General features: G+C 68.1%; 52 protein-coding genes (2 of these 52 only partly in view). 31 read left to right on the forward strand and 21 right to left on the reverse strand.

Annotated elements, in window-relative coordinates; all coding sequences use genetic code 11:
- Position 1 carries a 1-nt sliver of a ribulose-phosphate 3-epimerase gene (gene rpe / locus HV742_RS11380; RefSeq protein WP_049070804.1) on the reverse strand. The gene continues 719 nt to the left of window position 1, outside the view, so just 1 of its 720 coding nucleotides falls inside the window; its start codon straddles the left edge of the window (only 1 of its three bases is visible, at position 1); its stop codon lies beyond the left edge, outside the window.
- A gap of 45 nt (positions 2-46) precedes the next feature.
- Here rpe and apaG point away from each other — a divergent pair, with 45 nt between their 5' ends.
- The 5 genes from apaG to HV742_RS11405 all read left to right on the forward strand — a co-directional run bounded on the left by apaG (position 47) and on the right by HV742_RS11405 (position 4,881).
- Complete coding sequence (gene apaG, locus HV742_RS11385; RefSeq protein ID WP_049070807.1) at positions 47-421, forward strand: Co2+/Mg2+ efflux facilitator ApaG/CorD; 375 nt, start codon at positions 47-49, stop codon at positions 419-421.
- A 41-nt stretch (positions 422-462) separates the two neighbouring features.
- A complete protein-coding gene (mltA, locus tag HV742_RS11390) occupies positions 463-1,761 on the forward strand; it encodes a murein transglycosylase A (RefSeq protein WP_049070809.1) in 1,299 nt (432 codons plus the stop codon).
- On the forward strand, positions 1,758-2,927 hold the full coding sequence (locus HV742_RS11395) for a UbiH/UbiF family hydroxylase (RefSeq protein ID WP_068951391.1): 1,170 nt from the start codon (positions 1,758-1,760) through the stop codon (positions 2,925-2,927). Before mltA ends, HV742_RS11395 begins: the two co-directional genes overlap by 4 nt.
- Before the next feature lie 130 nt (positions 2,928-3,057).
- Positions 3,058-3,861, forward strand: coding sequence for a DsbC family protein (locus HV742_RS11400; RefSeq protein ID WP_049070812.1), 804 nt, complete (start codon positions 3,058-3,060; stop codon positions 3,859-3,861).
- 63 nt (positions 3,862-3,924) lie between these two features.
- The gene (locus HV742_RS11405) at positions 3,925-4,881 is read left to right on the forward strand and encodes a D-2-hydroxyacid dehydrogenase family protein (RefSeq protein ID WP_175145185.1); all 957 of its coding nucleotides are present in this window, start codon (positions 3,925-3,927) and stop codon (positions 4,879-4,881) included.
- 328 nt (positions 4,882-5,209) lie between these two features.
- On the opposite strand, the gene ttcA is transcribed toward HV742_RS11405, so the two are convergent.
- Positions 5,210-6,226, reverse strand: a complete 1,017-nt coding sequence (ttcA, locus tag HV742_RS11410) for a tRNA 2-thiocytidine(32) synthetase TtcA (RefSeq protein WP_068951393.1) — start codon at positions 6,224-6,226, stop codon at positions 5,210-5,212.
- Positions 6,227-6,228: 2 nt separating this feature from the next.
- Positions 6,229-6,588, reverse strand: a complete 360-nt coding sequence (folB, locus tag HV742_RS11415; RefSeq protein ID WP_006392515.1) for a dihydroneopterin aldolase — start codon at positions 6,586-6,588, stop codon at positions 6,229-6,231.
- 122 nt (positions 6,589-6,710) lie between these two features.
- Here folB and HV742_RS11420 point away from each other — a divergent pair, with 122 nt between their 5' ends.
- Complete coding sequence (locus HV742_RS11420; RefSeq protein WP_175145187.1) at positions 6,711-7,613, forward strand: NAD(P)/FAD-dependent oxidoreductase; 903 nt, start codon at positions 6,711-6,713, stop codon at positions 7,611-7,613.
- Between the two features lie 109 nt (positions 7,614-7,722).
- On the opposite strand, the gene pcaD is transcribed toward HV742_RS11420, so the two are convergent.
- The gene (gene pcaD / locus HV742_RS11425; RefSeq protein ID WP_175145253.1) at positions 7,723-8,523 is read right to left on the reverse strand and encodes a 3-oxoadipate enol-lactonase; all 801 of its coding nucleotides are present in this window, start codon (positions 8,521-8,523) and stop codon (positions 7,723-7,725) included.
- A 157-nt stretch (positions 8,524-8,680) separates the two neighbouring features.
- Between pcaD and HV742_RS11430 the strand changes: the two genes are divergently transcribed.
- Positions 8,681-9,607 (forward strand): LysR family transcriptional regulator, encoded by a 927-nt coding sequence (locus HV742_RS11430; protein ID WP_175145189.1) that lies wholly within the window; start codon positions 8,681-8,683, stop codon positions 9,605-9,607.
- A gap of 55 nt (positions 9,608-9,662) precedes the next feature.
- Here the strand turns inward: HV742_RS11430 and HV742_RS11435 are convergent, their stop codons facing one another.
- Positions 9,663-10,424 carry a maleate cis-trans isomerase family protein gene (locus tag HV742_RS11435; RefSeq protein WP_100503811.1) on the reverse strand — a complete coding sequence of 254 codons (762 nt, stop codon included), beginning with the start codon at positions 10,422-10,424 and terminating at the stop codon, positions 9,663-9,665.
- A gap of 126 nt (positions 10,425-10,550) precedes the next feature.
- On the opposite strand from HV742_RS11435, the gene HV742_RS11440 reads away from it, so the two are divergent.
- The 5 genes from HV742_RS11440 to HV742_RS11460 all read left to right on the forward strand — a co-directional run bounded on the left by HV742_RS11440 (position 10,551) and on the right by HV742_RS11460 (position 15,029).
- Positions 10,551-11,441: a LysR substrate-binding domain-containing protein gene (locus HV742_RS11440; RefSeq protein WP_068980351.1), complete on the forward strand. Its 891-nt coding sequence runs from the start codon at positions 10,551-10,553 to the stop codon at positions 11,439-11,441.
- Between the two features lie 123 nt (positions 11,442-11,564).
- Positions 11,565-12,533 (forward strand): Bug family tripartite tricarboxylate transporter substrate binding protein, encoded by a 969-nt coding sequence (locus HV742_RS11445; protein WP_175145190.1) that lies wholly within the window; start codon positions 11,565-11,567, stop codon positions 12,531-12,533.
- Positions 12,534-13,199, forward strand: a complete 666-nt coding sequence (locus HV742_RS11450; RefSeq protein WP_175145192.1) for a 3-oxoacid CoA-transferase subunit A — start codon at positions 12,534-12,536, stop codon at positions 13,197-13,199.
- A 1-nt stretch (position 13,200) separates the two neighbouring features.
- Complete coding sequence (locus HV742_RS11455; RefSeq protein WP_059269077.1) at positions 13,201-13,905, forward strand: 3-oxoacid CoA-transferase subunit B; 705 nt, start codon at positions 13,201-13,203, stop codon at positions 13,903-13,905.
- Between the two features lie 131 nt (positions 13,906-14,036).
- Positions 14,037-15,029 carry a Bug family tripartite tricarboxylate transporter substrate binding protein gene (locus HV742_RS11460; RefSeq protein ID WP_175145194.1) on the forward strand — a complete coding sequence of 331 codons (993 nt, stop codon included), beginning with the start codon at positions 14,037-14,039 and terminating at the stop codon, positions 15,027-15,029.
- A gap of 344 nt (positions 15,030-15,373) precedes the next feature.
- Here HV742_RS11460 and HV742_RS11465 read toward each other — a convergent pair whose 3' ends face one another.
- The gene (locus HV742_RS11465) at positions 15,374-17,149 is read right to left on the reverse strand and encodes a M61 family metallopeptidase (RefSeq protein WP_175145195.1); all 1,776 of its coding nucleotides are present in this window, start codon (positions 17,147-17,149) and stop codon (positions 15,374-15,376) included.
- 39 nt (positions 17,150-17,188) lie between these two features.
- Here HV742_RS11465 and HV742_RS11470 point away from each other — a divergent pair, with 39 nt between their 5' ends.
- The 16 genes from HV742_RS11470 to HV742_RS11545 all read left to right on the forward strand — a co-directional run bounded on the left by HV742_RS11470 (position 17,189) and on the right by HV742_RS11545 (position 35,422).
- On the forward strand, positions 17,189-17,965 hold the full coding sequence (locus HV742_RS11470; protein WP_175145197.1) for an enoyl-CoA hydratase: 777 nt from the start codon (positions 17,189-17,191) through the stop codon (positions 17,963-17,965).
- 293 nt (positions 17,966-18,258) lie between these two features.
- Positions 18,259-19,815 (forward strand): DUF1254 domain-containing protein, encoded by a 1,557-nt coding sequence (locus HV742_RS11475; RefSeq protein ID WP_063584564.1) that lies wholly within the window; start codon positions 18,259-18,261, stop codon positions 19,813-19,815.
- 537 nt (positions 19,816-20,352) lie between these two features.
- Positions 20,353-20,766: an ATP synthase subunit I gene (locus HV742_RS11480; RefSeq protein WP_053086034.1), complete on the forward strand. Its 414-nt coding sequence runs from the start codon at positions 20,353-20,355 to the stop codon at positions 20,764-20,766.
- An 86-nt stretch (positions 20,767-20,852) separates the two neighbouring features.
- On the forward strand, positions 20,853-21,734 hold the full coding sequence (atpB, locus tag HV742_RS11485) for a F0F1 ATP synthase subunit A (protein ID WP_006386764.1): 882 nt from the start codon (positions 20,853-20,855) through the stop codon (positions 21,732-21,734).
- Between the two features lie 118 nt (positions 21,735-21,852).
- Positions 21,853-22,095 carry a F0F1 ATP synthase subunit C gene (gene atpE, locus HV742_RS11490; RefSeq protein ID WP_003815363.1) on the forward strand — a complete coding sequence of 81 codons (243 nt, stop codon included), beginning with the start codon at positions 21,853-21,855 and terminating at the stop codon, positions 22,093-22,095.
- A gap of 142 nt (positions 22,096-22,237) precedes the next feature.
- Positions 22,238-22,708 carry a F0F1 ATP synthase subunit B gene (locus tag HV742_RS11495; protein WP_006227275.1) on the forward strand — a complete coding sequence of 157 codons (471 nt, stop codon included), beginning with the start codon at positions 22,238-22,240 and terminating at the stop codon, positions 22,706-22,708.
- A gap of 12 nt (positions 22,709-22,720) precedes the next feature.
- Entirely contained in the window at positions 22,721-23,260 is a 540-nt protein-coding gene (locus tag HV742_RS11500) for a F0F1 ATP synthase subunit delta (RefSeq protein ID WP_049070834.1), read from the forward strand.
- Between the two features lie 31 nt (positions 23,261-23,291).
- On the forward strand, positions 23,292-24,833 hold the full coding sequence (atpA, locus tag HV742_RS11505) for a F0F1 ATP synthase subunit alpha (protein WP_049070835.1): 1,542 nt from the start codon (positions 23,292-23,294) through the stop codon (positions 24,831-24,833).
- Positions 24,834-24,931: 98 nt separating this feature from the next.
- Positions 24,932-25,837, forward strand: a complete 906-nt coding sequence (gene atpG, locus HV742_RS11510) for a F0F1 ATP synthase subunit gamma (protein WP_049070836.1) — start codon at positions 24,932-24,934, stop codon at positions 25,835-25,837.
- A gap of 43 nt (positions 25,838-25,880) precedes the next feature.
- A complete protein-coding gene (gene atpD / locus HV742_RS11515; RefSeq protein WP_006386768.1) occupies positions 25,881-27,281 on the forward strand; it encodes a F0F1 ATP synthase subunit beta in 1,401 nt (466 codons plus the stop codon).
- Positions 27,282-27,290: 9 nt separating this feature from the next.
- A complete protein-coding gene (locus HV742_RS11520; RefSeq protein ID WP_049070837.1) occupies positions 27,291-27,716 on the forward strand; it encodes a F0F1 ATP synthase subunit epsilon in 426 nt (141 codons plus the stop codon).
- Between the two features lie 183 nt (positions 27,717-27,899).
- On the forward strand, positions 27,900-28,676 hold the full coding sequence (locus HV742_RS11525) for a hypothetical protein (protein WP_238923875.1): 777 nt from the start codon (positions 27,900-27,902) through the stop codon (positions 28,674-28,676).
- A 176-nt stretch (positions 28,677-28,852) separates the two neighbouring features.
- Positions 28,853-29,926, forward strand: coding sequence for a uroporphyrinogen decarboxylase (gene hemE, locus HV742_RS11530; RefSeq protein ID WP_175145199.1), 1,074 nt, complete (start codon positions 28,853-28,855; stop codon positions 29,924-29,926).
- Positions 29,927-30,297: 371 nt separating this feature from the next.
- A complete protein-coding gene (locus HV742_RS11535) occupies positions 30,298-32,403 on the forward strand; it encodes a primosomal protein N' (protein ID WP_063584566.1) in 2,106 nt (701 codons plus the stop codon).
- A gap of 55 nt (positions 32,404-32,458) precedes the next feature.
- Complete coding sequence (locus HV742_RS11540; protein WP_059269091.1) at positions 32,459-34,522, forward strand: UvrD-helicase domain-containing protein; 2,064 nt, start codon at positions 32,459-32,461, stop codon at positions 34,520-34,522.
- A gap of 72 nt (positions 34,523-34,594) precedes the next feature.
- Positions 34,595-35,422, forward strand: a complete 828-nt coding sequence (locus HV742_RS11545) for an AraC family transcriptional regulator (RefSeq protein WP_068951916.1) — start codon at positions 34,595-34,597, stop codon at positions 35,420-35,422.
- Positions 35,423-35,486: 64 nt separating this feature from the next.
- Here HV742_RS11545 and HV742_RS11550 read toward each other — a convergent pair whose 3' ends face one another.
- Positions 35,487-36,545 (reverse strand): threonine aldolase family protein, encoded by a 1,059-nt coding sequence (locus HV742_RS11550; RefSeq protein ID WP_175145201.1) that lies wholly within the window; start codon positions 36,543-36,545, stop codon positions 35,487-35,489.
- Between the two features lie 138 nt (positions 36,546-36,683).
- Between HV742_RS11550 and HV742_RS11555 the strand changes: the two genes are divergently transcribed.
- Positions 36,684-37,523, forward strand: a complete 840-nt coding sequence (locus tag HV742_RS11555; protein WP_049070845.1) for a class II glutamine amidotransferase — start codon at positions 36,684-36,686, stop codon at positions 37,521-37,523.
- On the opposite strand, the gene HV742_RS11560 is transcribed toward HV742_RS11555, so the two are convergent.
- Entirely contained in the window at positions 37,490-38,326 is an 837-nt protein-coding gene (locus HV742_RS11560; RefSeq protein ID WP_049070847.1) for an SDR family NAD(P)-dependent oxidoreductase, read from the reverse strand. The two genes, HV742_RS11555 and HV742_RS11560, sit on opposite strands and share 34 nt — an antisense overlap.
- 125 nt (positions 38,327-38,451) lie before the next feature.
- Here HV742_RS11560 and HV742_RS11565 point away from each other — a divergent pair, with 125 nt between their 5' ends.
- Entirely contained in the window at positions 38,452-39,384 is a 933-nt protein-coding gene (locus HV742_RS11565; protein ID WP_049070848.1) for a GlxA family transcriptional regulator, read from the forward strand.
- A 40-nt stretch (positions 39,385-39,424) separates the two neighbouring features.
- Here the strand turns inward: HV742_RS11565 and dapD are convergent, their stop codons facing one another.
- The 10 genes from dapD to HV742_RS11615 all read right to left on the reverse strand — a co-directional run bounded on the left by dapD (position 39,425) and on the right by HV742_RS11615 (position 51,611).
- A complete protein-coding gene (gene dapD / locus HV742_RS11570) occupies positions 39,425-40,405 on the reverse strand; it encodes a 2,3,4,5-tetrahydropyridine-2,6-dicarboxylate N-succinyltransferase (protein ID WP_175145203.1) in 981 nt (326 codons plus the stop codon).
- Between the two features lie 891 nt (positions 40,406-41,296).
- Complete coding sequence (locus tag HV742_RS11575) at positions 41,297-42,427, reverse strand: M20 family metallopeptidase (RefSeq protein ID WP_054419295.1); 1,131 nt, start codon at positions 42,425-42,427, stop codon at positions 41,297-41,299.
- Positions 42,428-42,460: 33 nt separating this feature from the next.
- Positions 42,461-43,366, reverse strand: a complete 906-nt coding sequence (locus HV742_RS11580; RefSeq protein ID WP_059269098.1) for a prolyl oligopeptidase family serine peptidase — start codon at positions 43,364-43,366, stop codon at positions 42,461-42,463.
- A gap of 5 nt (positions 43,367-43,371) precedes the next feature.
- Positions 43,372-44,382: an ABC transporter ATP-binding protein gene (locus HV742_RS11585; RefSeq protein ID WP_020925445.1), complete on the reverse strand. Its 1,011-nt coding sequence runs from the start codon at positions 44,380-44,382 to the stop codon at positions 43,372-43,374.
- Positions 44,379-45,362 carry an ABC transporter ATP-binding protein gene (locus tag HV742_RS11590; RefSeq protein ID WP_049070854.1) on the reverse strand — a complete coding sequence of 328 codons (984 nt, stop codon included), beginning with the start codon at positions 45,360-45,362 and terminating at the stop codon, positions 44,379-44,381. Before HV742_RS11590 ends, HV742_RS11585 begins: the two co-directional genes overlap by 4 nt.
- Positions 45,363-45,492: 130 nt before the next feature.
- Positions 45,493-46,410 (reverse strand): ABC transporter permease, encoded by a 918-nt coding sequence (locus HV742_RS11595; protein ID WP_026385154.1) that lies wholly within the window; start codon positions 46,408-46,410, stop codon positions 45,493-45,495.
- Positions 46,411-46,415: 5 nt separating this feature from the next.
- Positions 46,416-47,393, reverse strand: a complete 978-nt coding sequence (locus HV742_RS11600) for an ABC transporter permease (RefSeq protein ID WP_006392551.1) — start codon at positions 47,391-47,393, stop codon at positions 46,416-46,418.
- Positions 47,394-47,443: 50 nt separating this feature from the next.
- Positions 47,444-49,084, reverse strand: coding sequence for an ABC transporter substrate-binding protein (locus HV742_RS11605; protein ID WP_049070855.1), 1,641 nt, complete (start codon positions 49,082-49,084; stop codon positions 47,444-47,446).
- A 65-nt stretch (positions 49,085-49,149) separates the two neighbouring features.
- Positions 49,150-50,121, reverse strand: a complete 972-nt coding sequence (locus HV742_RS11610; RefSeq protein WP_175145205.1) for a M14 family metallopeptidase — start codon at positions 50,119-50,121, stop codon at positions 49,150-49,152.
- 53 nt (positions 50,122-50,174) lie between these two features.
- On the reverse strand, positions 50,175-51,611 hold the full coding sequence (locus tag HV742_RS11615) for a M20 family metallopeptidase (RefSeq protein ID WP_254601069.1): 1,437 nt from the start codon (positions 51,609-51,611) through the stop codon (positions 50,175-50,177).
- 164 nt (positions 51,612-51,775) lie between these two features.
- Between HV742_RS11615 and HV742_RS11620 the strand changes: the two genes are divergently transcribed.
- Positions 51,776-52,690: a LysR family transcriptional regulator gene (locus HV742_RS11620; RefSeq protein WP_049070861.1), complete on the forward strand. Its 915-nt coding sequence runs from the start codon at positions 51,776-51,778 to the stop codon at positions 52,688-52,690.
- A 90-nt stretch (positions 52,691-52,780) separates the two neighbouring features.
- Here the strand turns inward: HV742_RS11620 and HV742_RS11625 are convergent, their stop codons facing one another.
- The 3 genes from HV742_RS11625 to HV742_RS11635 form a co-directional block, all read right to left on the reverse strand.
- Complete coding sequence (locus HV742_RS11625) at positions 52,781-54,394, reverse strand: ABC transporter substrate-binding protein (protein ID WP_054419285.1); 1,614 nt, start codon at positions 54,392-54,394, stop codon at positions 52,781-52,783.
- A gap of 481 nt (positions 54,395-54,875) precedes the next feature.
- On the reverse strand, positions 54,876-55,109 hold the full coding sequence (locus tag HV742_RS11630) for a hypothetical protein (protein ID WP_049070864.1): 234 nt from the start codon (positions 55,107-55,109) through the stop codon (positions 54,876-54,878).
- Between the two features lie 121 nt (positions 55,110-55,230).
- Positions 55,231-55,929: the 3' portion of an NAD(P)H-hydrate dehydratase gene (locus HV742_RS11635; RefSeq protein WP_175145207.1), read on the reverse strand. The gene runs 171 nt beyond the window's last position; the window shows 699 of its 870 coding nt (coding positions 172-870); the start codon falls outside the window, past its right edge; the stop codon is at positions 55,231-55,233.

Below are 55,929 nucleotides of genomic sequence, written 5' to 3' on the forward strand. Positions count from 1 at the left end.
TAATGTGCCATTATTGCAGCTTGCTCGTGCCACACAGGAAAGGACTGTGAAACCCTACGACCTGAGCGTCTCTGTCACTCCGCGCTTCGTGCCTGAACAGTCCGATCCCGGCGAGCAGCAATTCGTGTTCGCCTATACCGTGCGCATCACCAATACCGGGGAACACCCGGCCCAGGTGATCAGCCGCCACTGGATTATCACCGATGGCAACCAGCGCGTGCAGGAAGTGCGCGGGCTGGGCGTCGTGGGCCAGCAGCCCCTGCTGGCGCCCGGCGAGACCTTCGAATACACCAGCGGCTGCCCCTTGCCCACGCCGGTCGGCACGATGCGCGGCACCTACCATTGCGTCGGCGAGAACGGCATTCCGTTCGAAGTGCCGATTCCCGAATTCGTCCTGGCCATGCCGCGTACCCTGCATTGACGCGGGGCGCGGCCATACGTTGTACGGTTTTCCATCTGCTCATGAAGCGCATTCTTAGCCTGTCCGTGCTGTCGGTCCTGCTGGCGGCATGTACCACCCCCTCGGAGATCCCGCCCGAATCCGGCGAACCCGGCGCTGGCGCGCGCCCCACGGCCGTCGATGGCCCGCTGGTGGTGCCGGCGCTGTCGGCCCTGCCCGATACGCCGCCCCGCGCGCTGGCCGGCAAGTACAAGGCCGGCACCTGGGCCGAGATGCCGGGCTGGACCAATGACGATCTGGCCCAGATCTGGCCCCTGTTCCTGCGCAACTGCAAGGGGCTGATGCGCCCGACCAGCGGCAACCTGGCCGCGCCGGCGCGCGCCACCCCGCGCGCCTGGCAGCCGGTGTGCGCCGCGGCGGCCGATCCGTCGCGGGCGCCGGCCGCCAACGACCCCGAGGGCGTGCGCCGCTTCCTGCAGACCTACCTGCAACCCTGGCGCCTGAACGCCGCCGACGGCAAGCCGGCCACCAATACCGTCACCGGCTATTACGAGCCGCTGGTGCGCGGTTCGCGCCGCCAGGGCGGCAACTATCAATGGCCCCTGTACGCGGTGCCGGCCGACCTGCTGACCATCGACCTGGGGTCGGTCTATCCGGAACTGGCTGGCAAGCGCGTGCGCGGCAAGCTCGACGGCAAGCGCGTGGTGCCCTATGACACCCGCGCGGCCATCGAGTCGACCGGCCGCCGTCCGCCGGTGGTGGTGTGGGTCGACGACCCGGTCGACAACTTCTTCCTGCAGGTGCAGGGTTCGGGCCGCGTGCTGCTGACCGATGGCCCCGACAGCGGCAAGACCATCCGCGTGGCCTACGCCGACCACAACGGCCAGCCCTACGTGTCCATCGGCCGCTGGCTGGCGGACCGCGGCGAGCTGTCGGCCGACCAGGCCTCGATGCAGAACATCCGCGCGTGGGCGCAGCGCAATCCCAAGCGCGTGCCCGAGATGCTCAACGCCAACCCGGCGGTGGTGTTCTTCCGCGAAGAGCCGGTGATCGATCCCGAACTCGGCCCCAAGGGCGCCTATGGCGTCAACCTGGCGCCGAAACGCGCGATCGCGGTGGACGCCGGCTTCGTGCCGCTGGGCACGCCGGTGTTTCTGGCCACCACCTTCCCTGCCTCCGACCGGCCGTTGCAGCGCCTGGTGTTCGCGCAGGACACCGGCACCGCCATCCGCGGCGCGGCGCGCGCCGACTTCTACTGGGGCTACGGCGACGAGGCCGGCCAGCAGGCCGGGCGCATGAAGCAGCGCGGCCAGATGTGGCTGCTGTGGCCGAAACAGGCCGGGGAGCCGAGCGCAAGATGACACACCAGATCGTGGTTTGCGGGGCCGGCATCGTCGGCCTGTCCTCGGCCCTGGCGCTGGCCCGCCGCGGCCAGCGCGTGGCCCTGCTGGCGCCGCGCATGAGCGTGCCGCCGGCCGATCCCAACCATTACCACGCCCGCGTCTACGCCATTTCGCCCGCCAGCCAGCGTTTCCTGGCCGAGCTGGGCGTGTGGGACGCGCTGCCGTCGGCCCGCCTGACGCCGGTGCAGGCCATGGAGATCCATGGCGACGCCGATGGCCTGGTACACCTGAACGCCTGGCAGGCGGCCCTGCCGCAACTGGCCTGGATCGTCGAATCCGGCGAGATCGAGCGGGTGCTGATCCAGGCCGTGCGCATGTTCGGCATCCCCTGGCTTGAAGACCGCTGCACCGGCTACCAGGCTGGCACGGTGGAAACCGAGAGCGGCGCCCGCATCCAGGCCGAATTGTTCGTCGGCGCCGATGGCGCCGCTTCGCCACTGCGCACCGCCGCCGGCCTCAAGCACGACGCCGTGTCCTACCACGACACGGGGCTGGTGGTGAACCTGGACGCCGAGCGCGCCCACCAGGGCACCGCCTTCCAGTGGTTCCGCGACGACGGCGTGCTGGCGCTGCTGCCGCTGCCGGACACGGCGGACGGCCCGCAGGTGTCGATGGTCTGGTCGATGCGCGACGCGCAGGCCCGGGAATTGCTGGCCCTGCCGCCCGAGGAACAGGCCGCGCGGCTCGAATCGATGCTGGAACACGCGGCGCAGGGCCGCCTGGGCCGCCTGAAGGTGCGCAGCACGCTGCACGGTTTCCCGCTGACGCTGGAGCGCGCCCAGATGGTGGCGCCCGGCATCGCGCTGGCCGGCGACGCGGCGCATCGCCTTCACCCGCTGGCCGGGCAGGGCCTGAACCTGGGCCTGGGCGACGTCGAGGCGCTGGCTCGCACCGTGGCCGGACGCGAACCCTACCGCCAGGCCGGCGACCTGCGCGTGCTGCACCGCTACCAGCGCGCCCGCGCCGAGCCGGTGCTGGCGTTGCGGCTGGCCACCGACGGCCTGCACAAGCTGTTCGGCTCGCGCGCCACGCCGCTGGTGTGGCTGCGCAATGCCGGCATGCACTGGGTCGAGCGCGCGCCGCTGGTCAAGCGGCGCCTGATCGCCGGCGCATCGACGAATTAGGGACCGGTCCCGGGACGGAACCCGCCCGCGGCGGGCGTGTCTGATTCCCGGAAGGCCGGCCCGGGCCGGGCGCCGGATCGGTTACGCTTTCGGCCATCGAAGGCGAGACGTCACAAATACAGGAGTCCCCATGAATTTCCGTTTTTCCGCCGTGCTGGCGGCCTGCTTCATGGCCGCCGGGCTGGGCCTGTCGGCCGGCGCCCAGGCGCAGGCCAGCGGCGACAAGTCCGTCTCCACCAATTCGGTCGGCAAGGCGGACAAGGGCGGCAAGAGCTATTCCACCACCCAGGTGGCGCCGGCGGACCCCGTGGCGGACGCGGTCAAGGAACGTTTCAAGCAACGCTTCACCGGCATGGACGTGACCGCCGTGCGCCGCACGCCCTACGGCCTGTTCGAGGTGCAGCTGGGCATGGACCTGCTGTACACCGATGAAAAGGTGACCTGGGTCATGGAAGGGCCGTTGATCGACGCCATGACGCGCCGCGACGTCACCCGCGAGGCGCAGGAAAAGCTCGGCTCCATCCCGTTCGACCAGTTGCCGCTGGACCTGGCCATCAAGCAGGTCAAGGGCGACGGCTCGCGCAAGGTCGCCATTTTCGAAGACCCCAACTGCGGCTACTGCAAGCAGTTGCGCAAGACGCTCGAAGACGTGGACAACCTCACCGTCTACACCTTCCTGTACCCGATCCTGTCGCCGGACTCGAACACCAAGGTGCGCGATGTCTGGTGCGCGCCGGACCCGGGCAAGGCCTGGGACGACTGGATGCTGCGCGGCCAGAAGCCGGCCACCGCCAATTGCAGCGTGCCCGAGGACAAGCTGCTGGCGCTGGGCAAGCAACTGATGGTGCGCGGCACCCCCACCTTGTTCTTTGCCGACGGCACGCGCATCAGCGGCGCGCTGCCGCTGGACCAGCTCAAGGCACGACTGAACTGACCGGCGCGGGTCGCGTCGGCCGGGCGGCTGGCGCGGCAAGCGCCACGCCACCCGGAGACAGACTTGAAAATCGCAATACTCGACGATTACCACGACGTTGCCAAACGCTACGCGGACTGGGGTTCCCTGGGCGGCGACGCCGACGTGCGGATCTTCAACAACTTCATCCCCGACGACCAGGTCGAGGCGACGCTCGAACCGTTCGACGTGATCGTGGCCATGCGCGAGCGCACGCCGTTCCCGGCCGACCGCATCCGCGCGCTGCCCAACCTGCGCCTGCTGGTCACCACCGGCATGCGCAACAACGCTATCGACATGCCGGCCTGCGCCGCGCAGGGCATCGTGGTCAGCGGCGCGCCTGGCAGCGCCGACGCCAACACCGCCACCGCCGAACTGGCGTGGGCCCACATCCTGGCCCTGTTCAAGCACCTGCCCGCCGAGGACGCCGCCATGCGTCGCGGCATGTGGCAGACCGGCATGCCCGAGCCGCTGGCCGGCAAGCGCCTGGGCGTGCTGGGGCTGGGCAAGTTGGGCGCGGCGGTGGCCAAGGTGGGCCTCGCGTTCGGCATGGACGTGGTGGCCTGGAGCCCCAACCTGACCGACGAGCGCGCCGCCGAGGCGGGCGTCACGCGGGTCGACAAGCACGAGCTCTTCGCCACGTCCGACGTCGTCAGCCTGCACCTGATCCTGTCCGATCGCAGCCGCCACATCGTCGACGCCGCGGCGCTGGCCGCGATGAAGCCGACGGCCTACCTGGTGAACACCTCGCGCGCCGGCCTGGTGGACCAGGCGGCGTTGATGGACGCGCTGGTGAAATTCCGCATCGCCGGCGCCGGCCTGGATGTGTATCCGGAAGAGCCCTTGTCGCCCACCGACAGCGTGCGCGACCTGGACAACGTCATCCTGACGCCGCACCTGGGCTACGTCAGCCGCGAGAACTTCGAGGCCTTCTACCGCAACGCGCTGGAGGCCGTGAAGGCCTGGCGCGCCGGCCAGCCGGTGCGGGTGTTGAACGGCTGAGCCGGCAGGGGAAAGGCGACCCCCACGCCGCGCCTTCGGCTTTGCTGCCCCCCCGAGGGGGGGCGTTTTCATCTTGAGGCGGCTCGGCGATGAAAGGGCCCCCCACGCCGCGCCTTCGGCTTGCTGCCCCCCGAGGGGGGCGTTTTCATCTTGAGGCGGCTCGGCGATGAAAGGGCCCCCCACGCCGCGCCTTCGGCTTGCTGCCCCCCCGAGGGGGGCGCCTTTCATCTTGAGGCGGCTCGGCGATGAAAAGGCCCCGGCGCTTCGTCCCTCGCGGGTCGGAAGATCGGGGCCTTTTGCTGTCCGCGCCGGGCGCGGACGGGGGTGTTCAATTGCGGGTGAACACCACTTTCTTTTCGACGATGCCAGCCGCGTCGGACGTGGCGGGCGTATCGCCACAGGCTTCGTCCGCCTCATCCGACGGATCGACCGCGTCGAAGGCGGTGTCGCCGTTGGCGTCCGGCACGCCGGTCGGCTTGAGGCCGACGAAGTCGAACAGGTCGCGGTCCATCAGGTGCGACGGCACCACGCGCGACAGCGCGTTGAAGACGTTCCACGAGCGGCCCGGGTGCTGCTTGTCCCACTCCTTGATCATGCGGCCGACTTCCTTGCGCTTCAGGTTTTCCTGGGAGCCGCACAGGTTGCACGGAATGATCGGGAACTGCTTGAGTTCGGCGTAGGCGATCAGGTCGGTTTCCGGCACGTAGGCGAGCGGGCGGATGACGGTGTGGCGGCCATCGTCGGACACCAGCTTGGGCGGCATGCCCTTGGCCTTGCCGCCGTAGAACAGGTTCAGGAAGAACGTGCCCAGGATGTCGTCGCGGTGGTGGCCGAGCGCGATCTTGGTGGCGCCAAGTTCCGAGGCCACGCGGTACAGGATGCCGCGGCGCAGGCGCGAACAGAGCGAGCACATCGTCTTGCCCTCTTCGAGCACGCGCGTGACGATGGAATAGGTATCCTGCGTCTCGATGTGGAACGGCACGCCCAGTTCGGTCAGGTAGCGCGGCAGGATGTCGGCCGGAAAGCCGGGCTGCTTCTGGTCCAGGTTGACCGCGATCAGTTCGAACCGGAACGGCGCGCGCTTTTGCAGCTGGAGCAGGATGTCCAGCATGGCGTAGGAGTCCTTGCCGCCCGACAGGCACACCATGACGCGGTCGCCCGCCTCGATCATGTTGTAGTCGGAGAGGGCGCGGGTGGTCTCGCGCGCCAGGCGCTTGGTGAGCTTGTTGCCTTCGTGGCGGGCCTTCTTGTCGTCGGGGCCGGCCACGGAGACGGCGCGGGTCGGCGCCGCCGCGTCGGGAGAGTCCGCCACGGCGCGGATGTCGGGGGAGGCGATATCGTTCATGGTCAACGCGAGATCTGGATTTCCACGCCCACCGCCGCACAGTCGGAGAAGGCCATGGGCTTGCTGATGCGCAGGCGCAGCGAGCGGATTTCATGGAAGTCGGCCAACAGGCGCGCGGCGACTTGTTCCACCAGGGTTTCGATCAGGTTCACGTGCGCCTGGGTGCACTCCTCGACGATGGCCTCGCGCAGGCGGCGATAGTCCAGCACGCTGTGGATATCGTGATCGTCGACCGAGCGCTGGATATCGACGTCGAACTCGGCGTCGACGTGCAGCGGCTGGGTGGCGCGGCGTTCATGTTCGAGGATGCCGATGCGGGCGTCGAGCGCGAGCCCGGATAGGATGATGCGGCGAGTGGGCATGATGAAAACCTGGGTGGAATCCCGGAATTGTAAGGCGGCGCCGAACCGGGCCGGCGCGCTGGCTACAATTCGGCCATGGCCGGACGCCCGCGTGGGGGCGGCGACGGCAAACAAGGGATGAAATGCAACAGATGCACGATGCGGTCATTGTAGGCGGCGGCCCGGCCGGCGCCTCCTGCGCCCTCTGGCTGGCCCGGCTGGGCCTGGCGCCGTTGCTGGTCGAGGCCAGCGGCCGCCTGGGCGGGCTGGCCGTGGACAACCCCTTCGCCGACGACTGGATCGCGGTGCTGCCCGGCATGACCGGCCAGCAGGTAGCCGCCAATATCGATACCAGCGTGCGCGCCGCCGGCGTTCCGCTGCGCCTGGACACCCGGGTGACGGCGGTGCGGCCCTGCAAGGGCGGCATCGAGGCGACCCTTTCCGACGCCAAGGGGGACATATCGCTGGCGCGCGGCCGCACCCTGGTGATCGCCTCGGGCGTGCGCGCCAAGGGCTTTCCGGAACATCCGCCGGGTTCTCAGTGGCCGGGGGTGCTGATCGGGCCGGGTTCGCCGATCGTGGCGCAGGATTACTCCGGCCTGTCGGTGGCGGTGCTGGGGGGCGGCGACAACGCCTTCGAGAACTACGTCTATGTGCGCAACCGCGGCGCCCGCGCCGTGCACCTGTACGCCCGCAGCGTGCGGGCCCAGCAGCAGTGGGTGCTGCGCGCCGGCAAGGAAGGCGTGCGCATCGGCCCGTACCAGGTCGATCCGGCCACCCGCAGCGTCGACGGCCAGCGCTACGACCTGATCCTGGTGTTCTACGGCTGGGAGCCGCAGGCCGCGTTCGCCGACGGCCTGCAACTGGCGCGCGATGAGCGTGGCTACATCCGCACCGATTTCGCCACCGCCGAGACCAGCGTGCCGGACATCTATGCCATCGGCGAGGTGGCCCATCGCATGCATCCCTGCGTGGTCACGTCGATGGCGGACGGCGTGGTGGCCGCCAAGGCGATCCAGCGGCGTTGGGAGCGCGCCGGGGAATAACGCCGGGGCCGTTGTGCGGCGCCGCTGACATCACGCCCGTCGACGCCGCCATCGCGTCGCCGAATGTCCGACCCTGCAAACGGCCGGCATCGGGCGACGCGCCCGGGCCTCAGCGCGCCAGCAGGAATCCCAGCACCGCGTCGCGGAATTCATCCGGCCGCTCGATGTTGGACAGGTGCACCGCCTCCAGCAGCAGCCACTGCGCGCCCGGCACGGTCGCGGCGATCTGTTCGCCATGGCTGGCGGCCGTGACGGTGTCGTCGCGGCCCGCGATCACCAGCGTCGGCCGCGGAATCAGCGCGATGGTGCGGCGCAGGTCGGCGTCGCGCACCGCGGCGAACGCGCCCGCCAGGCCTTGCGGATCGGTGTTCAGCAGCATGTCGCGTAAGGTGTCGATGACCGGCCCGCCGGCGCGCAGCATCGACGCCGGGAACCAGTTCGCCAGGAACGTCTCGGCGGCCTGTGTCATGTCCGGCGCCCGCAGCGTGGTGGCGATGCGTTCATCCCACTGCGGCGCGGGGCCGAGATAGGGCGAGGTGTTGGCCAGGATCAGGCGGTCGATGCGCTCGGGCGCATGCACGCCCAGCCATTGCCCGATGATGCCGCCCAGCGACAGGCCGAGGAAGTGGGCGCGCGTCACTTCCAGCGCATCGAACAGCTCCAGCACGTCGCGGCCGAGCCGGTCCAGCGAGTAGGCGCCGGCAGGCACGCTGGAATTGCCATGTCCGCGGGTATCGAAGCGCAGCACGCGGAAATGCCGCGCCAGCGCCGGCACCAGGTCGTCCCACATGTGCAGCGTGGTGCCGATGGAGTTGGACAAGGCCAGCAGCGGCAGGCCGGCATCGCCGTCCCAGCGGTAGGCGATGCGGGCGCCGTCGCCCGTGGTGATGAAAGTCGTGTCGGCAGGCATGATGAGCGTCCTGTTCATGAAGGAGATGCGAGGCCTGGAGCGGATGTCGCGCTCATCTGCCGGGCCGGGCAACGGGGTAGTCGTTGAAGACATCGTAGTTGCCGCCCGGCCTGAAAGAAATTACAAAGATCGCACAGTCACTGTAGGAAAACCTGACATGAGCGAGTTCACCCTGCACGACCTGCAGTGCTTTGACGCGGTGGTGCGGGCCGGCGGCTTCCAGGCCGCCGCCGAGACCCTGCACCGCTCGCACCCGGCGGTATTCGCCGCCGTGGCCAAACTGGAACGCCAATTGGACCTGGCGCTGCTGGACCGCAGCGGCTACCGGGTGCGGCTCACCGCCGCGGGCCAGTCGTTCCATCTGCGCGCGCAGGCCCTGCTGCGCGAACTGGCCGGCCTGCGCGCCCACGCCGAACAGCTGGCGATGGGCCAGGAAAGCGAGTTGAACGTGGTGATTGGCGACTTCTGTCCGCGTCCGCTGCTGCTGGGGCTGCTGGGCCAGTTCTTCGCGCAGTGGCCGGCCACCCGCCTGAACCTGCACTTCGAGGCCGTGACCGGGCCGTGGGAACGGCTGCTGGACGGCGATGCCGACCTGATCCTGCACCGCGTGGAGCCGGGCGATGCGCGCGTCGAATGGCTGGAACTGGGCAGCGTGCCGTTCGTGCCGGTGGCCGCGCCAGGGTATCTGGCGGCGTCGCCGCGCGCCCCGCGGCCCGAGCACCTGCGCGACTACACCCAATGCGTCATGCGCGACACCGCCCGCCACACGCCGGCGCGCGATTACTTCATGGTGGCGGGGGCGCGTCAGTGCACCGTGGCCGACCAACTGATGAAGAAGGAGATCATCCTGCAGGGGCTGGGCTGGGGCCACATGCCGCGCTTCCTGGTGGAAGACGAGTTGCGCGATGGCCGGCTGCGGTCGCTGGCCAATCGTCACCTGCCGGGCAGCACCGAGACGCTGGCGGCCGCGCGCCGCGCCGACCGGCCGCAGGGACCGGTCATGACGCGCTTGTGGGACACGTTGCGCGCCCACGCGCCCGCCATTCGACAGGCTGTGTCGCCGGCAAAAAAGCGCAAGCCCTGATCCCGCATCCGAAAGCCGTTTCCTTGCCCGCTGCGCAGGGGGCAGGCCGCGCCGCTCAGTACTTGCCGGTCAGCAGTTCGCCGGCGTCGGGCACGCGCGTCTCCAGGTCCAGCACCTTGAGCATGCGATAGACCGTGGCCGCGGCGGCGGTCACCACCGGCAGGCCCAGGCGGTCCTGCACCGGCTGGATCGACGCCAGCGACGGCATCTGCACGCAGGCCGACAGCACCACGGCGTCGACGCCGCGCGTGTCCAGGCGCGCGACATGGCTGGCGGGCGCCATCGGGTCCTGCGCGCCCACCTTCAGGTTGTCGGCGATCTCCAGCGACAGGCTGTCGTGCACTTCGATGCCTTCGTGCTCGATGTAGTCCACCACCAGCTTGGTCAGCGGCTTCATGTAGGGCGTCAGGATCGCGACCTTGCGCGCGCCGATGGCGTGCAGGCCCTCGACCAGCGCGCCGGCGCTGGAGACGATGGGCGCGGGCGCGCCGTTGTCCACGGTGGCCTGGTGCAGCCGTTCCTGCGAGGCGCGGTGGTAGCCCAGGCCCTGCGCCATGATGGCCACCAGGCAGGCGTAGCCCAGCACGTCGACGCGCGCGTCCGACAGTTCCTGCGCGCAGCGGTCGGACTCGCGATCCATCGAGGCCAGCTCGGCCGCCGTCACCTGCTTCATGCGCATGCGGCTGGAATGGAAGGTGAAGCGCTCGGGCGCGATGGTCTCGCGCCGGCGCAGCATGGCGGGGATCTCCGTTTCCATGGTGGTGTTGGAACTGGGAACGATCTGGCCGATGCGCAGGACGCGGGGCGACGGGGTCATGGCGGGTCTCCGATAAGCGTTGTCAGCGCCCGGGAGGGCGCGAGAAGCCGATTCTGCTCGCCGCGAACGATAGTTTCCAATATAGTTTTTGTCTGGTTTCATATCTTTCGCAAATCATTGGCCGCCATGGAAATCCGCCAACTCCGTTATTTCGCCGTGCTGGCCGAAGAACTCAACTTCACCCGCGCCGCCGCCCGGCTGCACATTTCGCAGCCGCCGCTGAGCCTGCAGATCGCCCAGCTCGAGCGCGAGCTGGAGGTCAGGCTGTTCGACCGCACCAACCGGCGGGTGACGCTGACCGAGGCCGGCGCCGCGTTCCTGAACGACGTGCGCGCCACGCTCGCGGGCCTGAAGGACGCCACGGTGCGGGCGCGCGCCGTCGACCAGGGCAGGGCGGGGCGGGTCGAGATTGGCCTGTCCGGCTCGCACTTCCTGGGGCCGGTGCCGGCGCTGATCGCGCGCCATGCGCAGACCCACCCGCAGGTGTCGGTGCTGCTCAATGAAATGAATCCCGCCGCGCAGTTGGACGCGGTGCGCGGCCACCGGATCGACGTCAGCATCTCGCGCACCGCCGTGGACGACGACGAACTGCAATCGCTGGCGCTGTGGCCCGATCCGGTGGTCGCTGCCCTGCCGCCCGGGCACCGTCTGGCCGGGCGCAAGCGCCTGGCGCTGGCCGACCTCAGGCAGGACGCGTTCGTGATGCTGCGCACCGAGACCTCGGCCTTCGCCCGCGAGCTGGCCGATACCTGCGCCCGCGCCGGCCTGGCGCAGTCGGTGGCGCAGCGCGTGGCCGAAGTGCCGGCGCAGCTGGCGCTGGTGGCGGCCGGGCTGGGCGTGGCCCTGGTGCCGGCCTCGGCGTGCGGCCATTTCGGCGCGCGCATCGCGGTGTGCGCGCTGCCGGCCGCGGTCGGCAGCGGCACGGTCTACGCAGTCACGCGGCGCGACGACGGCAACCGCGCGCTGCAGGCGTTCCTGCGCACGGCGGCGCAGATCGCGGCGCGCCCGCCGCGCTGAGACGCGCGCTCTTTTGCGCAGGCGAAGCCGCTCCTCCAGATTCCGGAATAGGCATTTCGCGGCATCGCGGCCACACTTTCCCGCACAAGTTGATTCGCACCAGGATCGCGCAGGGAGACAAGCATGCCGCACCCGCAACGCTGGCTGGCCGCCAGCGCGCTGTCGCTCGCCATGGCGGGCCCCGCCCTGGCGGCGTGGCCCGAACGGCCCATCACCCTCATCGTGCCGGCGTCGCCCGGCGGCACCACCGACATCGCGGCGCGCCTGATCGCCGACAAGCTGGCCGCGAAACTCGGCCAGCAGGTCATCGTGGAGAACCGCGCCGGCGCCGCCGGCATCATCGGCGCGCAGACTCTGGCGCGCGCCAAGCCTGACGGCTACACGGTGCTGATGGGCAACATCGGCCCCAACGCCATCAACTACGCGCTCTACAAGACGCTGCCCTACAAGCCGGCCGACTTCGCGCCGGTGACGCTGGTGATTTCCGTGCCCAACGTGCTGGTGGTCAACGAGGCCTCGCCCGCGCGCAGCGTGGCCGACCTGCTGGCGCTGGCTCGCAAGGACCCGGGCAAGGTGTCGTTCGGCAGTTCGGGCAGCGGCCAGTCGCCGCACCTGTCGGCCGAGCTGTTCAAGCAGCGCGCCGGCATCGGCGGCACGCACGTGCCCTACAAGGGCGCGGGCCCGGCGGTGGCGGCGCTGCTGGGCCAGCAGTTCACCTTCATGATCGACAACCTGCCCAGCTCCATGCCCTACATCCAGTCGGGCAAGCTGCGCGCGCTGGCCGTCACCAGCGCGCGGCGCCTGGCGGAACTGCCCGACGTGCCGACGATGGCCGAGGCCGGCGTGCCCGACATGGTGGTCACCGCCTGGTTCGGCCTGGTGGCGCCGGCCGGCACCCCTGGCACCGTCGTCGACACGCTTTATGCCGCCACCCGCGACGTGGTGCGCAGCCCCGACATCGCCGAGCGCTTTCGCGCCATGGGCGGGCAGGCCGGCGGCAACACGCCAGCCGAGTTCGCCGCCTTCATCGACCAGGAACGCACGCGCTGGAAACAGATCGTGGACGCCGCGGGCATCGCGCAGGAGCAATAAGTGATCGACAAGATTCAGGCTTGCATGAGGGACGCCGTGGCCGTCATTCCCGACGGCGCCAGCGTGCTGGTGGGCGGCTTCGGCGAGGCCGGCGTGCCGTACGAACTGCTGCACTGCCTGGCCGAGCTGGGCCGGCGCGACCTGACTCTCATCGCCAACAACGCCGGCACCCATGATCGCGGCATCGCCGCGCTGCTCAACCGGCGGCAGGTGCGCAAGATCATCTGCTCGCATCCGCGCCCGCCCAATTCCGAGGCCTTCGCCCGCGCCTTCCACGCCGGCGAGGTGGAACTGGAATGCGTGCCGCAAGGCACCCTGGCCGAGCGCCTGCGCGCGGCCGGCGCCGGCCTGGGGCCGTTCTACACGCCCACCGGCTACGGCACCGAGCTGGCGCAGGGCCGCCGCCAGGAAGTGATCGACGGCGTAGGCTACGTGCTGGAGCAGCCGCTGCGCGGCGACTACGCGCTGATCCGCGCGCACCAGGGCGATCGCTGGGGCAACCTGATGTACCGCCACGCCGCGCGCAATTTCAATCCCGTGATGTGCATGGCCGCCGGCCACGCCATCGCCCAGGTCGACGAGGTCGTGCCGCTGGGCGCCTTCACGCCCGAGCACGTCATGACGCCCGGCCTGTTCGTGAAAACCGTGGTGCGGGTGGAGACCTGACATGCCGACGATCACCCCCATGACCCGCCAGCAGGTCGCGCAACTGCTGGCCGGCGATATTCCCGACGGCTCGGTCGTCAACCTCGGCATCGGCATGCCGACCCTGGTGGGCGACTACCTGCCGCCCGACAAGGACATCCTCTTGCACAGCGAGAACGGCATCACCGGCATGGGGCCCGCGGCGGCTGGAGACGCCATCGATCCGGACCTCATCAACGCCAGCCGCCAGCCCATCACGCTGCTGCCGGGCGCCTCCATCACCGAGCACACCGTGTCGTTCGCCATGATGCGTGGTGGCCATCTCGACTACGCCGTGCTCGGCGCCTTCCAGGTCTCGGAACGCGGCGACCTGGCCAACTGGAAGACCGACGCCGCCGACGCCATTCCCGCCGTTGGTGGCGCCATGGACCTGGCCGTGGGCGCGCGCCAGGTGCTGGCCATGATGGAACACCGCGGCCGCGACGGCGCGCCCAAGATCCTGCGCCAGTGCCGCTACCCGCTGACGGGCGCTGGCGTCGTCACACGCATCTACACCGACCTGGCCGTGATCGACGTTACGCCCGACGGCCTGCGCGTGCACGCCATGCTGCAAGGCATCAGCGCCGACGACCTGCAGGCCGCCACTGAAGCGCCTTTGCGATTTCCCGACGCGCCCTGGGTTATCGCCCTGGACGGCGCTGGTGCGCCGCGTTATGTGCGCGGCTGAGACAAGCCGTCCATGTCTCGATCGTGGCGGCCATCGCCGGGGCGTTGCCGCATCGTTCCTCCGCGCAGCGTGTTGTCGCGTTGGATGCCGCCAGCATTCCCCGCCCTAGCCGAGCCATTCCGGAGTCCACCATGCACCGTCCTGTCCTTGCCGTCCTGGCAACTGCCAGCCTGTTGTTCGCCGCGTCGACCACCGTGCACGCACAACCGGCGGATGCCGCACCTCCCGGCGCCTACCCCGACAAGCCCATCACGCTGCTGATCCCGTACCCGCCCGGCGGCAGCGCCGACATGCTGGCCCGCCCGCTCGGCGCGGCCCTGCAGAAGAAGTGGAACCAGCCGGTGGTGCTGGAATACAAGCCCGGCGCCGGCGGCGCCATCGCCTCGTCGCAGCTGGCGCGTGCCAAGCCCGATGGCTATACCCTGCTGATGGTGCTGGCCGCCCACGCCATCAACCCCAGCCTCTACCCCTCGCTGCCCTACGACACCCGCAGCGATTTTGCCCCAGTCTCGCTGGTCGCGACCCTGCCCATGCTGGTCTCGGCCCCGCTGTCCACCCCCGCCAATAGCATCCCGGAACTCATCGCCTACGCCAGACAGCATCCCGGCAAGCTCAGCTTCGCCTCCGCCGGCAACGGCAACACCAGCCACCTGGCCGCCGAGATCTTCAAGCACCGCACCGGCGCCGACATGCTGCACGTCCCCTACAAAGGCAGCGGCCCCGCCGTCGTCGCCCTGCTGGGCGGCGAGGTCTCCCTGATGTTCGACAGCATCTCCACCTCGCTCCCCCAAGTGCAGTCCGGCAAGCTCAAGGCCCTGGCCGTCACCGGCGAACATCGCTCCCCCCTGCTGCCCAACGTCCCCACCGTCGCCGAAGCCGTCCCCGGCTTCGTCATCAACGGCTGGTACGGCATCCTGGCCCCCGCCAACACGCCACCCGCCATCCTCGACACCCTCAGCACCGCCATCGCCGCCGCCATCAACACTCCCGACCTGAAGGCCCAACTGAACAGCTACGGCTACGAAACCGTAGGCTCCACCCCCGCCGCCTTCGCCGACCACATCAACAAGGAACTCGACACCTGGAAACAAGCCGTCGAAGTCTCCGGCGCGAAGTTGAACTGACCCGGCAGGGCGCTTCGCGCCCACCGTGTGCAACCGGAAAAAGTCACTGTAGGCGCAAGCGAGACAGCCCCCCAAAGCCCCACATACCCGAGAAAACGCTCGCGCAAGACGCAAATCCCCGCATACGCGACAGCGCCCTCATCGCGACGCAAGACACAACGTAAGCCGCAAAAGGCCGCCCGCGCGGCCGCTTTGCGGCGGGCCCCGCAAGACCCTCCCCACCCCACACCTAGACGGCAAAAAAAGCCAAGCAAACAGCCTGCCCCGCCACACGCGCCTAAAGAACCCCACCGCCCCAATGCAACAAGGGCCTTCCAATCAAGAAGAAGGCCCTAAAAAAATACTCACCCAACCGACAACACACAATCCAGCGCCTCAGGCCCATTCAAACGAACCTGAAACACCCGCAACTCATCCCGCCTGAACACATGCACGCTCACGCGATCCCCCACCCGATACTGCCCCAGCAACACTTCGACGCCCGCGGCCCCTTCGACCTTCAAGCCATCGATCGCCACCAGCACATCCCCGGCCGACAGCCCGCCCCTGTGCCCGGCGCCGCCCTCCAGCACCGTCGCCAGCACCAGTGAATCTCCCTGCTTGCGCGTGCGCACATCCAGCGAAGGAATATTGACCGAGGCTTTCCATTGCAGCTTGATGCCTTGAGCGGCCAGCAGCTCGGCCAGCGGCACATCCGCCGTCCCATGCGCATGCCGCGCGATGAAGCGCCGCGCATCCACCCCGGTCGCCTCCTTGATCAGCGCCGGCAGCCCGTCTTCCGGCAGCCCCTGCGCCTTGCCGCGATAGAAGTCGCGCCCGTACCGCTGCCACAGCAGGCGCATCACATCATCCAGCGAATGCGCGCCCGCAGACTCCTGGCGGATCAGCAGATCCAGCCCCAGCGCCACCAGCGCGCCCTTGGTGTAATAACTCACCAGCGCATTGGGCGAATTCTCGTCCTGCTTGTAATAGCGCGTCCACGCGTCGAACGAACTTTCCGCCACCGACTGCTTGTGCCGCCCCGGCGTGCGCGCCACGCTGGTGATGGTCTTGGCCAGCAGGCGCAGGTAATCGTTCTGCGTGATGACGTTGGAGCGCAGCAGCAGCAGATCGTCGTAGTAGGACGTGAACCCCTCGAACACCCACAACAGCCGCGTCAGGTCCGGCTGCGCCAGGTCGTAGGGAACGAACGCCTGCGGCTTGATGCGCTTGACGTTCCAGGTGTGGAAATACTCGTGGCTGACCAACCCAAGAAAGCCGCGATAGCCTTCGCCCTGGCCCTGCTGGCCCAGCACCGGCAGGTCCTTGCGCGCCGTCATCAGCGCCGTGCTGGCGCGGTGCTCCAGGCCGCCGTAGCCGTCGCCCGTCACCATGGTCATGAAGACATAGCGATCGCTGCTGTCCAGGAAGGGCGCGCGCTTGCCGCGCGGTTCGAAAAAGGCGATCTGGGTTTCGCAGATCCTGCGCACGTCGTCGGTGATGCGGGCCAGGTCCAGGTTGGGCGCCACGCCCGTGAACACCAGTTCGTGCTCGGCGCCATGCGCCGTGAAGCTCGCCACCTGCGGCGTGCCCATTTCAACGGGATGATCGATCAGCGCGTCGTAGTCCGGCGCCAGGTACAGGCCGAAGCCGTGGCGGCGCGCCGCGCCCTTGTGGCCGCGGGCCTCGGGCAGGCTGGTGTAGACCTTCCAGCCGTCGATGCCGCGCGGCGGCGCCAGGTCCACCAGGCAGGGCAGGTGGTCCTGCCCATGCACGCGCAGGAACACGCTGGTGCCGTTGAAGAAACCGTGCGTTTCGTCCAGGTGCGCGCCGCGCACCGACAGGTCCCAGGCGTAAACCGTGTACTCGACCCGCAGCGGGCCGTCGCAGGGCGCGGCCTGCCAGGTGTGGTTGTCTATTTTGTCGACAGCCACGCGGCGGTTGCCGCAATGGGCCGTCAGCGACTCGATTTGGCGCGAAAAATCGCGGATCAGGTAGCTGCCCGGAATCCAGGCCGGCAGCGACAGGCGCTGGCCGTCCGGCGAGGGCGCCTGGATGGTTAGGGTTATCCGGTAGCGGTGCCCCGCGGGGTCGTGGGGCGCGAGGCGGTAAAGTATGGGGAAAGCATCGGTTTTTTCCATGCGTATATCTTATTTCATCCCATCCTCTGGAGACAGGTAATGAGCGAGTCGTTTGTGCTGGTCGAAACCCGCGGCCGCGTCGGTCTGCTGACGCTGAACCGCCCCAAGGCGCTCAACGCGCTCAACGATCAACTGATGAACGAACTCGGGGCGGCGCTGCTGGCTTTCGAGGCGGATGCGGACATCGGCGCGGTCGTCATCACCGGCAGCGAAAAGGCCTTTGCCGCGGGCGCCGACATCGGCGCCATGAAAGACTGGTCGTACATGGATGTGTACGGCAGCGAATACATCACCCGCAACTGGGAAACCCTCAAGCGCATCCGCAAGCCCGTGATCGCCGCGGTCGCCGGCTACGCGCTCGGCGGCGGCTGCGAACTGGCCATGATGTGCGACATCATCATCGCCGCCGACACGGCCAAGTTCGGCCAGCCCGAGATCAAGCTAGGCGTCATTCCCGGCGCCGGCGGCACCCAGCGCCTGCCGCGTGCGGTGGGCAAGGCCAAGGCCATGGACATGGCCCTGACCGCCCGCATGATGGGCGCCGAGGAAGCCGAGCGCGCCGGCCTGGTGTCGCGCGTGGTGCCGGCCGACAAACTGATGGACGAAGCCCTGGAGGCCGCCACCGTGGTCGCGTCGATGTCGCTGCCCTCGGTCATGATGGCCAAGGAATGCGTCAACCGCGCCTTCGAAGGTTCGCTCAACGAAGGCCTGCTGTTCGAGCGCCGCGTCTTCCATTCGCTGTTCGCCACCGAGGACCAGAAGGAAGGCATGGCCGCCTTCACCGAAAAGCGCAAACCGGACTTCAAACACCGTTAAGCCTTGTTACGCCGTCCCGATCCCGCTCGGGCCGGCTATCGCGGGTGCGAGGACCCTGGCGTCCGGCCCTGTTTTCCCGTGCGCGCCCTTACCGGGCGCGTTTTTCATGCCTGCGCGATCGGGTTGGCGCGTTGCGCCTTGAAACTTTTGGACAGCACCTTGTTGCAGTGATCGGCCCTATCCTGAAAAGGCGTCACTCTGAAAACGAGATGTCGCGCCAGAGAGGCTTGCCCGAACTGGTAAGCCCCAAGCGCGGCGGCTCGTCTGCAAACAATAGCAACAAGGAGCCTTGCATGCGTACTTCCCCCTTCAATCGCCGGTGGTCCGCCGCCGTGCTCGCGGGCGCCCTCAGCGCCTGCTTCATGACCGCTACGCAAGCCCAATCGCCGCAGCCGACGCTGCGGCTGGTATCGGAAACGCCGTATCCCGCCGCCAACGCGCCCGCGCCGCAGATGAGCGCGCAGGAGCTGCGCGAGATCGCCATCGATGCCTACGTCTACGCCTATCCGATGGTGCTGATGGAGCTGGCGCGCCGCAAGGCCACAGCGGTGCAGTCGCCGCTGGACGGCAAGGCGCCGGTCAACCAGTTCGGCCACAAGGCCGCGTTCCCCGATCCGCGCGCGGCTGACACGCCGTGGCCCAGCGCCGACGCGCTGTATTCGAGCCTGTGGTTCGACGTGTCGCGCGCGCCGCTGATCGTGCGGCTGCCCGATACCGGCAAGCGCTACACCGTGCTGTCGGCGCTGGACATGTGGAGCGATGTGTTCGCCTCGCGCGGCACGCGCACCAATGGCCCCGGCGCCCAGTCGTTCGCCATCGTCGGCCCCAACTGGCAGGGCGCGCTGCCGCCGGGCATGGACGTGATCCACAGCCCGACCTCGACCGGCTGGCTGATCGGCTGGACCCAGACCGGCGGTCCGCAGGATTACGCCGCGGTCAACCAGCTCCAGGCCAACATGACGGCCAGCCCGATGGTGGCGCCGGTGGCGCCGGTCCCCGGCCGTCATCGCGGCGCCAGCGGCGCCACGCCCTATCCGCAGACCGGCCCGGGCGTGGGGTCGGCGCCGATCGGCAGCGACGTGCCGATGCCGATGCCCGTGACGGTGCCCGATGGCACCCCGGCCGAGCAGGCCGCGAGCATGGACGCCGCGTCATTCTTCACGCTGTTCTTCGACGTGCTGCGCAACAATCCGCCGCACGCCAACGACACGCCGATGCTGGACCGCATGCGCCGCATCGGCCTGGATGGCCGCCAGCCGTTCTCGTATGGCCGCCTCAGCCCCACCGTGCAGCAGGCCCTGGCCGACGCGCAGCCGCTGGCCGGCCGCCGCATCGCCGACGGCGTGTCGCGCCTGGCCACGCCGATCAACGGCTGGAACACCGTGCTCACCGGCATCGGCACCTACGGCACCGACTACACCCGCCGCGCCGCCATCGCCTACGCCGGCCTGGGCGCGCCGACGCCGGAAGACGTGCTTTATCCGGTCACGGTCGCCGACAGCAAGGGCCGCGCGCTCAACTCGAACGAAGACTATGTGCTGCACTTCGAGAAGGGCCAATTGCCGCCGGCCAATGCCTTCTGGTCGCTGCATGTCTATAACGACAAGCACGCCTTCCCCGACAATCCCGCCAACCGCTACGCGCTGCGCAGCACCGACGGCCTGAAGTACAACGCCGACGGCTCGCTGGACATCTACATCCAGCGCCGCGATCCGGGCGAGCGCAAGCGCTCCAACTGGCTGGCCACGCCGGCCGCCGACGGCCCGTTCCTGCTCAGCATGCGCCTGTACTGGCCACAGGACGTCGCGCTCGACGGGCTGTGGGCGCCGCCGCCGGTCAAGGAAGACTGACGCGCCGCGGCGCGGCCGGGGCGGGTGGGCGCCATCGGCCGGGCAGCACCCTGGCGGCTCCTTCGGGAGCCGCTTTTTTTTGTTCCGGCCGTTCGCGCTTTGGCGCGGCGGCAGGCCGCATTCACGTCCCCAATTTCCGTCCCGACACGCCGTCCGGCAAGGCCTGTTGCCGCCTTACAAACCGCCGAAAGTTCATTTGCTCGGGTAAAAAAAAACACGCTATACTCTGCGGGTTTGACGCTTGCGGGATAAGAACACAGGGCGATGATTTCGCCGGTTCTGACGGGGGCAAGGCGGGCCGGTTAGGCCAATTCCGTTTAGGCCAATTCGTACGGCCGGTTCGTACGGCCACGGCCAGTGGCGGCTTTGGCATGACGGCATTGGTACGGCTTTAAGCGGGGAAGTTTGATGCAGCAGAACACAGTGCGGCACGAACCTGCGCGCGGTTGGAATGAAGCCCGGGAGCAATCCTGTGGAATGAATCTGCAACCTGCGCAACAGGGCAAGGCACGCCAGGTTCTGGCGGATCAGGATCCGGTGGACCGGGTGCTGGTTCTGAGCGACGCGGATCGCGCGGCGCTGAATGCACAGGCTGGCCGCGGTCTCCTGTTGGCACTGGCGGCGCAAGGCGCCATGGGGCTCGCAGCAGCAGTAATAGCGGGGGTTGTCGGAGGGGCGGCGGCAGGTTGGTCGGCGCTGGCGGGGGCAGGAGCGTATTTCATACCCAATGCGTTGTTCGCATTGCGCCTGGCTGTCAGTGTCCGGACCGGCAAGGCCAGTCCCTTTACCTTTCTCTCTGGTGAGTTGATCAAGTTGTTCGCAACGGCACTGCTGTTGTGGCTGCTTTCGCGTGTGGCGCAGGACAGTCTCGTCTGGCCTGCCGCGCTGCTGGGCTTGATACTCACGCTGAAGGGATATCTCCTGCTTTTGATGTTCCGCAAGTTGTCATAGCGCGCCGGGTAGGTAACGGCAAACGGAATCGTGGAATCGTCCGGCTCGCAAGGGCTCGGGCATACAGCAAATAGGGTAGGATTCAAATGGCTGCTGCCAGCGACGTGTCGCCTCAGTCCGCTTATATTCAGCACCACCTGGTGCACCTGAACAATACGGGCGAAAAACAGACTGCAATTGCTCAGTTTGACATCATCAACTACGACTCGTTGTTCTGGTCCGGCCTGACGGGCCTGATCGTCATCTTCTTCCTGTGGCGCGCCGCCCGCCGTGCGACCGCCGGCGTCCCGGGCCGCTTCCAGGCCTTCGTGGAAATGATCGTCGACATGGTCGACGACCAGGCCAAGGGCATCGTCCACAATGCCAAGAGCCGCCTCTTCATCGCTCCGCTCGCCCTCACCGTGTTCCTCTGGATCATCCTGATGAACGCGCTGGACCTGCTGCCCGTCGACCTGATGCCGTCGATCTGGCGCCTGACCGGCCTGGGCGCGCACCACGGCGACCCCCTCTACTACCACCGCGTCCTGCCGACCGCCGACCTGAACGTGCCGATGGGCATGTCGCTGGGCGTGCTGCTGCTGATGTTCTACTACGGCATCAAGATCAAGCACCCGGGCGGCTTCGTCAAGGAACTGTTCACCGCGCCGTTCCATGCGCATGGCCTGGGCGCGCTCGTCCTGGCGCCGTTCAACCTGCTGCTGAACCTGATCGAATACGCCGCCAAGTCCGTGTCGCTGGGCATGCGGTTGTTCGGCAACATGTTCGCCGGCGAATTGATTTTCATGCTGATCGCCCTCTTGGGCGGTGCCTGGACCGGTTTCAACGGCGCCAGCATCGGCTTGGGAATCGGCCACGTGCTGGCCGGCTCGATCTGGGCCATCTTCCACATCCTGATCGTGTTGCTCCAGGCCTTCATCTTCATGATGCTGACCCTGGTGTACCTCGGCCAGGCGCACGAAGGCCACTGATCCCCCGAATTTCCGGCGTCGGCCTCCGGGCCGGCGCTGGATAGCAAGATCCTCTTGCATTGAGCAGTACCCCAATCTTTTATTTTTTTGACTTCAGATTTCTAACCAAGGAGTTGTCATGACCAACGTCGCTTTCGTTGCTCTCGCTTGCGGTCTTATCATCGGTCTGGGCGCTATCGGCGCTTGCATCGGCATCGCACTGATGGGCGGCAAATACCTGGAAGCTTCGGCTCGTCAGCCTGAACTGATGAACGCTCTGCAAACCAAGATGTTCCTGCTGGCTGGCCTGATCGACGCGGCATTCCTGATCGGCGTGGGTATCGCCATGCTGTTCGCCTTCGCCAACCCGTTCGTCGGCTAAGGCACGCCCGCCGGCGAAAAGGCGGGTCATGACGCTGGCGGCGATGCGGGCCTGAGCCCCGTCGCCGACCGGCAAAGTATCGAGTGCTCCGCGTTGCCCGCCCCGGGTGTCGTCGGAGCCGCAAGGTGTTAAAGGAACGACCGTGAATCTGAACGCGACGATCATTTTCCAGATGCTCGTGTTCTTCGTTCTGGGCTGGTTCACGATGAAATTCGTGTGGCCTCCTCTGACGAAGGCGATGGACGAGCGCCGCCAAAAAATCGCCGACGGCCTTGCCGCCGCGGAGAAGGGCAAGGCCGATCTGGCCCAGGCCCAGGCGCGTGTCAGTCTGATCGAGGCTTCTGCCAAGTCCGAAAACCACGCCCGCATCATCGAGGCCGAGAAGCAAGCCGCCTCCCTGATCGAGCAGGCCCGCCGTGAAGCGGAAGCCGAGCGTGCCCGCATCGTGGCGCAAGCTGCACAGGATGCCGCGCAGGAAGTCCAGCGCGCCCGTGATTCGCTGCGCGACGACGTCGCCGCGCTGGCCGTCAAGGGTGCTGAACAGATCCTCAAGCGCGAGGTTGACGCCCGCGCCCACGCCGAGCTGCTGAACCAGCTCCGCGCGCAGCTTTAATCCGGGACCGTCATGGCTGAACTTTCCACTGTTGCCAGGCCCTACGCCGAAGCCTTGTTCGCCGCCGCGCGCGACGACAAGGCCGGCCTGCAGGCTTGGGCCGACCTGGTCAGCGAGCTGTCGCAGGTCGCCTCCAACCCCGACGTGCGCGAGGCCATGGCCGATCCGCGTCTGGGCGACAAGCAGCGCGTCGAGCTGTTTACCGGCCTGGTGAAGGCCGAACTGCCCCAGGCCGCCCGCAATTTCATCGAGCTGCTGGTCGAAAACGACCGGTTGCTGCTGCTGCCCGAGATCGCCACGCAATTCGTGGTGCTGCGGAACCGTCACGACGGCACGGCGCAGGCGGAAATCACCAGCGCGTTCGAGCTGAGCGACGCCCAGGTCCAAGAACTGGTCGTTGCCCTCGAGAAGAAATTCGGCCTGAAGCTCAAGCCCGTCGTCACCGTCGACCAGTCGTTGATCGGCGGCGTGCGCGTGGCCGTCGGGGACCAGGTGCTCGATACTTCCGTACAAGCCCAATTGGCCCGCATGCGCGATACGCTCGCCGCTTAAAGGCAGCACTAACAGGATTCCAGGAGTCAATATGCAACTCAATCCCTCCGAGATCAGCGAACTGCTCAAGAGCCGCATCGAGGGCCTGGGCGCTTCGGCTGATGTCCGTACTCAGGGCACCGTCGTGTCCGTGACCGACGGTATTACCCGCATCCACGGCCTGTCCGACGTGATGCAGGGCGAAATGCTCGAATTCCCCAACAACGTCTTCGGTCTGGCGCTCAACCTCGAGCGTGATTCCGTCGGCGCCGTTATTCTCGGTGACTACACCGGCGTGTCCGAAGGCGACGCGGTCAAGACGACCGGCCGCATTCTGGAAGTGCCGGTCGGCCCCGAGCTGAAAGGCCGCGTGGTCAACACGCTGGGCGAGCCGATCGACGGCAAGGGCCCCGTGAACGCCAAGGCCACCGACATCATCGAAAAAGTGGCCCCCGGCGTTATCGCCCGCCGCTCGGTGTCGCAGCCGCTGCAAACCGGCATCAAGGCTATCGACTCGATGGTTCCCATCGGTCGCGGCCAGCGCGAACTGATCATTGGCGACCGCCAGACCGGCAAGACCGCCGTGGCCGTCGACACCATCATCAGCCAGAAGGGCAAGGGCGTCACCTGCGTGTACGTCGCCATCGGCCAGAAGGCGTCGACGATCAACAACGTGGTGCGCAAGCTGGAAGAGCACGGCGCGATGGAATACACCATCGTCGTGGCCGCCTCGGCTTCGGACTCCGCCGCCATGCAGTACCTGGCCGCCTACGCCGGCTGCACGATGGGCGAATACTTCCGCGATCGCGGCGAAGACGCCCTGATCGTCTATGACGACCTGACCAAGCAAGCCTGGGCCTACCGCCAGGTCTCGCTGCTGCTGCGCCGTCCGCCGGGCCGCGAAGCCTACCCGGGCGACGTGTTCTACCTGCACTCGCGCCTGCTGGAACGCGCCGCTCGCGTGAACGAAGACTACGTCGAGAAGTTCACCGGTGGCGCCGTCAAGGGCAAGACCGGCTCGCTGACCGCGCTGCCGATCATCGAAACCCAGGCGGGCGACGTGTCGGCCTTCGTTCCGACCAACGTGATCTCGATCACGGACGGCCAGATCTTCCTGGAAACCGACCTGTTCAACGCTGGTGTGCGTCCCGCCATCAACGCCGGTATCTCGGTGTCGCGCGTGGGCGGCGCCGCCCAGACCAAGGTCGTCAAGAAGCTGTCCGGCGGTATCCGTACCGACCTGGCGCAGTACCGTGAACTGGCCGCCTTCGCGCAGTTCGCCTCGGACCTGGACGACGCCACCCGTCGCCAGCTCGAGCGCGGCAAGCGCGTGGTCGAACTGCTCAAGCAGCCGCAATACCAGCCGCTGCAAGTGTGGGAACTGGCCGTCACGCTGTACACGGTCAACAACGGCTACCTGGATGACGTGGACGTGGCCCAGGTGCTGTCGTTCGAAAAGGCGCTCAAGGACCAGCTCAAGGCCAAGCACGCGGCCCTGATCCAGCGCGTCGAAGACACCAAGGAACTGTCCAAGGATGACGAAAGCGAACTCGCCGCCGCCATCCAGGAATTCAAGAAGCACGGTGCTTTTTAAGAAAGTGATGGGTTAGGCGCGCAAGCGCCTCACCCATCCTTATCGGATGGTTGAGGCGCAAGCGACAACCCATCGGCCAGTCTTCACAGGAAAGCGCAATGCCCGGAATTAAGGAAATCCGAACCAAGATCAAGAGCGTGCAAAACACGCGCAAGATCACCAAGGCGATGGAAATGGTCGCCGCATCCAAGATGCGCAAGGCGCAGGAGCGGATGCGCGCGGGCCGTCCGTACGCCACCAAGGTGCGCGAGATCGCCGCGCACCTGATGCAGGCCAACCCCGAGTACAGCCACCCGTACCTGGTCGAGCGCGAAATCAAGGCGGTCGGCGTGGTCATGGTGACGACGGACAAGGGTCTGTGCGGCGGCTTGAACACCAACATCACCCGCGTGGTGTTGACGAAGCTGAAAGAGTTCGAGAAGAACGGCATCGCCGTTCAGGCGACCGCTTTCGGCAACAAGGGCGTGGGCGTGCTGTCCCGTATCGGCGCCAAGCTGGTTTCCCAGGAAGTGCAACTGGGCGACAAGCCGCAACTGGACCGCCTGCTGGGCGCGATCAAGGTGCAGCTGGACGCCTACCTGGAAGGCCGTATCGACGCGCTGTACGTGGCTTCGACCCGCTTCGTCAACACGATGAAGCAGGAGCCGCTGTTCCTGCGCCTGCTGCCCCTGGCCAGCGGTTTGGAAGATCCGTACCAGACGGGCGCCGAAAGCCTGGCCAAGACTTCGGAAGTGAAATCGGATTACAGCTGGGATTACATCTACGAACCCGACGCTCGTAGCGTGATCGACGACCTGCTGCAGCGTTACGTGGAAGGCCTGCTGTACCAAGCCGTGGCCGAGAACATGGCTTCGGAGCAGTCGGCCCGGATGGTCGCCATGAAGGCGGCGTCGGACAACGCCAAGAAGGTCATCGGCGATCTGCAGCTGGTCTACAACAAGACCCGCCAGGCCGCGATCACCAAGGAAATTTCGGAAATCGTAGGGGGCGCTGCCGCCGTCTGAGGCAGGCAGCATCCCGTCAAAAGCTATCAAGCAAGGAATCGACATGAGCAACGGAACCATCGTTCAGTGCATCGGCGCCGTGGTGGATATTCAGTTCCCCCGCGATCACATGCCCAAGATCTACGAAGCGCTTACTCTGGTCGACGAGGGTTCCTCGTTCGCCGAAAAGGGTCTGACGCTGGAAGTGCAGCAACAGCTGGGTGACGGCGTGGTGCGTACCATCGCCCTGGGCTCCAGCGACGGCCTGCGCCGCGGCATGAAGGTCGCCGGCACCGGCGCCCCGATCTCGGTGCCGGTCGGCACCGGCACGCTCGGCCGCATCATGGACGTGCTGGGCCGCCCGATCGACGAAGCTGGCGAAATCCAGCACGACGAAAAGCGTGGCATCCACCAACCGGCCCCCCGTTTCGACGAGCTGTCGCCGTCGGTGGAACTGCTGGAAACCGGCATCAAGGTTATTGACCTGGTGTGCCCGTTCGCCAAGGGCGGCAAGGTCGGCCTGTTCGGCGGCGCCGGCGTGGGCAAGACCGTCAACATGATGGAACTGATCAACAACATCGCCAAGCAGCACAGCGGCTTGTCGGTGTTCGCCGGCGTGGGTGAGCGTACCCGTGAAGGCAACGACTTCTACCACGAAATGGAAGAGTCGAACGTTCTGGACAAGGTCGCCATGGTGTTCGGTCAGATGAACGAACCCCCCGGCAACCGTCTGCGCGTGGCGCTGACCGGCCTGACGATGGCCGAGAAGTTCCGCGACGAAGGCCGCGACATCCTGTTCTTCGTGGACAACATCTACCGCTACACCCTGGCCGGTACCGAAGTGTCGGCACTGCTGGGCCGTATGCCGTCGGCGGTGGGCTACCAGCCCACGCTGGCCGAGGAAATGGGCAAGCTGCAAGAGCGCATCACGTCCACCAAGACCGGCTCGATCACCTCGATCCAGGCCGTGTACGTGCCCGCTGACGACTTGACCGACCCGTCGCCCGCCACCACCTTCCAGCACTTGGACTCGACCGTCGTGCTGTCGCGTGACATCGCCGCCCTGGGTATCTACCCGGCCGTGGACCCGCTGGATTCGTCCAGCCGCCAGCTCGACCCGCAAGTCGTCGGCGAAGAGCACTACGCCGTGGCCCGTGGCGTGCAGCAGACGCTGCAGCGCTACAAGGAACTGCGCGACATCATCGCGATTCTGGGCATGGACGAACTGTCGCCGGAAGACAAGCAGGCCGTGGCCCGCGCCCGTAAGATCCAGCGTTTCCTGTCGCAGCCGTTCCACGTGGCCGAAGTGTTCACCGGTTCGCCCGGCAAGTACGTGCCGCTGGCCGAAACCATCCGTGGTTTCAAGATGATCGTGAACGGCGAGTGCGATGCGCTGCCGGAACAGGCCTTCTACATGGTCGGCTCGATCGACGAGGCCTTCGAGAAGGCCAAGAAACTGCAATAAGGAACCGATATGGCTACCCTGCATGTGGATGTCGTCAGCGCAGAGGAAGCGATCTTCTCCGGTGAGGCGAAGTTCGTGGTGCTGCCTGGCGAGGCGGGTGAGCTGGGCATCCTGCCCGGTCACACCCCGCTGATTTCGCGCATACGCCCCGGGACGGTCAAGATCGTTCGTGCCGACCAAGGCGAGGAAAACATCTTCGTCGCCGGGGGCATTCTGGAAGTGCAGCCGGGCAGCGTGACGGTCCTGGCCGACACGGCCATCCGTGCCGCCGACCTGGACGAGGCCCGTGCCCTGGAAGCGCGCAAGCGCGCCGAAGAGGCCCTGGCCAACGCCAAGGACAAGGCCGACATCGCGGTTGTCGAAGCCGAGTTGGCGATGCTGGCGGCGCAAGCCGTCGCCGCGCGCAAACTGCGTCAAGGCGGTCGCTCGCACTGAGCGCACGACCAGCCGGGGTTCGCCCCGGATCCGGAAAAAGCGGCCCTGGGCCGCTTTTTTTTCGCGCGCGCCGGTCGGTGGCCCCTCGGTCAACCGCAGGCCGGCTTGCGTTCGCTACGAATGGCGAGCGGAATGGCGCGCCGGTAGCCTTCAGGGATTGCAATTTGAACCTGGAGGAACGGCGTGCGAGAAACCATGGATTGCGGCGTGCTGCTGGCCCCGGGCCACGAAGCCGCCATGGGCGACTGGGTGGCCCGTGCCCAGCCGAGGCTGGCGCGGGTGCGCTTGCACCTGGTGCCGCTGCGGCAATCGGGAGGCGGCCCGTGCGGCCCGGATACCCACGCGCTGGCCGGGCTGGCCGTTGGCCTGCGCCGATACGATCATTGTGTCCTGCCGGTCGCGCCGGCCTCGCTGGCCTGGACCCGCCTGTCGCTGCAGCAGGCGCGCGATGCGCTGGCAACCCCGATCCTGCTGCTGGTGCACGACATGACGGCGCCCGCCATCGAAGATCTGCTGCGGCTGGGCGCCGCCGATTTCATCGCCGCGCCGTATTGCCTGGAGAGCCTGCGCGTGCGCCTGGGGCGGCTGGCGCGGCGCGCGCCCCTGGCGGGCGAACGCCTGGAAGAGCCCGGCCTGGTGTATGCCGCCCGTGCGCCGCGGCCCCCCGGAGGCGCCGGCGCCCGGCCGCGGGTGCCGCGGCAGGTGCTGCAGCAGGGCCTGGCCGGGCTGCGCTACCAGCCGCCGCGCGATGCGCAGGAACCTTTCCGGCAGGCCAAGGCGCGCGTCGTCGACGGTTTCGAGTCCGACTACATCCGCCTGGCGCTGTCACGCCACCAGGGCAACGTGGCGCGCGCCGCGCGGGCTTCCTCCAAGCACCGGCGGGCATTCTGGGCGCTGATGCGCAAACATGGCATCGACGCCTCGCCATACCGCCGGCAGGCCCAGGAGGCGCGCATCTGACTGGTGCCACGGCGGCTGGCGGCGAGGCGCGACCGACGTCACCCGGCCGGCGCCACGTGCCGGGGGCCGTCACAAAGGCGGCGCGACTTGCGTCCCGGCAAGCCCGGGCCGGATGGGCGTCGTGCCCTGTCAGCTTGGGGCAGTAAAATCATGGCTTCCGATCATCGAGGATAGTCGTGTCCGCTTCCGTCTTGAAGAACGATGTGTTCTTGCGCGCCTTGTTGCGCGAGCCCGTGCCCTACACCCCGATCTGGCTGATGCGCCAGGCGGGCCGTTACCTGCCCGAATACCGCCAGACGCGGGCCCGGGCCGGTTCCTTCATGGGCCTGGCTCAGAATCCGGACTACGCCTGCGAAGTCACCCTGCAGCCGCTCGCGCGCTATGACCTGGACGCGGCCATCCTGTTTTCCGACATCCTGACCGTGCCGCATGCCATGGGGCTGGGCCTGGACTTCGCCGAAGGCGAGGGCCCGCGCTTCGCCCGTCCGGTGCGCACCGAGGAAGACGTGGCGCGCCTGGCGGTGCCCGACATGGACAAGCTGCGCTATGTGTTCGACGCCGTCGGCACCATCCGCCGCGAGCTGGACGGCAAGGTGCCGCTGATCGGCTTCGCCGGCAGTCCCTGGACTATCGCCTGCTATATGGTCGAGGGGCAGGGCAGCGACGACTACCGCCTGATCAAGACCATGCTGTATTCGCGCCCGGACCTGCTGCACCGCATCCTGGAAATCAATGCGGAGGCCACGCTGCAATATCTGAATGCGCAGATCGCCGCCGGCGCCCAGGCCGTGATGCTGTTCGACAGCTGGGGCGGCGTGCTGGCCGACGGCCTGTTCCAGCAGTTCTCGCTGGCCTACACCCGCAAGGTAGTGGCTGGCCTGACGCGCGAACACGACGGCCGTCGCGTGCCGGCCATCGTCTTCACCAAGGGCGGCGGCCAGTGGCTGGAAGACATCGCCGCCTGCGGCTGCGATGCCGTGGGCCTGGACTGGACCGTCGACCTGGCCGCGGCGCGACGCCGCACCGGCGACTCGGTCGCGTTCCAGGGCAACCTGGATCCGATGGCCTTGTTCGGTGGTGGTGAGGCCATTCGCGCCGAGGCGCGTCGTGTGCTGGATGCGTTCGGGCCAGTGGGCAAGGGCGGCCATGTGTTCAACCTGGGCCATGGTATTTCGCGCTTCACCCCCCCTGAAGCCGTAGCCGAATTGGTCGATGAAGTCCACCGTCACAGTCGCTCGCTGAGAGGGTAAGTGAGTGAACGCTTCGGCCCGCAGGGCCGGGCGTCGAGGGCCCTCGGACGCAGTTGTGCACAGCAAGATTGCGCTCGGGGAAAACCCTTTATAAGCTGGTTTACAATCTTGGAAGTTTGTTCAAGTTATTGTTTTTATTGGAATAAAATGGGTTTTCAATAGGATTGCAAGAGTTGGTGCAATCTTGCCTTATTCCAATTTCTGACGTTGCTCTCGCCTTTTCCCCAAAGTTATCCACAGGTCGGGTCTGGAGTTCCGGACCTGGTTGCGGTGACAATCCTTCATGGCCCGGACAGCCCAGGCCTGTCATCCTGATTCCGTCTGTCCCGGCCCTGGCCGGGCCGCCCAGCCCATGTTGTGTTTCCTGATCCATGTCTGAAGTTTTCGCGCTGGTCGAATCCACGCCGGCCGCGCACGCGGCGGCTTGCTGGGTGCGCGTCGCGCTGGACGTGCCGCTGCCCGGCCCGTTCGATTACCGGCACCACGAGCCGATCGAGCCGGGCCTGCGGGTGATCGTGCCGTTCGGCCGCCGCAAGCTGATCGGCGTGGTGGTGGACAATCCGGCAGCGCCGTCCTATGAGCCGAAGCAGATCAAACCGATCGAGGAAGTGCTGCGCGACCTGCCGCCCTTCGACGAGGCGTGGCTGCGCCTGGCGCGTTTCGCCGCCGAGTATTACCAGCGGCCGTTGGGCGAGGTGATGCTGCCGACGTTGCCGCCGCCGCTGCGCAAGCCGACCGCCTATCAGGGCAAGCGCTCGGCCGGCGGCCCGGTGGCGCGGCTGGACGGACGCAAGCGCAAGGCGGTCCGCAACCCGGCCGAGGCCGACCAGCCCCCCGAACTGAACGATGCGCAACGCGAGGCCGTGGACACCATCGCCGGACTCACCAAGTTCAAGCCGGTGCTGCTGTACGGCGTGACCGGCAGCGGCAAGACCGAGGTCTACCTGCGCGCCGCCGAGAAAGTGCTGGCCGCCGGCCGCCAGGTGCTGCTGCTGGTGCCGGAAATCAACCTGACGCCGCAACTGGAAGGCGCGTTGCGCGCCCGCCTGGAAGGCCTGGTCGGGCCGGACGGCCTGGCGGTGCTGCACAGCGGCCTGTCCGATGGCGAGCGCCTGCAGGCCTGGGCGCGCGCGCAGCGTGGGCAGGCGCGCATGCTGCTGGGCACGCGCATGGCGATCTTCGCGCCCATGAGTGAGCTGGGCCTGATCGTGGTGGACGAAGAACACGACGCCTCGTACAAGCAGCAGGACGGCCTGCGCTATTCCGCGCGCGATCTGGCGGTGTGGCGCGCGCATGACCTGGACATCCCGGTGGTGCTGGGCTCGGCCACGCCGTCGCTGGAGACCTGGCAGCATGCCGAGCGCGGCCGCTACCTGCGGCTGGCGCTGCCGGCGCGCGCCCGCGCCAGTTCGCTGCCCGCCATGAAGCTGGTGGACACGCGCCGCCTGCAGATGAAGCACGGCATGTCGCCGCAGCTGCTGGAGGCCCTGGGCGAACGGCTGGCGCGCAAGGAACAGTCGCTGATCTTCCTGAACCGGCGCGGTTTCGCGCCCGTGCTGCACTGCCAGTCCTGCGGCTGGGTCAGCAACTGCCCGCGCTGCACCGCGTTCACGGTGTTGCACCGCACGGCCGGACGCGGCCATCGCCTGCAGTGCCACCACTGCGGCTACCAGGCGCCGGTGCCGCACGCCTGCCCCGAATGCGGCGACCAGGACCTGGCGCCGATGGGGCGCGGCACGCAGCGGGTCGAGGAACACCTGGCCGAACTGTTTCCCGAGGCGCGCATCCTGCGCATCGACGCTGACAGCACCCGCAAGAAGGGCAGCGCCGAGGCCCTGTTCGCGTCGGTGCACGCGGGCGAGGTCGACATCCTGGTCGGCACGCAGATGGTGTCCAAGGGGCATGACTTCGCGCGGCTTGGCCTGGTGGGCGTGCTCAATCCCGATTCCGCCTTGTTCGCGCACGACTTCCGCGCGCCCGAACGGCTGTTCGCCCAATTGATGCAGGTGGCCGGCCGCGCCGGCCGCCACCAGGGCAACGGCCAGGTCATCATCCAGACCGGCTATCCCGAGCAGCCGGTGTACCAGGCGCTGCTGCGCCATGACTACGCGGGCTTCGCGCGCCACGCGTTGCAGGAACGCGAAAGCACCGGCCTGCCGCCGTTCGCCTACCAGGCGCTGTTGACGGCCGAGGCGCGCGAACTGGCGGTGGCGCAGGCCTTCCTGCAACAGGCCCGCGCCCTGCCCGAAGGCGAATGGGCCGCGGACTTCCCGGGGCTCGACGCGATCATGCTGTACGACCCGGTGCCGCTGCGCGTGGTGCGGGTGGCCAATATCGAGCGCGCCCAGTTGCTGGTGGAAAGCACCAGCCGTCCGGCGCTGCAGGCTTTCCTGGCGTCGTGGTCGCACCACCTGCCGTACCTGGCCAACGAGGCCCGGGTGCGCTGGCAGCTGGAGGTCGACCCGCTGGAAATCTGACAGGCGCCGCGCATTCGTCCGTTTACTCTATGTCGTTCCCCTTTCCCCGACTCCCATGTCCGCACACGAACCCATCGGCCACGGCCTGAACCCCGCGCAGAAAGAGGCGGTGCTGTACCTGGACGGCCCTTGCCTGGTGCTGGCCGGCGCCGGCAGCGGCAAGACGCGCGTCATCACGCAGAAGATCGCCTACCTGCTGCGCGAATGCGGCTACATGGGCCGCAACGTGGTGGCGCTGACCTTCACCAACAAGGCCGCGCGCGAGATGGATGAGCGCGTCAAGACGCTGGTGGACCGCAAGCTGGGCAAGGGCCTGACCATCAGCACCTTCCACTCGCTGGGCGTGAAGCTCTTGCGCGAAGAGGCGCGCAACGCGGGTCTCAAGCCGACCTTCTCGATCCTGGACGCCGATGACGCCATGGCGATCATCCAGGAGCTGCTGGCCACCACCGACAAGGGCCGCCTGCGCCACGTGCAGGGCATCATCTCGCTGTGGAAGAACGCGCTGATGGAACCCGACGACGCCGCGCGCGAAGCCATCACGCCGGGTGACGTCGAGGCCGCCAACGTCTATCGCAGCTACGCCGCCACGCTGGCCGCCTACCAGGCCGTGGATTTCGACGACCTGATCCGCATCCCCGCCATCCTGCTGGCCAACAACGAAGAGGTGCGCACGCGCTGGCAGAACCGCGTGCGCTACCTGCTGGTCGATGAATACCAGGACACCAACGTCTGCCAGTACCGCCTGGTGCAGCTGCTGACCGGCCCGCGCGCCATGTTCACGGCGGTGGGCGACGACGATCAGGCCATCTACGCCTGGCGCGGCGCCACCATCGAGAACCTGGCCAAGCTGACCACCGACTATCCCAATCTCAAGCTCATCAAGCTGGAGCAGAACTACCGCTCGGTGCAGCGCATCCTGGCGGCGGCCAACCAGGTGATCGAGAAGAACCCCAAGCTGTTCGAAAAGAAGCTGTGGTCGGACCTGGGCGTGGGCGAGCCGATCGTCGTTTCGGCGATGGACGGCGAGGAGCACGAGGCCGAGTCCATCGCCATGAAGATCTCGGCCTCGCGTTTCGAGCGTCAGGCGCAGTGGAAGGATTTCGCCATCCTGTATCGCGGCAATCACCAGTCGCGCATCCTGGAGCAGGCGCTGCGCAACCTGAAAATCCCGTACACGATCGCGGGCGGGCAGAGTTTCTTCGACAAGGCCGAGGTGCGCGACATCCTGGCCTACCTGCGGCTGCTGGCCAACGACGAGGACGATCCGGCCTTTATCCGCGCCGCCACCACGCCCAAGCGCGGCATCGGCCAGGCCACTTTGCAGACGCTGGGCCAGTATGCCGCCACCCGCGAACTGTCGCTGCTGGCGGCGGTCGACGAAACCGGGCTGGAGAGCCTGCTGGCGCCGCGCCAGCTCGAACCGCTGCGCACCTTCACCGAATTCATCCGCCGCATGCAGTGGCGCGCCGGCCGTGGCGCCACCGCCGGCACCGATGGCGCGCCCGCCGAACCCGCCGGCGTGATCCTGGACGATCTGGTGCAGGCGATCCAGTACGAACGGCATCTGTTCGAGCTGTTCGACGAACGCCCGGCGCAGACCCGCTGGCAGAACGTGCTGGAGCTGACCGGCTGGCTCAAGCGCAAGGCCGAAGAGGACAACATGTCGCTGTTCGAGCTGGTGCAGCACGTTGCGCTGGTGACGATGCTCGAACGGGGCGAGGAAGAGGAGCCGGACGCGGTCAAGATGTCGACCCTGCATGCCTCCAAGGGCCTGGAGTATCCGCACGTATATCTGGCCGGGGTCGAAGAAGGCCTGCTGCCGCACCTGGGCAAGGACGATGAGGTGGGCGATCCGGCGCGCGCGGCGGAGAACCTGGCCACCCGTATCCAGGAAGAGCGGCGGCTGATGTACGTGGGCATCACACGCGCCCAGCGCAGCCTCAACCTGAGCTGGTGCAAGCGCCGGCGCCGGGCGCGCGAGGACCTGGTGCGCGAACCGTCGCGCTTCATCGAGGAAATGGGCCTGGACGCTCCGGGCATCCAGGAAGACGAGACCACCGCCGCCATGAATCCCAAGGAACGCATGGCCATGCTCAAGGCCTTGCTGAAGAAATAGCCCCGCAATAAATTACATGACGGGGGGAGCGTCCGGGATCTATACCTGCCGCTTTGCATCATGGCGCTGACGATGAAGGATGACGTGCGTTACCAACCGGTGCCCGGCACGCCGGGCCTGGTGCTGGGCGTGGCGCGGCTGGTCGATTTCCAGTTCGACCGGCACTACCATGTCGATTACCACATCGGCCTGGTGACCCAGGGCGTGCAGCGCCAGACCTTCCGTGGCCGCAGCACGCTGCTGGGGCCCGGTGGCATCGCCCTGATGCCGCCCGGCGAGGTCCACGACGGCGCCGGCGTGGCCGACTATGGCCAGTCCTACACCCTGAAGACCTTCCGTCTGTCGCCCGATCTGATGCGCGATTTCATCGCCGAAGTCTCGGGCGGCGCATCTGACGAGCGGTTCCTGGGCACCTTGATCGAGGAACCCGCGCTGGCGGCCCGCTTCAAGGCGTTGCACGCTTCCTGGATGGCGGATGCGGCCGCCGGGCCGTTGGCGCACGAGTCCGCCTCGCTGGCCCTGATGGGGGCGCTGTTCGCGCGCACGGGGGCCGTGACGCCCCAGGCGGTGCGCGGCGGCCTGTCGCTCGCGCACCAGCGGGTCGTGCGGGAGTATTGCCAGGCCCACCTGGGCGACAAGATCGGTCTGGAAGACCTGGCGCGGCTCTGCGGCCTGAGCCGCTACCAGTTCCTGCGCCGCTTCGCGCTGTCGGTGGGGCTGACGCCGCACGCCTGGCTGACGCGGCTGCGCCTGGAGCGGGCCTGCGCCGAGCTGGCGCGAGCGCGCGCTCCGATCGCGCAGGTGGCGGCCGATGTGGGCTTCTACGACCAGAGCCATTTCAACCGCGCCTTCCGCACGGCCTATGGGGTGCCGCCCTCGGCCTACCGGCGCGCGGCCTGAGCGCACCGATTCCCGCGTCGTCCTGGCGTTGGCGCGCGGCGCGCCGGAGGAACGGCGCGGGTCGTTATCGCACCAGCGCGCGCAACGCCGCCAGGAAGTGATCGACGTCCTGCTCGTGCGTGGTGAACGACGTCACCAGCCGCGCCACGCCCGGGCCCCAGCGGTCGTGGTAGAAGCGAAAGCCCTGCGCCAGCAGGCCGTCAATGGTGGCGATCGGCAGCCGGCAGAACAGGATGTTGGCCTCGACCGGACCCTGGAGTTCAACGCCTGGCAGGTTCGCCATGCCCGCCGCCAGCCGCGCCGCCATGGCGTTGGCCTGGCGCGCGTTGCGCAGCCACAGATCGTCCGCCAGATAGGCTTCCATCTGCGCCGACAGCAGCCGCATCTTCGAAAACAGGTGGCCGCCGCGCTTGCGCCGGTAGGCCAGTTCCGCGGCGCGTCCGGGTTCGAACAGCACGATGGCCTCGGCGCCCAGCACGCCGTTCTTGGTGGCGCCGAACGACAGCGCCGCGACGCCGGCCTTCCAGGTCATTTCCGCGGGCGTGCAGCCCAGGCTGACCAGGGCGTTGGCGAAGCGCGCGCCGTCCATGTGCAGGGGCAACCCGGCCTCGCGGCAGACGTCGCCGATGGCCGTGATCTCGTCGCGCGTGTAGACGCTGCCGGTTTCAGTGGCCTGGGTAATGCTGACGCAGGCGGGCGGCATCGAATGCACGTCGCCGGCCTTGCGGCGCGCTTCCACGGCGAGCTGGGCGGGGTCGAGCTTGGAGGCGGCGCCCTCCAGCAGCGCCAGGCGCGCGCCGCCGCTGTAGAACTGCGGCGCGCCGCATTCGTCGTTGGCGATGTGGCTGTGCGCATGGCACAGCACGCTGCCCCAGGGCGGCGTCAGCGCCGCCAGCGCCAGCGAATTGGCGGCGGTGCCGGTGGGCACCAGCAGCACGTCGACCTCGCGTTCGAAGATCTCGGCCAGGCGCCGTTCGACGCGCTGGGTGATGTCGTCGGCGCCATAGGCGGGGGCCTGTCCCTCATTGGCGCGCAGCAGCGCGGCCAGGATCTGGGGGCTGGCGCCGGCGGTGTTGTCGCTGGCGAAACCCTGTTGGGGCGAGGCGGCGGCGGGGGTGTCCAATACGGGGCTCCGGTGAAGACAGACAGGTCCTCACTATGCCCGCCGGCGCCGGGCCGGGCTTGTAGAAAATTGCGCCTCGCTCCTACACTGGGGCGGACCCGGCGAGCCCGCGCCGGGCCGGTTTTCAAGGAGCGCATCATGTGCCGCTGGCTGGCTTACACCGGGAGTCCCCTGCAAATGGAGAGCGTGCTGTTCAAGGCCACGCACTCGCTGATCGACCAGAGCCTGCATGCGCGCATGGGCGCCACCACCACCAATGGCGACGGTTTCGGCCTGGGCTGGTACGGCCGGCCGCCCGAGCCGCCGTTCCGCTACCGCAGCGTGCATCCGGCCTGGAACGACCGGAACCTGCGCGAGGCCGCGCGCGCCATCCATTCGCCGCTGTTCGTGGCGCACATCCGCGCCGCCACCGACACGCCAGCCCAGGAAACCAACTGCCATCCGTTCCGCCATGGCAACTGGCTGTTCGTGCACAACGGCGTGATCCGCGACTATCCGCTGCTGCGGCGCGACCTGATGCTGATGATCGCGCCGGCCTACTTCGGTTCACTGGAAGGGTCGACCGATTCCGAGGTGATGTTCCTGCTGGCGCTGACCTTCGGCCTGGAGGAAGACGCCTTGCCGGCGCTGGCGCGCATGGTCGGCGCGGTCGAGGAGACCGGCCGGCGCCACGGGGTGGCCCGGCCCATCAACATGACCGTGTGCGCGCTGGATGGCGAGCGCCTGATCGCGGTGCGCTATTCCAGCGAGCGCGATTCGCGCACGCTGTTCCACAACACCTGCGTGCGGCACCTGCGCGAGCTTTATCCCGACGACCCGAAGGTCGCGGCGCTGGACGATGACGCATTCCTGTTGCTGTCCGAGCCGCTGAGCGAGATGCCGGGCGCCTGGGAAGAGGTGCCCGAATCCACCGCCATCATCGCGGGCCGGGGCCGCGTCGAGCACTATCCGTTCGTGCCGGTGCCGCCGGGCGCCTGAATGCCATAGCGCGCCGCCGGCGTATTGCGCGACAGTTCCGGCCCCAGGGCCTGGCGCGCCGCTTCCAGGCGTTCCAGCAGCGCCGGGTCGGTCAGCGACGGGATGGTGACGAACTCGCCCTGGTCCAGGCCCGCCAGGGCGCTGCGCACCATGTCGTCCGCGCTCATCACGATGGCGGACGGCAACTCGCTGGCCGGCTTGCCGGCCAGGTCCCAGAACTCGGTGCCGGTGGCGCCCGGCAGCACCGCCTGGACGCGCAGGCCCTTGTCCGCCAGTTCGTGGCGCAGCGACTGCGAGTAGGCCAGCACATAGGCCTTGCTGGCGCCGTAGACGCCGTTGAGCAGCTCGGGGTGCAGGCCGACGATCGACGCGATATTGATGATGGTGCCGCCGCCGCGGGCCACGAAGGCGGGCGCGGCCGCCATGGTCAGGTGGGTGAGGGCGCTGATGTTCAGGTCGATCATGGCCTGCATCTGGGCGGGATCGGATTGCAGCAGCGGGGCCACCGCGCCGATGCCGGCGTTGTTCACCAGCAGGGTCAGCGAGTCGTCCTCGCGCAGCGCTTGCGCCACGCGTTGCACGCCGTCGGCCCGCGACAGGTCGGCTGGCAGCACGCGCACGTCACGGCCGGTCTCGGCGCGCAGTCGCGCGGCCAGGGTTTCCAGGCGTTCGACGTTGCGCGCCACCAGCGTCAGGTCGTGGCCGCGATGGGCCAGGTGGTGGGCGTAGCGCGCGCCGATGCCGGACGAGGCGCCGGTGACCAGGGCGCGGCCGGGGGATTTGCCAGACGGGGTGTTGCTCATGAAGGACTCCAAAATGGGGACGGCGGGTAGTGCCGGTACGCTTGCAGAGTAGAACCGGGATGGAATATCCTCAATGACATAGAAACGTCTTTTCAGGACATGCGATGAAAGCAGATGGTCCAGCCATGAAAACCATTGCGATCCTGTTGCACCCCGGCTTCCAGCTCATGAGCCTGGCGGCCAGCGCCGTCTTCGAGATGGCCAATCGCCAGAGCGGCGAACCGGCCTATCGCGTCGTCCTGGTGTCCGAGCACGGCGGCCCGGTGGCCAGTTCGCTGGGGTTTGCGCAGGACACGCAGAAGCTGGGACGGCGCACATTCGACACGTTGATCGTCGCCGGCGACAACACCGGCGAGGGCGCGTCCGAGAGCCTGTTGCGCGCGCTGCGCGGCGCCAGCGAACGGGTCCGCCGTTGCGCCTCGATGTGCACCGGCGCGTTCGTGCTGGCGCAGGCGGGCCTGCTCGACGGCCGCCGCGCCACCACCCACTGGTTCTATGCGCGGCGCCTGCAGCGCGAGTATCCGCGGGTCAAGGTGGACGAGGACCGCATCTTCGTGGCCGACGGCCCGATCTGGACCTCGGCGGGCATGAGCGCCGGCATTGACCTGGCGCTGGCCATGGTGGAGGCGGACCTGGGGGCGGACATGGCGCGCGCGGTGGCGCGCAAGCTGGTGCTGACGCAACGCCGCGCGGGCGGACAGTCGCAGTATTCGGCGTTGCTGGAGCTGGATGCGAAGTCCGATCGGGTGCAGACGGCGCTGGCCTATGCCAAGGCCAACCTGAAGGCCGAATTGTCGGTGGACGAGCTGGCGCGCGCCGCGCACCTGAGCCCGCGCCAGTTCAGCCGTGTGTTCCGCCAGGAAACGGGCCAGTCTCCGGCCAAGGCGGTGGAACATCTGCGCCTGGAGGCGGCGCAGGACATGATGCAGTCCGGCCGCCACGCGGCCGAGGTGGTGGCGCGCGAAACCGGCTTTGGCGACCGCGACCGCATGCGCAAGGCTTTTCTGCGCGCGTTCGGCCAGTCGCCGCAGGCGATGCGGCGGTTGCTGCACGCCTGACGACGGCGCCGCGCCGCGGGCCCGCGACGGGCCCGCCCGCTCAGTGCCCGGTGTGCAGCGCCGGGTTCAAGGTGCCCCAGGCGGCCGTGCGCACCAGCGTCTCGACCGCGCCGGTCTGCGAATTGCGGCGGAACAGCAGCCCGTGCTGTCCGGCCAGTTCCACGGCCTTGACCACCGCGCCCTCCGGCGTCAGCACGCGCGTGCCGGCGGTGATGTAGCAGCCCGCTTCCACCACGCAGTCGTCGCCCAGCGAAATGCCGATGCCGGAGTTGGCGCCCAGCAGGCAGCGCTTGCCAATGGCCACGACCTGCTTGCCGCCGCCTGACATGGTGCCCATGATGGAGGCGCCGCCGCCGATGTCGGTGCCGTCGTCGACGATAACGCCGGCGCTGATGCGGCCCTCGACCATCGACGCGCCGAGCGTGCCGGCGTTGAAGTTGCAGAAGCCTTCGTGCAGCACGGTGGTGCCGGCCGCCAGGTGCGCGCCGAGCCGCACGCGCGCGGTGTCGGCGATGCGCACGCCAACGGGCACGACGTAGTCGGTCATGCGCGGGATCTTGTCGACGCCGCGGATTTCGAGGATCTGCCCGGTGGCGCGCAGTTGCCAGCGCAGCGCCTCGACCTGGTCGACGGCGCAAGGGCCGGCGGAGGTCCAGGCGACGTTGGCAAGCACGTTGAACAGGCCGTCGAGGTTGGCGCCGTGCGGCCGGATCAGCCGGTGGCTGAGCAGGTGCAGGCGCAGGTAGGCGTCGTGCGCGTCGGCGGGCGGCTGGTCGAGCGAGGCGATGGCGGTGCGCACGGCGACGATGTCGACCTTGCGCCGGGTGTCGCGTCCCAGCGAGGTGGGCACGTGCTCGCCGAGCGCGGCACGGGCTTCTTCGGGCGTGAGGTGCCGCGTGCCGCCCGCGGGCGTCTTGTCGGTCAGGGACGGGCGCGGATACCAGGTATCGAGGACGGTGCCGTCGGCGGCGATCGTGGCCAGGCCGTAGGCGATGGCGCTGTTTTGGAGGTGTTCTTGCATGGGCTGTTTTTTTTTGAGGGCTTCTCTTGGGAACATTCTAGGCGATGGGGGCGGGTCTTTCTATTCGGGAGCGGGGGGGAGCTTCGTAGGTCGCCCCTCTGGCAGGCTGACCGAGCGGCGGGCGCCCACGATTGCGGTCCGGAGCGTTCGCTCCGGACTGCCCCGTCGTCATCCTCGTCCTCGCCTGCGGCGACTCCTTCGGATTCCCTCGGGCGCATCGAGGTTGCCCGCCGCTCGGTCAGCCTGCCAGAGGGGCTACGTGCGTCTGGGCTTGTCGCGCTGCTGCACCCCTGTGCGGAGAATGAAGCCTGCAGGGCTGCCCATTGCGGCCGCGCGGGCGGCCACAATGGGCGTCTGCGCATTTGAAGGCGAGGCGAGTGCGCTGGTGTTGAGTGGATTTCTATTGGGCCGCGCGTCAGGGGGGGTAGGGGCGGTGGTGGGCGGCGCGATGGATGTCATGTTGCGCGTGGCGAGTCTGCCGCGCCGCCCACAAACAGGTGTGGTGCGCGCAATCTCTCAGTTGTGCTCGACAGCGCCATCGCGACGACGCAAGACGCCGCGTAAGCCTCAAAAAGGCCGCCCGCGCGGCCGTTTGAGGCGGGCCCCGCAAGCCCCTCTCCCCCCACCCCTGATGGCCAACACCATGCCAAGCACTCCACTCGCCCCAGAAGTCGTCACTAAGTCTCATCGTGAGCGGGTGGCGGGGTCGGCGGGGGATGGCGGGGCGTGTAGATGCGCCCGAGGGAAACCGTAGGGAGCCGAAGGCGGACGAGGTTGACGACGGGGAAGTCCGGAGCGAACGCTCCGGACCGCAATCGTAGCCCCGTCATCCCCCGCCGACCCCGCCACCCGCGGCTCAAGAACTCAACAGAGCCGCATTAAATATGCCCGTTAAGCAAGTTCCTTCAACAACAACTCCCAAAACTTCAAGCGCTGCTCCAATGTAGAAACCAAGATGTACTCATTCAATGTATGTGCGCCGTCTCCGTCGGCCCCGAGGCCATCCAGCGTCGGGATCCCCATGGCCGAGGTGAAGTTGGCGTCGCTGCCGCCGCCGGTCATCGGCGCGTCTTCCAGCAGGAAGCCGGCGCGTTCCGCGTAGCCTTGCACCAGCGCCAGCAGCGCGGCGGCTTCCTCGGTCTTCACCATCGGCGGGCGGTTCAGTTCCACGTCGATGTCCAGTTCCACGTCCGGTCCCACCGCGCACAGCTCGCGCATGCGGCGCAGCACGTCTTCGGCCGCGCCCATGTCGGGCACGCGGAAGTCCACCACGCAGCGGCACAGCGCCGGCACGGTGTTGGTCACGGTGCCGCCGGCGATGGTGCCCACGCTCACGGTGATGCCGCGCTCGTAGTCCGTCATCGCCTCCAGCGCCAGCACCTGGTGCGCCATTTCGCGGATCGCGCTGCGGCCCTTCTCGTGCTGCATGCCGGCGTGGGCCGGGCGGCCCTTGACGTTCAGGTTGAGCATGCCGGTGCCCTTGCGCGCCGTCACGCACTTGCCGCCGTTGGGACGGGCCGGTTCGCACACCAGGGCGTACTTGGCATTGGCGGCGAAGCGTTCGATGTGCGCGCGCGAGGCATGGCTGCCGGTTTCCTCGTCGGGCACTACCAGGAAGTCCACCGGCAGTTGCGTCGCGCCGGGTCGGGCCACGCTGGCCAGCGCCGTCAGCGCCAGGTAGATGCCGGCCTTCATGTCGTAGCTGCCGGGGCCGTAGAGGCGGTCGCCGTCGATGCGCACCGGGTTCTCCAGCAGCGTGCCGACCGGATGCACCGTATCCATGTGCGCCAGGATCAGGATGCCGGGGCGGGTGTCGCCGGGGGCGCGGTTGGTGGCGTACAGCAGCGGGCCGGTGGCGGGGCCGAGGGAGGACAGTTCCACCGTCAGGCCGGCCGCGGCGGCGTAGTCGGCAATGATGCGGGCCATCGCGGCGATGCCGTCGGGGAAGTTCGAAGGCGATTCGCATTGCAGCCAGCTCTGGATGCCGGCGACGAGTTGTTCAGTGCGGGAAGTGGAGGACATGGCGATTCTGCTAGCGGGAATGAAAGGGAACGTTCAGGCGACCTGCTGGCCGGCCAGGCGGGCCAGTTCGGCGTCGCTCGGCATGCCGCCCTCGAACCACAGGCTGGCGCAGACCGCGGACATGGCGCGGCCGTCGTGGCCGATGCCGGGCACCACCTGCAGCGTCCAGTTGAACGGCACGCCGCGGCGCTCGGCTTCCTTGCGGCCGGCCTCGAAATAGTTGTGGGCGCGGGCGAAGCGGTGCGGGCCCTGGCGCATGGCGGCCGGTTCCGACGGCAGGTTGGGATCGTCGGTGGCGATGTCCTGGTCGCCGGCCAGTATCGTCATCGGGTACGCCAGCAGCTTGACCAGGTGGTCCTCGGTCAGGCCGACGCCGTCCATGCCTTCGGGGAAGGGGTAGTCGAAGGTCGGCAGCGTGTACCAGCCCGGGTTGCCGGCAGCCACGGCCTTGAACGGCGCGTGCGACTGACTGCTCATGAGGCGGTGCACGAACTGGCCGCCGGCCGAGTGGCCGAACAGGTAGACGTTCTGGCCGTCGGTGATCTCGGCCGCGATCATGTCGCGAATCACGTTGCCCACGAGCGCGTAGGTCCAGCCGTCAATGTGGCGCGGATTGCCGCCGGCCGAGAACACGCGGCCATTGTTGTAGCTTTCCACGCCCGGCCAGATCTCGTTGGAGAAGGTCAGCGCCACGATCAGCAGCTTGTGCTTGTCGGCGGCCTCGACCCAGAAGTCGCGGTATTCGTCGCCGTTGCGCAGCACGCCATGCTGCACGATCACCACCGGCCGATCCGGGGTGTAGCCGTAGGGGCGGTAGGTCTGCAGCTTGAACGGGCGATCGGAATTGCGATCCTCGTCGATATAGGTGATGGCGTTGCGGCCGGCATGGCCCATTTCGATGGCGATGCGGTCCACGTTGGACATGTCAGAGGGTTTCATGGCGTTCAGGCGGTGGCTTCGTTCAGGTGGCAGGCCGACCAGTGGCCCGGAGAGATTTCCTTCAGCGTCGGCGCCTGCTCGCGGCAGCGCGGCATGGCGTGCGGGCAGCGCGGGTTGAAGGTACAGCCCGACGGCGGATTCAGCGGCGACGGGATCTCGCCCTTGATTGGCGTGAACTTGCGGCCGCGGCGCGCCACGTCCGGCACCTCGGCCATCAGGGCCTGGGTGTACGGATGGTTGGCGCGCGCGAAGATCTCGGCCGAGGTCGAGATCTCGACGATCTTGCCCAGGTACATGATAGCCACGCGATCCGAGATGTGGCGCACCACGCCCAGGTCGTGGCTGATGAAGAGGTAGGTGAAACCGTGCTGCTCGCGCAGGTCCATGAACAGGTTGATCACCTGCGCCTGGATCGACACGTCCAGCGCCGCCACCGGTTCGTCGCACACCAGGAACTTGGGCGCCACCATCAGCGCGCGGGCGATGCCGATGCGCTGGCGCTGGCCGCCCGAAATCTGGTGCGGGAAGCGATCGCGGTACTCGGTGTCCAGACCGACTTCCTTCAGGGCCTGGTCGATGCGCGCGGGAATCTCGGCCGGCGGCGCCAGCTTGTGCACCTTGAGCGATTCGCCCAGGATCTGGCGCAGGCGCTGGCGCGGGTTGAGCGAGGCCTGCGGATCCTGGAAGATCATCTGCACGCCCAGCGTGTAGGCCAGCTTGTCGGCGCCGCGCAGTCGACGCGCGTCCTGGCCCTGGTAGAGCAGGTCGCCTTCGGTCTGGCGGTGCAGGCCGGCAACGACGCGGCCCAGGGTGGACTTGCCGCAGCCGGACTCGCCCACCAGGCCGACGACTTCGCCGCGGCCGATGCGCAGGTCAACGCCGTTGACGGCGTACACGGTGCGGCGGTCGATCGGGCGGCCGCCCAGGGCCAGGATGCGCTGGGCCAGGTCGGGACGCTGTTCGAAGCGCTTGTGGACGTTCCTGAGCTCGATGACGGGGGTATCGGCTTGACTCATGCTTGCTCGGCCTCGCGGGCGATCGGGACGTAACAGCGATAGCTGCGCGAACCTTCGGTGGTAACGGTGGGGGCTTGTTCGGTGCAGCGCGTGACCGCGTGGGTGCAGCGCGGCCGGAAGGCACAGCCCGACGGGCGGCCGGCCAGGCTGGGCGCCATGCCGTTGATCTGGTGCAGGCGCGCGCCCGGCGTGGTGGCGCCGGGCATCGAGTCCAGCAGGCCGCGGGTGTACGGATGGCGCGGCGCGTCCAGCACCTGTTCGACCGGGCCGCTCTCGACGATGCGGCCGGCGTACATGACCGCGACGCGGTCGGCCAGCTCGGCCACCACGCCCAGGTCGTGGGTGATCCAGATCAGCGCCGTATTGTGCTCGCGGCAGATCTCCTGCATGCGGTACAGGATCTGGCCCTGGATGGTCACGTCCAGCGCCGTGGTCGGCTCGTCGCAGATGATCAGGTCCGGCTTGTTGAGCATGGCGATGGCGATCGCCACGCGCTGGCGCATGCCGCCCGAGAACTCGTGCGGGTAGCTCTTCAGGCGCTTCTCCGGCGACGGAATGCCGACCATGGCCAGCGCCTCGCGGCAGCGTTCCAGCGCTTCGGCGCGCGGCACGTCCTCGTGCGTCAGGATGGCTTCCATCATCTGCTCGCCGATGCGCAGCACCGGGTTGAGCGTCATCAGCGGGTCCTGGAAGATCATGGCGATGCGGTTGCCGCGCAACTGGCGCATCTGCTCTTCGGAGAGCTTGCGCAGGTCGTTGCCCTTGAACTTCACTTCGCCGTCGACGACTTCCCCGGGCGGATCGATCAGGCCCAGCAGCGAGAAGCCGGTGACCGATTTGCCCGAGCCGGACTCGCCGACCAGGCCCACGATCTCGCCGCGGCGCACGGTCAGGTCGACGCCGTCGACCGCCAGCCAGGCGCCGGCCTCGGTATGGAATGCGGTGCGCAGGCCGCGCACTTCTAGAAGCGTGTCACTCATATCATTTGTCCATTGCGCCAGCCGCCAAGCAGGCGGGAGGCCTTGCCCAATCGGGATGCCGCGGAGCCGGCTCCGCCGGTCCGCTGGCATGCCCCCTTGAGGGGGGAGCGCGAAGCGCTTCGGGGGTGGGTCATTTCCTCGGATCCAGGCTTTCGCGCAGGCGGTCGCCCACGATGTTGATAGAGAGAATCAGCAGCAACAGCGCAATGCCCGGGAACAGGCTGATCCAGTAGTCGCCCGACAGCAGGTACTGGAAGCCGTTGGAGATCAGCAGGCCCAGCGACGGTTCGGTGATCGGCACGCCGACGCCCAGGAACGACAGCGTCGCTTCCAGCGCGATGGCGGTGGCGATCTGGATGGTCGCGAACACCATGACCGGGCCCAGGCAGTTGGGCAGCAGGTGGAACACCATGATGCGCCAGGCCGGGAAGCCCAGGTTGGCGGCGGCCTCGACGTACTCCTTGCGCCGCTCCTGCAGCGCGCGGCTGCGCATGATGCGGGCATAGTGGCCCCACTGCACCAGCACCAGCGCCAGAATCACCTTGTCGACCCCGCGCCCCAGCACCACCAGCAGCACCAGCGCCACCAGGATGGTCGGGAAACCCAGGATGAAGTCGACGATGCGCATCAGCACGGTGTCGACCAGGCCGCCGACGTAGGCAGCCACCAGGCCGACCGCGCCGCCCACGGCGGTGGCAAGCACCACGGCCGACAGGCCCACCATCAGGCTGATGCGCAGGCCGTAGAGAATGGCGCTGAGCATGTCGCGGCCCTGGTCGTCGGTGCCGAGCCAGGCGATGCTGCCGTCCATCAGCGCCTGGCGCGGCGCCAGGCGGCCGTCCATCAGCGACAGGTTGGCCAGATCATAGGGATTCTGCGGCGCGAAGTAGGGCGCGAACACCACCAGCAGCACCAGGATGGCCAGCGCGATGACCGAGCCGCGCACGGTCGGCCGGGCCCGCAGTTTCTTCAGGATCGAGGCGCGCTTGGGCGTATCAGCCAGGGGCTGGACGGTACGGGTGCGGCCGGTATTGGGAGATTGAGCCATGACGATTATTGAGCAGGGGTCACGAGCTGCACGCGCGGATCGAGCGCGGCGTACAGGATGTCCACAACCAGGTTGATGACCACGAAGATCAGGGTGACCAGCATCACGTACGCGACCACCACGGGCCGGTCGAGCTGGTAGACGCTGTCGATGAGCAGCTTGCCCATGCCGGGCCACGCGAACACGGTCTCGGTGATGGTGGAATAGGCGATCAGGCTGCCGAATTCCATGCCGATGACAGTGACCACCGGGATCAGGATGTTGCGCAGGATGTGGCGGCGCACGATGCGGCCGGGCTTGATGCCCTTGGCGCGCGCGAACTTCACGTAGTCCTGGCTGCGGGCCTCGACCACGCCGGAGGCGGTCAGGCGCAGCACCAGCGCGATGTTGGCCAGCGCCAGGTTGATCGCCGGCATGATCAGGTGCGACCAGCCGTCGGCCGTCAGGATCGACAGGCGCACGCCCAGCACCGTCACGGTGTCGCCGCGGCCGGTGGCGGGCAGCCAGCCGAGCCACACCGCGAACAGCAGGATCAGCATCATGCCCTGCCAGAAGTTGGGCAGCGAGAAGCCCAGCACCGACGACGCCATGATGCCGCGGCCCAACGGTTCATCGCGGTACAGGCCGGCCACCAGGCCCAGCGGAATGCCGATCACACAGGTCAGGCCGATGGCCACGATCACCAGTTCGAAGGTGGCGGGGATGCGCTGCACGATCAGCTCGATGGCCGGGATGCCGTGCACGAACGACGTGCCCAGGTCGCCGTGCAGCGCGCGCCACAGGAATCCTGTGTATTGCTGCCACACGGGCAGGTCCAGGCCGAGGCGGGCGATCATCGCCTCGCGCGCCGCCTGGCTGGCTTCGGGGCTGACCAGCAGTTCGATCGGGTCGCCCACGGCATACACCGCGAAGAAGACCACGACCGAGACGGCCAGCAGCACGAACAGACTCTGGATCAGTCTGCGTAGGATGAAAAGGGCCACGTGATATTTCCTTGGTGGGCTCGGGGTTGCAGGCGCCGGAAACGGCGATCTTAATTGGCGGGCTTGGCCGACATGGCCAGGGTGTATTGGTCGGCGCGGCCTTCGTAAGTCAGGCCCTTGCGGAACGCCCAGATGCTGCTTTCGAAATGCAGCGGAATGCTGGGCAGGTCGGCCAGCGCCAGGGTCAGGGACTCCTGCAGCAGCTTTTCGCGCACCGCCGGATCGACGGTGGTCAGGGCGCGCTTGAAGACCTTGTCGAAGGCCGGATTGTCATAGCCGCCGTAGTTGCTGGTGCCCAGGCCGTGTTCCTTGTCGAAGGCGCTGACCCAGTACTGCAGGAACGACGAGGCCTCGCCGGTTTCCGACGACCAGCCGCCCATGGCGAAGCTGAACTCGCGCTTGGCGCGCTTGGGGAAGTAGACCGAGCGCGTCATGGCATCCACGGTCGTCTTGATGCCCACGCGCGACAGATACTGGGCCACGGCCTGCGAGATCTGCGCGTCGTTGATGTAGCGGTCGTTGGTCGACGAGATGGTCAGCTCGAAGCCGTCCGGGTAGCCGGCCTCGGCCAGCAGCTTTTTGGCGGCGGCCGGATCGTACTTCAGTTCTGGCGGCGGCTGCAGCGTGCCGAACATGCCGTCGGGCAGGAACTGGTTGGCCGGGGTGGCGGCGCCGTCCATGATGCGGGCGGTAATGGCCTTGCGGTCGATCGCCATCGAGATGGCGCGGCGCACGCGCACGTCCTGCAGCGGGTTCTTGCCGTCGGCGGCGCGCACCATCGGGCTGGGGCTGCGCGCCACGTCGAACTGGAAGTACACCACCCGCACCGACGGCGTGATGACGTAGCCGAAGCCCGGCGTTTCCGAGATGCGCTTGACGTCGCGCGCGGCGGGGTTCTCGATCAGGTCGAAGTCGCCGGCCAGGAGGCCGGTCAGGCGCGGGCCGGCGGCCGGCACCGGAATCAGCCGCACGTTCGGCCAGGCCGGTTTGTCGCCCCAGTAGGCGTCGTTGCGCGCCAGCTCGATGGCGCTGCCCTTGACGTAGGACTTGAGCGTGTACGGGCCGGTGCCGATGGCGGACTTGCCGCTGTTGAAGTCGCTGATGGTGGGCCAGGGGCCGGTCACGCCGCAACCATTCTTGGGATCGAAGCGGATCGGGCCATGCTCGACGATGCCGCTCCACAGCATGGCGTTGCGGGTCAGGTCGTTGGGCAGCAGCGGGTAGGGCAGGTGGGTCTTGATGACCAGCACGTTGCCGTCGCGCACGTCGATGCTGGCCAGCTTCTGCACCACGCTCAGGTACGAGCCGCCGATCGACTGCTCGTTGTGGAACGCGCGGCACAGCGTGAAGATCACGTCCTGCGGCGTGAACGGCTGGCCATTGGAGAACTTCACGCCGTCGCGCAGCGTGAATTCCCAGGTGGTGTCGTCCACCGCCTTCCAGGCGGTCGCCAGCCGCGGCACCAGATTCATCTTGGCGTCCTGGCCGATCAGCGTCTCGAAGATGTGCGAGGTCATCGCGTCGTTGGGCGTGACCTGGTGGTAGTGCGGGTCCATCGCCGTGGGTTCGGACGACAGGCCGATCCGCAGCGTCTGCGGGGCCGACTGGGCCTGGGCCATGGCGCCAGCGGCCAGGGCGGCCGCCAGCGTACAGGTCGATAACGCGCTGCGGATGAAAACGTTTGCGGACATGCTGCTTCCCTTGGTGGTTTTTTTATATGAGGCGGCGCGCCAGCAAGGGCGCGACGCGCGATGCATCAGACGATCGGTTGCGCCAGCCGCACCACCGTCACCCCGGCCCGCAGGTTGGCGGTCGACGGCATGATCAGGACGCAGTTGTCGTACGGCGTGGTCACGGCCTCGCCCTCGGACCAGCCGATGACGGTGCCGGCGCGCGCCAGCGTCTCCAGGCCCTTCCAGGGCTCGGCGAAACGGAAGTCGGCGCTCTTGGCGGCGATCGCGTGGGTCACGCGCAGCGCGCGCTGGGCGCTGGCCTGGGGGGCGAACCAGGCGGCGGGCAGGTCGGCCTCGTCCACGGTGCCGGCCGCCACCAGGAAACGCGCCATCTGGTCGACCGCCACGCCGCGCGCCTCGGGCGCGCCATGGAAGCCGCATTCGATCAGCAACGAACGGGTGCCGTTGTCGCCGGCCTCGCCGAAACGGCCGTAGTCGCGCATGCGCACGCCGGCGGCATGGCCGGCGTCGGCGATGATCGTGGCGGGGTTGCCCAGCGACAGGGCCAGGTCGATGTTGCGCTGTTCCATGCCGGTCAGCTGCAGCGGCACATCGGAATTGCTCATCGAGTGGAAGTCCAGCAGCCAGTCGGCCTGCGCCACCCACGGGCGCAGGGCGGCGGCGCGGCGGCGTTCCTGGCTGATGGGCTGGGCCAGCTTGTCGTCGCTCCAGACGCGGTTCATGTCTTCGTCGACGAAGCGCGCCGGCGCGTAGTTGGCGGGGTCGAAGCGGTCGAACGCGGCCAGGTTGCAGAATGCCAGCGTCAGCGAACCACGGCGCGGGCGCAGGCCGGCGGCCAGCGCATCCTTCAGGGCCCAGGCGCCGCACAGCTCGTTGCCGTGGACCAGGGCGCTGAGCATCACGCGCTTGCCCGGCACGCCGGAGTCGAAATGCCAGACGCCGGGGGTATCCGTGTTGCCCACGCGCTCGGCCGCCAGATCCGGACAGGCGAGCAAAAAGGGGCGCGGACGGGACGCGGTAGAGGACGAGGACATGGGAACTCCGATCAAGCGAGGGGGATTGTATAAGGGATGGCGCCCGAAGGCGGTCAGGTGGCGGTCAGGCGCTCGCGTTGCGCGGCCACGGCCGCGCCCTGTTCGCCCAGGTCCCAGAACAGGCCGGCCATCACCGCCGCGCCTTCGCGCGCCACGGAGGCGAGCAGGTGTTCGTCGGGGCCATGCTGGCAACAGGCGGGATAGGAATGCGGCACCCAGATGGTGGGCAGCCCCAACACTTCCGAGAAAGCGTCGTTGGGCACGGTGCCGCCCAGGTTCGGCAGCAGTGCGGGCGTCTTGCCGGTGGTGGCGGCCAGCGAGGCCACGGCCCAGCGCGCCCACGGATCGTCCGGGTCCAGCCGGGTGGCCGGCGTGCCGCGCCGCACGCGGACCTGGACCTGCCGCAGGCCCCGCGCGTCCAGGTGCCGGCGCAGGATGCCCTCGGCCTGGCGCCAGTCGGTGCCGACCACGAAGCGCAGGTTGCAGGTGGCGCTGGCGCGCGGCGGAATCGCGCCCACCGGGTTGTCGGGGTTGCCGGTCTTGTAGGCCAGCACTTCCAGCGTGTTCCAGCCGAACAGGCGCTCGGCCAGCGACAGGCCGGGCTCGCCCCAGTCCGGGTCGATCTCGGGCGCGTCGTCGTCCTGGCCGACCCGGATGTCCGCCAGCGCCTGGCGCACGGCGGGCGGAATCGCCGGCGGACGCAGGCCGTCGACCAGCAATCGGCCGCGCGCATCCACCAGGCTGGCCAGCGCGTGCGCCAGGATGAGGCCGGGATTGGGCAGCACGCCGCCCCAGTTGCCGGAGTGGTGGGCGTGGCCGCGCAGGTCCACCGTCAGGTCGAACAGCAGCGTGCCGCGCGAGCCCAGGAACAGTGTCGGCAGGTCGGCCGCCAGCCGAGGGCCGTCGGAGGCGATGAAGACATCCGCCGCCAGGGCGTCGCGCCACGCGGCGCAGGCCTGGTGCAGGCCGGGCGAGCCGACTTCCTCGCCGCATTCCACCAGCATGCGCAGGTTGAAGCCCAGGCGCCCGCCGCGTTCGGCCCGCACCTGTTCCAGCGCGGTCATGTTGACGCAGTACTGTCCCTTGTTGTCGGCGGCGCCGCGGCCGTACCAGCGATCGCCCTCGGCCGTCAGGCGCCACGGCGCCAGGCCGGCGCGCCATTGCTCGTCATAGCCGCGCACCACGTCGCCGTGGGCGTACATCAGCACGGCGGGCAGGGCCGGGTCCTCGATGCGCTCGGCCAGCAGGAACGGCGGACCGCCGGCGACGGGGTTGTCCTCCACGCGCCAGGAACAGCCCAGCGCTTCCAGGCGCGGCGCGACCGCCGCGCGCAGGTAGTCGTAGAGCGCGGCGCGCTGGTCCGGGTTCTGGCTTTCGGTGCGGTGCGCGACCAGCTCCGCCAGATCGCGCTGCAAGGCGCCGCTATCGGCATATGCGACCGCGCGGCCGATGGCGGCGGCGCGGCTGGCGCTCGTGACTGCTGCTGGCACGGACTTCCCCTTGTCTGGCAGGGCGCGTCATTGCGCACCCTGCTGAATCGTTGCGCAAATTCTAGGATCAGGGAAGCTTTCTCTACAATTAGAATATTTATCGGAAGCTTTGCAAAAAAGGCAAAGCTATTTTCATCGGCGTCAGGCCCCAGCGAGGGGGAAACATGCACGGCATCGCCCTGCGTTACTTTGTCGAGGTCGCCCAGGCGGGCAGCCTGAGCGGGGCGTCCGAACGCCTGCACGTGGCGGTGTCCGCCATCAGCCGCCAGATCGCCAAGCTGGAGGAAGAAGCGGGCGCGCCGCTGTTCGAGCGCGCCGCGCGCGGCATGGTGCTGAGCGAGGCCGGCCGGCTGCTGCTGGCCCACGCGCGGCGCACGCTGCTGGAATCGGATTCGGTGCTGCAGGAGATCGCCGCGCTCAAGGGCATGGCGCGCAACGAGATCCGCATGGCGGCGGTCGAGGGCGTGGCGCGCATCTTCCTGCCGTCGGCCATGGCGCGCTTTCGCCGCGACTGGCCCGAGGCGCGCTTCGACCTGCATGTGGGCACGCCGGCCGATGTCGCCCGCCGCGTCGCCGAAGGCAGCGTCGAACTGGGCATGACCTTCAACGTCGAACGGCTCAGCGGCGTCAGCGTGCGCTATTCGCGGCGCGCGCCGGTGCACGCCGTCATGGCCGCGGGCCACCCGCTGGCCGGCCGCAAGAGCGTCAGCCTGCAGGACCTGGGCCGCTACCCGCTGGCGCTGACCGGCCCTGGCACCACCACCCGCCATCTGTTCGAGATGGGCTGCCTGCTGGAATCGGTGCAGCTCGAACCGACCTTTACCTGCAATGATTCCTCGCCGCTGCATGGCTTCGTGTTCGGTTCCGACGCCATCATGCTCAGCGGCTACATCTCGGTGGCCTGGAGCCTCAAGCGCGACGAGCTGGTGGCGGTGCCGATCTCCAATGCCCAGTTGCAGTCGCGCACCTTGCAACTGCACGTCATGCAGGGGCGCCAGCTGCCGCCCAAGACGGAAGCCTTCATCGACCTGTTGTCGCGCGAGCTGGACGTGCTGCTGGCGCAAGGGCCGGGCGCCTGAGACCGCCACGGCCGCCCGGTGGGGACGCGATGCGCATCCAAGGAAAAACGGCTGCCCGAAGGCAGCCGTTTTCATGTCACGCGCGCCGGATTACTTGGCGTCCGGCTTGACCGAGGTGGCCAGCGTGAACTGGTCGCGGCGGCCTTCATAGGAGATGCCCTTGCGGAAGGCCCAGATGCTGCTTTCGAAGTGCAGCGGGATCAGCGGCACGTTGTCCAGCGCGATCTGGGTGGCTTCCTGCAGCAGCTTCTCGCGCTTGGGCGCGTCGACGGTGACGATGGCCTGCTTGTAGACCTTGTCGAAGTCGGCGTTGGTGAAGCCGCCGTAGTTGCTGGTGCCCAGGCTGTTGGGCGAGTCGAGCGAGGCGACCCACAGCTGGAACAGCGCCGAGGCTTCGCCCGTTTCCGCCGGCCAGCCGCCCATCGAGAAGCTGAACTCGCGCTTGGCGCGCTTGGGGAAGTAGATCGAGGCGGTCATGGCGTCGACGTTGGTCTTGATGCCGACGCGGGCCAGGTACTGGGCCACGGCCTGCGCCACCTGGCCGTCATTGACGTAGCGGTCGTTGGTCGACGACAGCGTCAGCTCGAAGCCGTTGGGGTAGCCGGCTTCGGCCAGCAGCTTCTTGGCGCCTTCCGGGTCGTACTTGATTTCCGGGGCCTTGGGCAGCGCGCCGAACATGCCGTCGGGCATGTACTGGTAGGCCGGGGTGGCCATGCCGTCCATGATGCGGGCGGTGATGGTCTTGCGGTCGATGGCCATCGAGATGGCCTTGCGCACGCGCAGGTCCTGCAGCGGGTTCTTGCCGTCGGCGCTCTTGACGAACGGGCTCGGGTTGCGCGCCACGTCGGGCTGGAAGAACACCAGGCGGGTCGAGGGCGTGGCCACGAAACCGAACTTGGGGTTGTCCTTCAGGCGCTGCAGGTCGCGCGCGGCGGGGTTCTCGATCATGTCGAAGTCGCCCGACAGCAGGCCGGTCAGGCGCGGGCCGGCGGCCGGCACCGGCACGAACTTCACTTCCTTCCAGTAGGGCTTCGGACCCCAGTAGTTCTCATTGCGCACCAGTTCGATGCCGGTGCCCTTGACGTACGACTTCAGGGTGTACGGGCCGGTGCCGATGGCGTCCTTGCCGTTGTTGAAGTCGGCCACCGTCGGCCAGGCGCCGGTCACGCCGCAACCCTTCTTCGGGTCGAACGTCAGCTTGCCGTGCTCGACGATGCCGTTCCAGATGATCGGCAGCGAGCGCGCCATTTCGGCGGGCATCAGCGGGAAGGGGGCGCCGGTCTTGATGATGACGGTGTGCGCATCCGGCGTCTGCACGTCGGTGATCAGCTTGGTCGTGTCCATGTAGGACTGCGACACGTTGGTCTCGTTGTTCAACGTGCGGCAGATCGTGAACAGCACGTCTTCGGACGTGAACGGCTTGCCGTTGGAGAACTTGACGTCGTCGCGCAGCTTGAATTCCCAGGTCAGGTCGTCCAGGTTCTTCCAGGACGTGGCCAGCGCGGGCACCAGCTTCATGTCGGCACTGCGGCCCACCAGCGAACTGTAGACGTGCGCGGAGAACGCGTCGTTCTGCGTCATCTTGTGGTAGTGGGGGTCGGCCGAGGTGGGTTCGGCGGACAGGCCGATCTTCAGCGTCTGGGCCTGGGCAGCGGCCAAGGGAATGGCGGCGGCCACAAGGGCCAGGGTGGTGCGCAACTTCATGGTGACAACTCCGGATGGGGAACGAACCGGATCGTGCTGGCGGGGGGAAACAGCGGCGGGGCCAACCGGGGGAACGCAACGTCGGCCGGGGGGCTTGCGGTGTTTTTGGCGCCAGGCACGACGGCAAGGGGCCGATTATCGATAGGGGCTTCGCGCGCTGTCAATGCGCGCCGGGCCGGCGTCAGGGTAAACGCCGAGAGGGGGAATAGCGGGCGAAGCCGTGCGAAAAATGCCGATCGCCCCAGTTCGAGGCGGTCCCGCTTCGGGACGGCTTCGCACTGGGGCGATCGAGTATTGCGTCGTGGAGGGCGTCGCGGGGGCCCCGCAAGTGGGGCCGGCGCGGCGCGATGGCGCCCGGTAATGAAGACCCGGGCGCCGGGTCCGATGCAGCGGGCGCCGCGTGGGCGGCGGGCGTCGCACCGGCAGCGCGCCAGGCTGAATCGCGGGAGATCGGTCGCGACTCAGGCCGGCACGGCTGGTCTTACCACTGCGAACCGGAGAAGCGCGAGCTGGCGGCGCGGGCCTTGTTCATCGACTCGTTGACTTCGTCGATGAAGGCGAACACGCCAGCGACAGCGGCGGCGATCGCCTTGCCAGCCTTCTTCAGGTTGGTCAGCGGGTGGGAATTCGGTTGGTTCTCGAGGGCGCCGCGGAGCAGGTCGCGCTCCAGCGCGTCGGTCAGGCGGGCAGTGTGGTTCAGGGTCAGTTCGCTCATGGTTTTCTCCAGTCCGTTTCGTCTTGGGGTAAACCATTATAGGGATAACCCTAAATCAAAAGCAACGCGTTTTTAGGGGAAAACCCTAGTATGTTGTAAAAATGTTTTTGCCCCCAGGGACTTAGGCGGTCGGCCCGCCGTTGCGCAGTCGCCGGGCGGCGTCCGCCAGTTCGCCTGCGGTCAGCCCGATCGGCCCGATGCCCCGGGCCACCAGGGCGTCGGCGGCCGCGCCATGCAGCCAGACCGCGCCGGCCACGGCTTGCGCCAGCGGCAGGCGCTGGGCCAGCAGCGAGCCCAGGATGCCGGCCAATACGTCCCCGGTTCCGGCCGTGGCCAAGCCGGGGTTGCCGCTGGTATTGCGCCACCAGGTGCCGTCCGGCGCGCAGACCACGGTGCCCGCGCCCTTCAGGACCACCCAGGCGCCGAAGCGCCGCGCCAGCGCCTGGGCGGCGGCGGGGCGGTCGGCCTGGATGCCGGGGGTGTCCAGGCCGAGCAGCCGGCCGGCCTCGGCCGGGTGCGGGGTCAGCACCACCGGGCCGTCGCCCCAGTTGGGCTGGATGCCGCCGTTGGCCAGCAGGTTCAGGCCGTCGGCGTCCAGCACCAGCGGCGCGCCATGGCGCAACACGAACAGCTCGGACAGGGCGTTGGCCGCGCTCGGGCCGGCGCCGATGCCGCACCCGGCGACCCAGGCGGTCACGCCCCAGTCCGTGTCGAGCAGCGAGCGCGCGTCGCGCAGCATCAGTTCCGGTTGCAGCGGATCGCAGGGCAGCGGCGCCGCGTCCTGGGCGAAGCCCACCAGCACCTTACCGGCGCCGGTCTT

It is taken from the genome of Achromobacter ruhlandii (assembly GCF_902859695.1).
Lineage (GTDB): Bacteria > Pseudomonadota > Gammaproteobacteria > Burkholderiales > Burkholderiaceae_B > Achromobacter > Achromobacter ruhlandii.

What these genes read in the sequence shown, in the direction of transcription:
- mltA (WP_049070809.1), top strand. Translation starts at nt 463, where the DNA reads ATGAAGCGCATTCTTAGCCTGTCCGTGCTGTCGGTCCTGCTGGCGGCA.
- HV742_RS11395 (WP_068951391.1), top strand. Translation starts at nt 1,758, where the DNA reads ATGACACACCAGATCGTGGTTTGCGGGGCCGGCATCGTCGGCCTGTCC.
- HV742_RS11400 (WP_049070812.1), top strand. Translation starts at nt 3,058, where the DNA reads ATGAATTTCCGTTTTTCCGCCGTGCTGGCGGCCTGCTTCATGGCCGCC.
- ttcA (WP_068951393.1), bottom strand. Translation starts at nt 6,226, where the DNA reads ATGAACGATATCGCCTCCCCCGACATCCGCGCCGTGGCGGACTCTCCC.
- folB (WP_006392515.1), bottom strand. Translation starts at nt 6,588, where the DNA reads ATGCCCACTCGCCGCATCATCCTATCCGGGCTCGCGCTCGACGCCCGC.
- HV742_RS11420 (WP_175145187.1), top strand. Translation starts at nt 6,711, where the DNA reads ATGCAACAGATGCACGATGCGGTCATTGTAGGCGGCGGCCCGGCCGGC.
- pcaD (WP_175145253.1), bottom strand. Translation starts at nt 8,523, where the DNA reads ATGCCTGCCGACACGACTTTCATCACCACGGGCGACGGCGCCCGCATC.
- HV742_RS11430 (WP_175145189.1), top strand. Translation starts at nt 8,681, where the DNA reads ATGAGCGAGTTCACCCTGCACGACCTGCAGTGCTTTGACGCGGTGGTG.
- HV742_RS11435 (WP_100503811.1), bottom strand. Translation starts at nt 10,424, where the DNA reads ATGACCCCGTCGCCCCGCGTCCTGCGCATCGGCCAGATCGTTCCCAGT.
- HV742_RS11440 (WP_068980351.1), top strand. Translation starts at nt 10,551, where the DNA reads ATGGAAATCCGCCAACTCCGTTATTTCGCCGTGCTGGCCGAAGAACTC.
- HV742_RS11445 (WP_175145190.1), top strand. Translation starts at nt 11,565, where the DNA reads ATGCCGCACCCGCAACGCTGGCTGGCCGCCAGCGCGCTGTCGCTCGCC.
- HV742_RS11455 (WP_059269077.1), top strand. Translation starts at nt 13,201, where the DNA reads ATGCCGACGATCACCCCCATGACCCGCCAGCAGGTCGCGCAACTGCTG.
- HV742_RS11460 (WP_175145194.1), top strand. Translation starts at nt 14,037, where the DNA reads ATGCACCGTCCTGTCCTTGCCGTCCTGGCAACTGCCAGCCTGTTGTTC.
- HV742_RS11465 (WP_175145195.1), bottom strand. Translation starts at nt 17,149, where the DNA reads ATGGAAAAAACCGATGCTTTCCCCATACTTTACCGCCTCGCGCCCCAC.
- HV742_RS11470 (WP_175145197.1), top strand. Translation starts at nt 17,189, where the DNA reads ATGAGCGAGTCGTTTGTGCTGGTCGAAACCCGCGGCCGCGTCGGTCTG.
- HV742_RS11475 (WP_063584564.1), top strand. Translation starts at nt 18,259, where the DNA reads ATGCGTACTTCCCCCTTCAATCGCCGGTGGTCCGCCGCCGTGCTCGCG.
- atpB (WP_006386764.1), top strand. Translation starts at nt 20,853, where the DNA reads ATGGCTGCTGCCAGCGACGTGTCGCCTCAGTCCGCTTATATTCAGCAC.
- atpE (WP_003815363.1), top strand. Translation starts at nt 21,853, where the DNA reads ATGACCAACGTCGCTTTCGTTGCTCTCGCTTGCGGTCTTATCATCGGT.
- HV742_RS11500 (WP_049070834.1), top strand. Translation starts at nt 22,721, where the DNA reads ATGGCTGAACTTTCCACTGTTGCCAGGCCCTACGCCGAAGCCTTGTTC.
- atpA (WP_049070835.1), top strand. Translation starts at nt 23,292, where the DNA reads ATGCAACTCAATCCCTCCGAGATCAGCGAACTGCTCAAGAGCCGCATC.
- atpG (WP_049070836.1), top strand. Translation starts at nt 24,932, where the DNA reads ATGCCCGGAATTAAGGAAATCCGAACCAAGATCAAGAGCGTGCAAAAC.
- atpD (WP_006386768.1), top strand. Translation starts at nt 25,881, where the DNA reads ATGAGCAACGGAACCATCGTTCAGTGCATCGGCGCCGTGGTGGATATT.
- HV742_RS11520 (WP_049070837.1), top strand. Translation starts at nt 27,291, where the DNA reads ATGGCTACCCTGCATGTGGATGTCGTCAGCGCAGAGGAAGCGATCTTC.
- HV742_RS11535 (WP_063584566.1), top strand. Translation starts at nt 30,298, where the DNA reads ATGTCTGAAGTTTTCGCGCTGGTCGAATCCACGCCGGCCGCGCACGCG.
- HV742_RS11540 (WP_059269091.1), top strand. Translation starts at nt 32,459, where the DNA reads ATGTCCGCACACGAACCCATCGGCCACGGCCTGAACCCCGCGCAGAAA.
- HV742_RS11545 (WP_068951916.1), top strand. Translation starts at nt 34,595, where the DNA reads ATGAAGGATGACGTGCGTTACCAACCGGTGCCCGGCACGCCGGGCCTG.
- HV742_RS11555 (WP_049070845.1), top strand. Translation starts at nt 36,684, where the DNA reads ATGTGCCGCTGGCTGGCTTACACCGGGAGTCCCCTGCAAATGGAGAGC.
- HV742_RS11560 (WP_049070847.1), bottom strand. Translation starts at nt 38,326, where the DNA reads ATGAGCAACACCCCGTCTGGCAAATCCCCCGGCCGCGCCCTGGTCACC.
- HV742_RS11565 (WP_049070848.1), top strand. Translation starts at nt 38,452, where the DNA reads ATGAAAACCATTGCGATCCTGTTGCACCCCGGCTTCCAGCTCATGAGC.
- dapD (WP_175145203.1), bottom strand. Translation starts at nt 40,405, where the DNA reads ATGCAAGAACACCTCCAAAACAGCGCCATCGCCTACGGCCTGGCCACG.
- HV742_RS11575 (WP_054419295.1), bottom strand. Translation starts at nt 42,427, where the DNA reads ATGTCCTCCACTTCCCGCACTGAACAACTCGTCGCCGGCATCCAGAGC.
- HV742_RS11580 (WP_059269098.1), bottom strand. Translation starts at nt 43,366, where the DNA reads ATGAAACCCTCTGACATGTCCAACGTGGACCGCATCGCCATCGAAATG.
- HV742_RS11585 (WP_020925445.1), bottom strand. Translation starts at nt 44,382, where the DNA reads ATGAGTCAAGCCGATACCCCCGTCATCGAGCTCAGGAACGTCCACAAG.
- HV742_RS11590 (WP_049070854.1), bottom strand. Translation starts at nt 45,362, where the DNA reads ATGAGTGACACGCTTCTAGAAGTGCGCGGCCTGCGCACCGCATTCCAT.
- HV742_RS11595 (WP_026385154.1), bottom strand. Translation starts at nt 46,410, where the DNA reads ATGGCTCAATCTCCCAATACCGGCCGCACCCGTACCGTCCAGCCCCTG.
- HV742_RS11605 (WP_049070855.1), bottom strand. Translation starts at nt 49,084, where the DNA reads ATGTCCGCAAACGTTTTCATCCGCAGCGCGTTATCGACCTGTACGCTG.
- HV742_RS11610 (WP_175145205.1), bottom strand. Translation starts at nt 50,121, where the DNA reads ATGTCCTCGTCCTCTACCGCGTCCCGTCCGCGCCCCTTTTTGCTCGCC.
- HV742_RS11620 (WP_049070861.1), top strand. Translation starts at nt 51,776, where the DNA reads ATGCACGGCATCGCCCTGCGTTACTTTGTCGAGGTCGCCCAGGCGGGC.
- HV742_RS11625 (WP_054419285.1), bottom strand. Translation starts at nt 54,394, where the DNA reads ATGAAGTTGCGCACCACCCTGGCCCTTGTGGCCGCCGCCATTCCCTTG.
- HV742_RS11630 (WP_049070864.1), bottom strand. Translation starts at nt 55,109, where the DNA reads ATGAGCGAACTGACCCTGAACCACACTGCCCGCCTGACCGACGCGCTG.